We start from the raw sequence: 41,240 nt of genomic DNA, 5'->3' as shown, positions 1-41,240 counted from the left end.
GTGTTGGTAAAAATAAACTTTTTCCACACAGAAATATAAATTCAAGTTTCTTCGATTAAAAAATACGAATGGATTGAAGGTATAACAAAGAAAATCGGTAAACTTAAATAATTTTACCCTTTACAAATTGTCGAAACCCGGTTATAATAGAATTCGTCAGTTCGAAAACCACAAATTTTATTACCGATATGGCCCGTTGGTCAAGTGGTTAAGACACCGCCCTTTCACGGCGGTAACACGGGTTCGAATCCCGTACGGGTCACTTTTTCTGGAGGATTAGCTCAGCTGGGAGAGCACTTGCCTTACAAGCAAGGGGTCACAGGTTCGAGCCCTGTATCCTCCACCATTTGTGTCTAAGGGTATTTTTCCTTTGCCGGTCTAGCTCAATTGGTAGAGCAACGAGCAATGCATCTGCCGAATATGCTGCGAGTTGCGAGGAGTGCTGCGTCACTGAATAAGCTTGCAACACGACGAGCAACCCAATATTTCCCATAAGTTTTATGCTAATTATACTTGTTAATAAATATGCCGGTCTAGCTCAATTGGTAGAGCAACTGACTTGTAATCAGTAGGTTGGGGGTTCAAGTCCTCTGGCCGGCACCATTCATTTCATAAGCATAAAATATAAGTTAAAGGAAAATATATGGAGGGGTAGCGAAGTGGCTAAACGCGGCGGACTGTAAATCCGCTCCCTCAGGGTTCGGGAGTTCGAATCTCTCCCCCTCCACCATTAACTGAATTTTTATTGTTGGGCTATAGCCAAGCGGTAAGGCAACGGGTTTTGGTCCCGTGATCCTAGGTTCGAATCCTAGTAGCCCAGCCATTTTTTTGCCTTTTTGTAAAGGCAAGCAGAGCCATTAGCTCAGTCGGTAGAGCATCTGACTTTTAATCAGAGGGTCGAAGGTTCGAGTCCTTCATGGCTCATTATGAAAGCTTTATACACAGCGAGGAAATAAACAAGGTATGAATACCTTGTTTATTTGCATTATACGCGGTTTTTTTACATAATAAGTTAAGATAGAATTAATAGAGATAACTTTTGAAGAATTTTTTATCATAATTTGCTTTTTTCTAATAAAGATAATAAGAAGAACATGTTATAATATTACTGGATTATCGTGCGAAATTAAGAATTGGATTAAAAGGATGATACACTATGGAAACATCCAGAATACCTGGATTCTATAATATGTCGGTGGAAGAACGTAGAAGTTTGTTAAAAAAGCTACATACTTTTTCTGACGATAATTTTACGAAGCTTACGGAAGATGCTCCATTAACGGTTGATACTGCGGACAAAATGATTGAAAATGTCATCGGTACATTTCAGCTTCCTCTTGGTCTTGGCTTGAACTTTCTAATTAATGGCAAAGATTATGTCGTACCAATGGCAGTAGAGGAAGCTTCAATCGTTGCCTCATCGAGTCATATTGCAAGAATTGTCCGCCAGGCAGGCGGGTTTACGGCCACTTCAACGGAGAGAATTATGATTGGTCAGATTCAGGTCGTTGGCTGTGAGGATTTCTCTAAGGCAAAGGAAACATTGCTTAAGGAAAAGGAGATGCTAATTAAAGCTGCCAATGATGCATATCCGAGTATTGTTGCAAGGGGCGGCGGTGCAAAGGATTTAGATGTCCGCATCTTGAATGATGACGCACAATCGGCATATAGCAAAATGCTTATATTGCATTTATATATCGATACATGTGATGCGATGGGGGCAAATATTATCAATACAATGGTTGAATCCCTTGCCCCGACGGTAGAGGAATTGACGAAAGGAAAAGTGTATTTAAGAATTCTCTCAAACTACGCTGATCAATGCTTGGCAAAGGCACGGTGCGTCATTCCTCCAGAACTGCTGAAAACCGGAGATTTCTCTGGCGAGGAAGTTAGGGATGGGGTTATTCTTGCCTATGAGTTTGCCGCGTCTGACCCGTACCGGGCGGTTACTCATAATAAAGGAATTATGAATGGAATTGATCCGGTAGTTATAGCGACGGGGAATGATTGGCGCGCAGTGGAAGCCGGAGCCCATGCATATGCAAGCAGAAATGGTGTATATACGTCAATGACCGAGTGGTATAAAGATGAAGAAGGTAATTTAGTCGGGGAATTGGAATTACCAATGTCTATCGGCACTGTCGGTGGTGCAACACGGGTTCATCCGCTGGCGAAATTCGCTTTAGATCTGATGGATATCCAATCGTCAAGAGAATTGGCGGAAGTTATTGTTGCTGTAGGATTAGCACAAAATTTGGGAGCGTTAAAGGCATTGGCAACAGACGGAATTCAAAAAGGACACATGGCATTGCATTCTCGCTCGGTTGCAATAGCTGCAGGAGCTACAGGGGAGATGATTGATATCGTTGCAGAAGAATTGATTAAACGAAAAGAAATCCGTGTTGGTAAAGCAAAAGAATTGGTGGAACAGTTGACAAAATGAGTGCAGAAAAGGTAACGACAACAGAAAAAACAGCGATTGGCGTTGCTCACAGTAAAGTGATACTAATAGGGGAACATGCGGTTGTACACGGACAGCCCGCAATTGCCCTTCCATTTCCGCTAATCGGTGTGGAAACCGTCGTAGAATACGTGCCAGGATCGGTAAAACTGGACAGCGCCTTTTATCATGGTCCGATGGATTCCGTCCCACATTCGTTAAAGGGAATCGCCAAATGTATCAGAGGAACATTAGATTATTTAGGCTTGCCATGCCGGGATTTGCTTATTCGTATAAGCTCATCCATTCCTCCCGGGAAAGGTCTTGGCTCAAGCGCCTCTGTAGCCATTTCGATTATCCGGTCACTTTTTGCCTATGCAAACCGTTCCTACAATGAAAAGGAAATACTGAACCTGGCGAATATTGCTGAAAGGTTTGCCCATGGGTCACCAAGCGGAATCGATACATTGACGATAACGCTGGATTCTCCTATTTGGTTTGAAAAAGAATCTCCAATTCAGTACATTCATTTGAAGGAAGACTTTCACTTCATCGTGGCAGATTCTGGCCGGGTCGGGGACACCCGTTCATCTGTTGAGTCGGTTGCCCGCTTATTGAAAGCAGCACCGAAAAAAATCCAGCGGAAATTGGAACGGATCGGTGAATTGACGTATCAGGCAAAACATGCATTGGAGAAGGCCGGAAAATACATTTTAGGCCAATTATTAGATGAAGCACAAAAAGAATTAGAGGCGTTAGGGGTTAGTGACGCTGGGTTAAATCGGCTAATTTATTTTGCTAAGCAAGAAGGTGCCCTTGGAGCGAAATTGACTGGCGGAGGAAATGGAGGCTGTATTATTGCTCTTGCCCAGAATGAAATGCATTCCCGTCAGCTGGCAGAAAAATTAAGAAAATATGGTGCCCATGCAGTATGGCCTTTTGTTTTAAAGAAGAGCCCGAGTAGCTCGATGGAAGAATAAATTTCCTAATCGCTTAAGCAAATGCATGTGGAATGTTTGCCCAAGCTAAATTCATTTTCCACCAGCCTATCCTTTCGCTGGTGGAATTATTTATATAAGCATGGAATAATACAAATTACGTGCATGATTAAGTATGGATAGGTAAATACACCATTAATGCGAAAAAAAGGAGTTAAGTCATTGAGAGTAACAGCGAAAGCACATACGAATATTGCTTTAATTAAATATTGGGGAAAGCGCAATGAAAAATTAATATTGCCGACAAACAGCAGCCTGTCTTTAACGCTTGACGGTTTTTACACCGTAACGACGACGGAATTCCGCGATGATTTGTCAAAGGACGTTTTTATTTTAAACGGCAAAGAAGTGGAAGGGGAAGCTTACGAGCGGGTTTCTTCCTACCTCGATTTAATTCGCTCCTATAGTAAGACGGAACGGTATGCTCATATTGATTCTACAAATGAAGTTCCTACGGCAGCCGGTTTTGCCTCTTCAGCATCGGGTTTTGCAGCGCTGGCAGCATCGGCAACGAAAGCATTAGGTTTACAGCTGGACGATAAAGAGCTTTCCATTTTGACAAGACAAGGTTCTGGCTCTGCCTGCCGTTCCATATACGGTGGTTTTGTTGAATGGCAAATGGGGGAGAAGGAAGACGGCTCGGATTCCTATGGAGTTCCGATTGCTTCTGAAAATTACTGGGATGTTCGCATGGCTGGCGTTGTCTTAACTGCAAAAACAAAAAAAGTATCAAGCCGTTCTGGCATGAAACGTACGGTGGATACTTCCCCGTATTACTCCGGTTGGTTAGCTTCCGTCCCGAATGATTTGGAAAATATTAAAGAAGCAATTCGGGAAAAGGATTTTGAAAAACTCGGTTCCATTGCCGAATCAAACTGTCTGAAAATGCACGCAACAACGTTAGCAGCAAATCCGCCGTTTACCTATTGGCTTGATTCAACCGTACGGGTAATGCATGCTGTGCAGCAATTACGGGAAGAAGGGATACCGGCCTATTTTACGATTGATGCCGGACCAAACGTGAAAGTGCTTTACCTGCCCGAGTCCGAAGCAAAAGTTGCTGCAGCATTAAAATCGATACCTGATGTCACTGATGTCATATTGAGCAAGCCAGGACCAGGAATTACATACCTTTAGGAGGATTAGTCTTGCATACAGAAAAAATGACGATTCGCGTTCCCGGGAAGCTGATGATTGCAGGAGAATTCGCTGTACTGGAACCGGATGAACATTGTTTGGTTATGGCGGTAGACCGTTATATATTTGCAGAGATTCAGGCATCAGACGAAAATCGTGTATCTTTGTTGGATTTTGGCTTAAACGATATATCTTTTTCATGGGAAAATGGGAATATCGTTCTTCATATTGAGGATATGAGAAAGAAATTTGTCGAACAGGCAATGACGATTGCGTATCGCTATTTGGATGAAAAGGGAGTTTCCTTTCCGCCTGTCCGTTTATCCATCCGCAGTGAATTAAAAGATGAATCGGGAGTAAAATATGGCCTCGGTTCCAGTGCTGCAGTGACGACGGCAGCAGTAACAGCAATCTTAAATTATTTTTTGAAAGAGGAAGCGGATAAAGAACTGATTTTTAAATTGGCTTCCTTAACCCATGTTATTATACAAGGAAATGGCTCCGGGGCGGACATTGCCGCCTCATGTTTCGGCGGACTGATCCAATATTCCTCTTTTCAGGCAGAATGGCTGCTGAAAGCATGGTCGGATAGCAAATCTATACATGATCTCATCGAGAAAAATTGGCTTTATTTATCCATAAAGCCAATCCCAATTCCGAATAATATATTGTTTTGTGTTGGCTGGACAAAAAAAGCAGCTTCAACCGGGAAACTTGTCGACCAAGTATTAAAATTAAAAAAGGCTAATCCTGAACGGTTTGCATTATTTTTATATCAGAGCCGTAATGCTGTAAAGAAGATGGCAGATGGCGTTCGGCAAGGGAATTTGCCGCTTCTTATGGAAGGAACGAAAGAGAATCGGAAAGCGTTGGCTCGCTTGGGCAAGGATGCTGGAGCGGACATTGAGACTCCATTGCTTAAAACATTAAGTGACATCGCCGAAAAATATGGCGGTGCAGGAAAGCCATCGGGTGCCGGCGGCGGAGATTGCGGAATTAGTTTTATGCCTTCTAAGGAAGCGCAAGAAAATTTAAATAAGGCTTGGATGCAGGAAGGAATACGCCCCCTCAGTCTCCAGCCGGATATTCGAGGTGTCTGTGTCATTAACGATGAAATAAAATAGACATGAATCCTTTTTAACAGATTCATGTCTATTTTTATGGGACGGAACAATATTTCAAGTAATCATTAATCAGCTTGTCTAATTTTCTGCTTGAAGAAATGACAATATCGGAGGATAAATCGTGTTGTTTGCTAAGTAAAAGCATTTCTTTGCGGCATTCCTCAATTTTGTTCAATAAAGCCGTTCTTGTCATCGTATTTACCTCCTTTTATACATCCTGTATACTATATTAAAAGATATTTAAAAAAAGACAACATTAAAATATTTGCAATTTTATAGATGAAGAGGCTAAAAATATCAAAAATTTTTTATTGAAACCTGCAACCGGATTAAAACGTAACAATAATACCGCAAGTAAGCGGAGGTAAATGAATGGAACATATCGTAAAAGAAAGAATAAAGCAAGTAAAAAAAGGGGATCAATCAGCCTATCGGGAAATTGTTGAATTGTATCAGAATAAGATATACCAGCATTGTTATCGCATGTTAGGCAATGTACACGAGGCGGAGGATATAGCACAGGAGGCATTTATTCGTGCGTACGTAAATATCGATTCCTTTGATGAACGCAGGAAATTCTCATCTTGGTTGTATCGGATTGCAACGAATTTGTCCATTGACCGAATACGAAAAAGAAAACCGGATTATTTCCTTGATGCGGAAGTTAAAGGAACTGATGGCTTGGATATGTACTCCCAGATGGCTGCATCTGACCGTACGCCGGCCGAAGAACTGGAAAGCAACGAACTTCAGCGTTACATTCATAAGGAAATTTCAGAGCTCCCTCCAAAATATCGCAGCATTATCGTTTTGCGTTATTTAGAGGAATTTTCCCTCCAGGAGATTAGCGAAATTTTGGACATACCGATTGGAACGGTGAAAACGAGAATTCACCGGGGACGGGAAGCTTTACGGAAAAGGCTTCGTCACGTGTAAAGGAGTGAAAACAATGGATGCCCATAAAGAGCATATTAAATTAATGCATAAATATTTAGACGGCGATTTAACGAAGGAAGAAGAATTGGTGTTAAGCAAGCATTTGGAAGAGTGCGAGGCATGTCAGAAACATTTTCATGAATTAAACCGAACGATTGCATTGATCCAGAGTACAGAGCAAATAGCTGCTCCTCTCCATTTTACAGAAAATGTCATGAAGTCCTTGCCAAAAGAGAAAAAACGAATGAAAGTCATCCGTTTATTCAAAGGTCATCCTTTTCTGGTGGCGGCTGCAGTATTTTTTGTCTTTATGTTCGGCGGAATGTTCTCTTTTTGGAATCAGAGCAATGAGCTGGTCGTATCCAAAACTGACAATCTGATTATTCAGGGAGATACGGTCATCGTTCCGGAGGGCGTAACGATCGAAGATGACTTATTAATAAAAAATGGCAATTTAGTCGTTAAAGGAAAAATAGACGGCAATGTAACGATCTTTAATGGAAAGCTCATTGAAGAAGAACCTTCTCAAGATCAGGAAGGCTTAATGGCCTCTGTCGGGGAAGTAAATGGCGAATTGAAAACGGTGGACCGTATTTTTGAATGGATATGGTATCATATAAACGAAATAATACAAAAAGTATTTGCAATGTAACGTTGCGAATATAGCTTCCAGCTGTATTCGCATTTTTTAAGCTTATTATTTTCCGGTAGATGTTATATGGGCTGATTGGTGGTATAATATGAATCAGTATTATTTATCGTCACCGAAAAATTCATATTGCAGATAAGGATGTGTGAACATGCCATTTGATGGGGGATTGAGTTTTATTGATCTCTTGCGTATTGGAATCGATATCGCTCTCGTCTGGTATGTAATATATAAATTAATGATGCTCATCCGGGGAACAAAGGCAATCCAGCTTTTAAAAGGAATTGCTGTTATTCTCGGTGTATGGCTCATCAGTATTGCACTTGACTTGCAAACGATTAAATGGCTGACAAATCAGGCGATTATATGGGGATTTCTTGTCATCATCATATTATTCCAGCCGGAGCTAAGAAGGGCGCTGGAGCAAATTGGCCGGGGAAATCTGTTTTCCCGCAGTTCGAGATCGGAAGAAGAAATAACAAGCCAGTTAATCAGTTCGATTGTAGAGTCGTGTAAATATATGGCCAAAAGGAGAATTGGAGCATTAATTACTATCGAAGGGGAAACGGGAATTGGCGAATACGCTGAGACGGGAATTATGGTAGATGGGAAACTGACCCATCAGCTGCTCACAAATATATTTACGCCAAACACCCCCCTCCATGACGGTGCAGTAATCATAAAAGATGGCAAAATCAATGCTGCTGCCTGTTACTTGCCGCTTTCAGAGAGTCCATTTATATCAAAGGAATTAGGAACGAGACATCGTGCGGCAATGGGGATTAGCGAAGTTACTGATGCACTAACCATCGTTGTTTCGGAGGAAACAGGGGCCATTTCGTGTACGAAAAACGGGGAGCTGCATCGAGATATTGATGAAGAGCGGCTGCAAAAAATGCTTTCTGCCCACCTGTCCCAAATAGAATTGGAAGGGAACCACCGCAAGTATTGGAAACGGAGGGGAAGCAAGAATGGATAATTGGTTTAAAAGCAAATGGTTTGTCCGAGTTGCTTCATTAGCCTTCGCGATTATTTTGTATGTTTTCGTCCATGTAGATCAAAACTCTACCCAATCAAATGCTGCTCTTCCAGGTTTGGCAAAAGAGTCGGAAACTCTTGATGACGTGCCTGTAGAAATACGTATCGATGAAGAAAATTATGTCGTAACAGGGGTCCCGGAGTTTGTCACTGTCAGCCTTTCTGGTCCTCCAAGTGTTTTGCGGCCAACGGTTGTACAGCGTAATTTTAGTGTTTTTGTCGACTTGAAAGGCTTAGAAGAAGGGGAGCACGTTGTAGAAATTGAGCACAACATTACCGATGAACTCGATGTATTTATTGAGCCAAAGAGCGTTGAAGTGTACATTGAGGAGCGGGCAAGTGCCGAATTCCCTATATCCGTTGAATTTATTAATAAAGATCAGCTTCCGCCGGGATACGAATTAGGCAGTTTCGAGATAAAACCAGAAGTAGTAACAATTACAAGCTCCCGAACAGTAATCGATCAAGTGAAAATTGTAAAAGTATTTGTAGATGTAGCCGGATTAACGGAGCCGATTCGGAATCGGGAAGTGCCAATTAATGTTTACGACGGTCAGGGCAATGAATTAAATGTTAGACTGGACCCTGAAACAGTTGTTGTATCTGCGGAAATAAATAATCCGAGCAAAACGGTCAGCGTCGAAGTACCGACCGTCGGCGAGCTGCCGGAAGGGTACGAACTACTGTCCATCACCCCTAGCGTGGAAGAAATTGAAATCTTTGGGACAAGCAATGTTTTGGAAACCGTTAGTTCGATTGCAACTGAAGAGCTTAATTTATCAGAAATTCGGGAGTCTGGAACGGTCGAGCTGAAATTGGCATTGCCGGAAGGGATTATCGTCCCTGATGTAGAATCGATTGAAGTATCGATAGAAATTAAGGAAACACGCGTATTCCGGAACGTGCCTATTGAAGTGCGGGGAATTGATGAAGAACAATTTCAATTTATACAGCCGGAAAATGGGCAGTTGGATGTTACCATTACTGGTAATCAATCCGTTACGAAAGAAGTTTTGAGGGAAGAGATTATCCCTTATGTTACCGTGCAACAATCCGCTGCAGGCGAGATTTCATTGCCTGTAGCGGTAGAAATTCCAAATATGGACGATTTAACGGTGGAACTGGATGTAGAAGAAGTAACGATTGAAATTGCACAGTAAGAATTACATAGCTCTCAACGATAATCTGTGGGTATGGAAGTAAAGGAGAGATCATTAATGGGAAAATACTTTGGAACTGATGGTGTCAGAGGAGTGGCCAACGTTGAATTAACTCCTGAATTGGCTTTTAAGCTTGGACGTGTCAGTGGATATTTGTTAGGACAAAAATCAGAGAAGCCGAAAGTGATTATTGGCCGGGATACGAGAATCTCAGGAGAAATGCTGGAAGGGGCCCTTGTGTCAGGCTTGCTTTCCGTTGGTGCAGAAGTAATGCGGCTCGGTGTTATCTCTACTCCTGGAGTTGCTTATTTAACGAAAGCGCTAAGCGCCAGTGCGGGAATTATGATTTCCGCATCCCATAATCCGGTGGAAGATAATGGGATAAAGTTTTTTGGCCCGGATGGTTTCAAATTAAGTGATGAACAGGAAAACGAGATGGAACGTTTGCTTGATGCGGAAGATAATTTGCCTCGTCCAACCGGAGCTGGCATCGGAAATATTAATGATTACTATGAAGGCGGACAAAAGTATTTATCCTTTCTTAAGGATACAATTGATAATGATTTGGAAGGATTAACCGTTGCTTTAGATTGTGCCCATGGAGCAACATCGAGCCTTGCTACCCATTTATTTGCCGATTTGGAAGCAGACGTATTTTCGATTGGTTCTACACCAAATGGGTTGAATATTAATGATGGTGTAGGCTCAACCCATCCCGAATCGCTGCAGGCCTTTGTTTTGGAAAAAGAAGCGGACGTCGGCCTTGCGTTTGACGGAGATGGGGACCGTTTGATTGCTGTAGACGAGAAGGGGAATTTGGTCGACGGGGACCAAATTATGTACATTTGTGCTAAGTTTTTAAAAGAAAGAGGAATGCTCCCTCACAATACGGTTGTCTCCACTGTAATGAGCAATATCGGCTTTTACAAAGCATTGGAAGCGAATGAAATATCCAGCAAGAAAACCGCCGTCGGGGATAAATATGTAATGGAAGAAATGCGAAAAGGCGGATATGTGCTGGGCGGGGAACAATCGGGACATATTATCTTTCTGAATCACACGACGACGGGAGACGGCATGTTATCCGCGCTACAATTATTAAATGTAATAAAAGAAACCGGAAAGCCATTATCCGAGTTGGCATCGGAAATGAAGGTGTTCCCGCAAGTGTTAAAAAATGTGAAGGTTGCCAATAAAGAAGAGGCAATGACAAATAGCCGAATTCAAGAAGAAATTGAAGCAGTGGAAAAAGAGCTTGGGAATGAAGGCCGCGTACTGGTACGGCCGTCTGGTACCGAACCGCTCATTCGCGTTATGGTGGAAGCACCGACGGAAGAAGCATGTGAGAATTATACCGACCGTATTGTAAAAGTAGTTGAAGAGTTATTTGGGGTAAAAGAATAGGACAATGGAGCATCTAGAGTTTGCCTTAACTTTGGATGCTCTTTTTTTATAAATAAAGGGGGAAGTGAATATGATTGATTTTCCGAAACCGACGGTAGAACAGTTTTTTCGAACGTATGCGATTACCGACTTTGCCTTCAGCAATGATGAAGAGAGGTTAATTTTCAGCTCTAACTTAAACGGAAAAATGAATTTGTGGGCAATCGATTTGAAAAATTCCCGTTTTCCTTACCTGTTTGCCCATCATGATGAGTCGATTGGTTATATTAAAATCGATCCGAGTAATAAATTTGTGCTCGCCGGGTATGACCGGGACGGGGATGAAAATTACCAAATCTATGCCATTCCGTATGATGGCGGTTTGCCTCAGCCGTTAGTTACCGGAGAAGAAGACGAGAAATACATTCTTTCCCATTTAAGCAAAGACGGGAAACGGATTTATTATAATACGTCAAAAGACAATCCGAATTTTTTGAATACACGGGTGTACAATTTGGAAGACAAGAGCGATGTGCTGCTGCTTGAAGGAGAAGTTTCTCCGACGGAATTGGCGGCAGTATCGGAAGACGAAAAGTCTCTCGTATATTTACGTGCTTTCGCCAATACGTACGTTATCGGGTTTGTTAAAACCGAAAAGGAAACCCTTTATTTAACCCCAGACCGGGGAAAAGTCCATGTTGCCTATTCTCCTGTTTTTACCGACAACGATACAATTTATTTCCTTACCGATTATGACAGTGAATTCGCCTATATTGCGAAATTTGACATTCAATCGAAAAGGTTTGCCCCCGTTCGGAAAATAGAGAAGGAAAGTGTCATCAGCTTAACATGGGATAAACAGAATAAACAGTTTTATGTTGTTACAGAAAAAGGAGTGGCCCATTTTTTCTATCGCTATCATTTAAAAGACGATGTGTTGGAAAAAATTGAGGCGCCAATTGATATCTTTTCGAAGGTGCATGTAGCAGAATCGGGAAATGTGTATGCCCTTGGCGGGTCAGCAACGGTGCCGATGAATATATATAAATATGTTCCTGAAAAAGGATGGGAAATGCTAACTGCGAACCGTGTGCTTGGAGTATCCCGGGAAGATATGGTCGAACCGGAGGTAGTGACTTATCCATCCTTCGACGGTATGGAGATTGAAGCATTGCTGTTTAGAGCAAAACCGGAAAATGATAATGGGTACACCATTTTTTGGCCCCATGGGGGTCCGCAGGCGGCGGAACAGAAATTTTACCGTGCCATGTTTCAAGTATTTCTCAATCGGGGATATACGATTTTCGCCCCTAACTTTCGGGGAAGCACCGGATACGGCTCCTCCTTTGTAAAATTAGTAGAACGGGATTGGGGAGAAGGGCCGCGCTTAGATAATGTTGCCGGAATAGAATGGTTATTTCAAAAGGGTATATCCAGCAGAGAAAAATTGTTTCTTGTAGGCGGCAGCTATGGCGGATATATGGCCCTTCTGCTCCATGGACGTCATCCGGAATATTTTAGGGCGGTGGTGGATATTTTTGGTCCATCCAATCTCTTTACCTTTGTTAAATCGGTGCCTCCTCATTGGCAGCCGATTATGGACCGGTGGCTCGGGGATCCGGAAAGGGATAAGGAACGTTTTGAAAAGGATTCCCCGATTACCTATTTAGAGCAAATGACGAAGCCAATGCTCGTTATTCAGGGAGCGAAAGACCCGCGGGTAGTGAAGGAAGAATCGGACCAAATCGTCGCGAAATTAAAGGAAAAGGGACGGGATGTGGAATATCTTGTTCTGGAAGATGAAGGCCACGGCTTTTCGAAAAAGGAAAATGAAATACTCGTTTATAAACGGATGCTCGAATTTTTAGAGAAACATCAGTAAGAATTCTTGTTAACAGTAGTGGAAGCGAAAAATTAAGAGCTTCCATATTGTTTCATATTAGAAAATCAGTGAATTATATACTTATTTTTATAAAAATAGTGGAAAATAGTATTTTACACTGTATAATAAATGTAAGTGAAAAATGAATATAAGAGTACAGGTGATTTCTTCGGAAATCATAATAGGGAAGTTTGGTGAAAATCCAACGCGGTCCCGCCACTGTAATTGGGAGCAAGCTGCATATGCCACTGTAAGCTATTACGGGAAGGTGCAGTAAGCGATGACCATAAGCCAGGAGACCTGCCTGTATTCTTTGTGCACCAAACCTACGAGGAATAGGAAGGTGCAAAGGGATATTTGTGTCATTTTATCCTTTTTGCTGCCATCTTCATTTCTCGTGAAGATGTTTTTTATTTTCGGCAAAAATAAAGGAGGTCGTTGCATGAAAAGAGCACTGTTCGCAATACTTGCTATTTTATTCTTTTCGGTTATGTTATTAGCAGCATGCAGCAATACGCCGGAAAACGAAGCAGGAGAAGAAGCAGCACGTGCAGAAAAATCCCAACATAGTGCAGAAACAGAGGAAAATTCCGCATTTCCGGTTACGGTTACGGATGCGATTGGTGAAGAAATGACATTCGAAAAGGCGCCGGAGCGGATTGTATCACTAATTCCCAGCAATACAGAGATTGCCTATGCCCTTGGATTAGGGGAACAAATTGTCGGGGTTTCCGACTATGATAATTATCCGGAAGAAGTATTGGAAAAGGAAAAAGTAGGTGGACTGGAGCTAAATGTGGAAGCGATTCTCGGCCTTGAACCGGATTTGGTTCTCGCCCACGAGTCCGGATTGAATAGCACGCAAGAAGCGTTAGAGCAAATTAAAGATGCGGATATTCCGGTATTCGTTGCAGCCGATGCCCAAGATATTGAAAGCACCTATGGAGTGATTGAGCAAATTGGTGCAATAACCGGAAAAACTTCCGAAGCAGATGAAGTAATTTTAACGATGAAAGAACAGTTTGCCGAATTGGAAGAACTGACGGCAGAAATTCCGGAAGAAGAACAAAAAGCGGTGTTTTTTGAAGTTTCCCCAGCCCCGGATATTTATACTGCCGGAACGAATACGTTCTTTGATGAACTTCTGCGAATCATCCATGCCAAAAATGCAGCAGCAGAATTAGATGGCTGGGTACAAATCGACCCGGAAAAAGTCGTTGAATTAAATCCGGATGTTATCGTGACAACGTATGGATTTTATGAAGAGGATGCGACTGGCGGGGTGCTTCGCCGTGAAGGATGGGAAAGCATTACGGCGGTAAAAAATCAAGATGTTTATGATGTTCATTCCGATATTGTGAGCCGTCCCGGTCCCCGTCTGGCAGAAGGTGCAAAGGAGCTAGCTCAAGTTGTCTATCCAGAGCTTTTTAAAGAGTAAATATATGCTGGCTTACGTCAGTACCATTGTATTCCTTCTCTGTTCCATCGTTGCAGCTATATCGATAGGCAGTGTCCATGTACCGGTTTTGGACATTGTGAAAATTATTGGTGCACAAATTTTTCACTTGCCGATTATGGATCAGGTAAAGGATATGTACGTCAATATCGTTTATGAAATTCGGCTTCCTAGAGTCTTGCTGGCCGGATTTGTTGGAGCCTCACTGGCCATTGCCGGTGCGGCTTTCCAAGGATTACTGCGAAATCCGCTGGCAGACCCGTATATTTTAGGCATTTCTTCCGGAGCTTCGGTCGGAGCAGTGGCCACTCTCTTTTTCCATCTTTCCATTCCGCTCCTTGGTAATTTTACGTTGCCGGTATTTAGTATCATCAGTGCCTTTTTAACGATTATTGCTGTGTTATATTTCGCCAGGATGGCAGACCGGACGTTGCGGGTGGAGACGATCATTTTAACGGGTGTAATTTTCAGCTCTTTTTTAGGCGCTTTTATTTCTTTGCTCATCGCTCTTTCCGGGGATGAATTGGAAGCGATTATCGGATGGCTGCTCGGAAGTGTTGCCATGCGCGGCTGGAGCTATGTTGCGATCATCGTTCCGTTCTTTATTATCGGCACTGTTCTCTTATGGATGAATGCGAAAGAACTAAATGCGATGTCATTTGGAGAGGAAAGGGCGGAGCATCTTGGGGTGGATGTGGCAAAGCGAAAATTGCTCATACTGCTTGCCGGGTCAATATTGACAGGAGCGGCAGTGGCAGTTTCGGGAGCAATAAGTTTTGTTGGATTGGTTATTCCCCATATGGTCAGGCGTTTGTGGGGACCGAATCATGTGCATCTGTTGCCTCTCTCCATGCTTGCTGGAAGCGGGTTCCTAATTTTAACGGATTTAGTTTCCCGGATGATTATTTCCCCCCGGGTTCTCCCGATAGGAGTTATAACGGCAATAATCGGGGCGCCGATATTTGCCAGTATTTTATTAAAACAAAGGCAGCGAAAATAAGGGGTGGAGAATATGCTAAAACTAGAGCGGGTTACTGGCGGCTATTTTTCGGATCCTATAGTCCAAAATATAAGCTTTTCAGTAGAAAAGGGAGAGTTTTTTGGCATTTTGGGGCCGAACGGTAGCGGAAAAACGACCTTATTAAAAATAATCAGCGGTATTTTACCGGTTATGGAAGGAAAAATTTTAATCGACGGCAAAGAAATTCATCAATATAGCCGAAAAAAATTAGCGCAAAAAATTGCTGTTCTGTCGCAAATCTCCCCCCAAGCTTTTTCCTATACGGTAAAAGAAACAGTGGAACTTGGCCGTTATGCACATCAAAAGGGAGTATTCCATCAATGGACAATTGAGGATGAAAAAATTGTACAGCAAGTAATGGAAGAAACGAATACCCTCCATCTGCAACATGCAACCCTTCAGGAATTATCAGGAGGTGAGCAGCAGCGTGTATATTTAGCCCAGGCATTAGTACAACAGCCGGACATACTGCTTTTGGATGAACCGACGAATCATCTCGATTTAGCCCATCAAAAAAATTTGCTCGATTTATTGAAAAAGCAAAAGTTAACCGTCGTTTCCGTTTTTCATGAGCTGAATTTAGCCAGTCTTTATTGTGACAGACTGCTGCTGTTAAATAATGGAAGGATGCAATTGCTTTCTTCCCCTGATGAGGTGCTGACTGAGTCCCAAATAAAAGAAGTTTATCAGACAGAAGTGCGAAAGCAAGCCCATTACGATATCGCGAAGCCGCAGATTCATATTAAACCAGAATTGGACTCCTCAGATGAAAGCCGATGGAACATTGATGCCTCCCTATTAAAAATAGAAAAGGAAAAAATTGTATTGCAGTCACCAAAGGCATTACGAACCGTTTCTTCCGGCGTAGTCGGCTCCGGCATCGGCTGGCGGTCCGTTTTTATTAATCGTAAAGTTCCGCCTGATTATCAACATGCTCGTCCTGTCAAGGAGATGGAAGGCTATTTAGCAAATTTTGGTTTCCCTTTGACACAGACGGTTGCTATGATGACAGCCGTTGAAATGGATGATGCATGTTATGGCTTTTATGAGGAGGAAGATTTTTCTGTACTGACCGTTGTTACGGCGGGGATAGGGAATGCCATTGACAGTACGAAAGCGGAGAAGCCTGTTCCTGTGGAAGTGGGGACGATAAATATTTGGGTATTTGTAAACGGAAAGTTGTCAGATGAGGCATTTATCCAAGGGGTTATGACAGCTACGGAAGGGAAAGCACAAGTTTTGCGGGAATTGGAAATTGTCGATGAAGAAACGAAGACGATTGCCACGGGAACACCAACCGACAGCATTTTAATTGCAGCAACACAAAGTGGAAGGAACTTTCCCTATGCCGGAGCAGCAACGGACATTGGACGCTGTATCGGGAAAAGTGTCTATAACGAAACAAAAAAAGCAATCGAAAAATATTTGCAGCGAAAACAAAAGGAAAGACATCGTTTTTGAGCTGGCCAAGGTAAATGTTAAACTTTTAGGAGGGAGAACAATGAGATTATATACGAAATCTGGAGACAAAGGGAAAACAAGCCTGATTGGCGGAAGAGTCGAAAAGGACAATATTCGGGTGGAAGCCTACGGCACGATTGACGAAGCCAATTCTTTTATTGGCAAAGCGGTTGCAGAATTGAAAGAACAGGAAAAGTTATTTGCCGACATCATTCAAGATTTAGAAAAAATCCAGCATGAATTATTTGACTGTGGGACCGAATTATCCAATGTAACAGAGAAACGGCCATATACATTAACGGAAGAGCCGATTGAATATATGGAAAAGCGGATTGACGAAATGATAGACGAAGCTCCAAAATTGGAGCGGTTTATCCTTCCAGGCGGGGCCCAGGCAGCAGCCACTCTCCATTTAGCTAGAACCGTCACACGAAGAGCGGAGCGCCAAATTGTCAGTTTGATGAAGGCTGAGGAAGCGTCACCAATCCCGCTAAAATATATGAATCGCTTATCCGATTATTTGTTTGCAGCTGCCCGTGTAATAAACGCCCGTTTAGAAGTTCCGGATGTGGAATATGCAAGAAGCGCCCGCGTCTTCCGGGGAACAAACAAAAAATAATTTTGCCGGTGTCAGGGTATTCCTGGTACCTTTTTTAAATTGGATGACAGGAACAACGAATCGTGTTAAAATATTTCCATTCTAAAAATAGAAAGGAGGATCACATAGAAGTTATTTTAAAAAGCGCCAGGACTATTTTCCTGTCGTAAGGGGAAAATAGTTGACGAGGTGGAGGTTGATCGAAGGATTCGGCGGATGCCTCCCGATTGTACATCTCAATCGTTACGTTTTATTCATAAAACAATAAGGCAACTTATTGCACAAAGGAATAAAACAAGATGTAGACAATACGAGAAAGGGGCAGAGATGGTGCCCCAAAGATAAAACAAGCCGAGTTTATACGGCTTATTATGCATTTATCCCTGCCCCTCTTCATAGGAGGACATTGACATGTGCGGAATTGTAGGTTTTATTGGCAAGGAAAAAAGGGCAACGGAAGTGTTGCTCCACGGATTGGAAAAGTTAGAATATCGCGGCTATGATTCTGCCGGAATTGCTTTAATAAATGAGGACGAATTAAAGATAACGAAAGTAAAAGGCAGAATCTCTGCTTTAAAACAGGCGGCCGAAGGGGTTTCTCCAGCATCCGTTGGCATCGGACATACTCGTTGGGCGACCCATGGAGAGCCGAGCAAAGAAAATGCCCACCCCCATCAAAGTGCATCAGGAAGATTTGCCATTGTTCATAATGGGGTTATTGAAAACTACCAGCAATTAAAAGAAGAATATCTTGCTGATGTGCGGTTTGCTAGTGAGACGGATACAGAAGTAATTGTTCAGCTCATGGAAAAAATGTATGAAACGGTCCAAGATACAGAGGAAGCTTTCCGCAAATCAGTAAGGCTGTTAAAAGGGTCTTTTGCTATTGGCATGCTGGATCGGGAACGTCCAGAAACAATGTATGTGGCAAAAAATAAAAGCCCCCTTCTAATTGGCGTAGGGAAAGGCTTTAACGTTATTGCCAGCGATGCGATGGCAACGTTAAAAGAAACAGATCAGTACGTGGAAATTCATGATATGGAAATGGTGCTAGTAACAACTGATGAAGTGACGATTAAAAAATTTGACGGTACAACGGTTCAAAGATTACCGTATACAGCAAAAATCGATGCAAGTGACATTGAAAAAGGGACGTATCCTCACTATATGCTGAAAGAAATTGATGAACAGCCTATCGTTTTGCGGAAAATTATACAGGAGTACCAGGGGGAAAAGGGAGGTTTTGCAATCGATGCCTCCATACGGAAAGCAATGAAAAATGCAGACCGTATTTATATTGTTGCTGCAGGAACGAGCTTTCATGCCGGTTTAGCCGGAAAAGTATTATTGGAAAAATTGGCTAACATTCCTGTGGAAGTGCACGTTGCCAGTGAATTTTCCTACAACATGCCATTGTTATCAGAAAAACCGTTGTTTATTTTCATCTCCCAAAGCGGAGAAACGGCGGACAGCCGTGCAGTTCTAGTAAAAGTTAAAGAATTGGGGTATCCGGCATTAACGATTACGAATGTGCCCGGTTCCACCCTTTCTCGGGAAGCGGATTACACCCTACATTTACATGCCGGGCCGGAAATTGCCGTTGCTTCGACAAAAGCATACACCGCCCAAATTGCAGTACTTGCTATTTTAGCAGCAGATACGGCCAATGAAAAAGGCCGGAAACTGCCATTTGATATTATGCAGGAGCTGGCAATTGCAGCTAATGCAATGGATGTATTGACGGATCATAAGGAAGAAATGGAGAAGCTAGCTAAAAATTATTTGCATTCAGCGAGAAATGCCTTTTTTATCGGCCGGGGTTCCGACTACTACGTCTCCTTAGAAGGCGCATTGAAACTGAAAGAAATATCTTATATCCAAGCGGAAGGATTTGCTGGAGGAGAATTAAAACATGGGACGATTGCCCTTATTGAAAAGGGGACTCCGGTAATTGCCCTGGTTACCCAGGAACATGTAAATTATTCCATTCGCAGCAACGTACAGGAAGTGGTAGCCCGTGGTGCCAATGCGATGGTAATTAGTATGAAAGGGCTGGAACAGACGGCAGACAGTTTTGTCATACCAAAAGTGCAGCAATTGCTTACCCCGCTTATTAGCGTAATTCCACTGCAATTGTTGGCTTACTATGCAGCACTGTACCGGGGAAATGATGTCGATAAACCAAGGAATTTGGCTAAAAGTGTAACGGTAGAGTAAGGCATGTTTCTGTAAAAATACTTGAGAAAAAATCATTGAATCGGGAAACGCTTGATGGATGCGTTGCCCGATTTTTTTGTACAAACGTTTGGTTTAATTAAAAGGGCTCGTTAAGAAACTGCAGCTTATCATTGCTTTGGACAATCGTTTGTTTTAATGAAACGTTCGTTTAATAACAGGCAGGATTAATCGGATTTTAAAAATTTTTAAAATTTAGTAAAAAAGTAGGATGAAAAAATATAAATGATGAAATATATTTATGTTTGGTAAAAATTAAATGATGAAGGAGGTTTCTAGTAAAGAGAAGAAAAAACACAAAAATAGATATGAAATAAGAGGAGGTCTAGGATGGAGCTAACGCACGTACGCTTGCTCGCAGATAATTATAAGGAATGTTTTCTCTTTTATCGGGATGTATTAGGATTTGAAGTAACTTGGGGAAATGAAAACTCGAATTATGCTGATTTTAAATTTAATGGAGTTACATTAGGGTTATTTGAACGGAGGCAAATGGCAGAAGCGATAGGTGAAGAGTATTCGGCAAATATTGAAATGGCAGACCGGGCAGCTTTAATTTTTAAGGTGGATAACGTGGAAGAAGCATATCAGCAACTAAAAAACAAAGTGAAGTTTATTTCCAAACCGACGGAACAAAAGGACTGGATGATTAAAGTAGCCCATTTCCGGGATCCGGCCGGAACACTAATCGAAATTTACGAAAATCTGTAATGATAGGATTGGCAGATACGTTGCAGCCGTGAAAAGCTATAAGTTAAGTAAAAACGGTATCTGCCGCCTTTTTGCTAAGGGGAAATTCCGCATCTTAATCCCATGTTTCATCCAGTCTGTCCGCATAAAATGCAATGGCTTTTTTATAACTTAGAATTTTATTATCCTTTGTCGTATCTATTAAACATTTTAACAATAATTCCATTGCTTTGCGGTGCTCCTGCAAGTTGTACAAGGTCATGGAATAAAAGGTTTGAATTGCTCGATTGTTCGGGAATAACTCCGTTCCTTTTTGAAATACAGACTTGGATTTTTCGTATTCCCCTAAAGCCCGGTAGGAACTCCCTAATCCTAATATTGCTTCCTGCATTTCTTTGGACGGAAGCCCCAAATGGATAGCCATTTCATAAAAGGGAACTGCTTTTCTCTCTTCCCCTAATAGATCAAAGCTGCAGGCGTATTGATAATTGATTATTGGATTATCCGGGAATTTCTGCACCAGTTTGGCTAAAAGCTCATTAGATTCTTTAAGCTTCCCGTCTTTCCGCAAGTCAATAGCTCTGTCAAAATCCTTCTCCAATCTTTTTCCCCCTTGCCTCACTTATTTCAAATGTTGTCAGTAAAAATGCACTTTAGCTACTGATTACACATTCTAACTCGAATGTATTATAAGACAGATCAAAAGTAAACGGCAATGGCTATGTTCTTAGTTAGGAGGTACCAAAAATGAAAGGAAACAGAGTTTATTTGCGGCCGGTTCAGAAAGAAGATATGAAAAGTTTTTATCAAGCGACGCTAGATGATGAAATTATGTATATGACAGGAACAAAAAATGCTTTTACCCTAGAACAATTATATGAACATTTCGAACGCATTACAAAAGATGACACAAGGTTTGATTTTTCCATTTGCTTAATCGATGGTGACGAATTAATTGGTGATTTGTCTATTTTGGATATTGATAAAGAAAACAATAAAGCGGGGTTCCGCATCGCGCTTCATCATAAAAAATATTTTAATAAAGGATACGGCACAGAAGCGGTACAACTGGCCCTTTCCTTTGCCTTTGAAAAATTACGTTTAAACAGATTACAGCTTGAAGTTTATTCCCATAATTTGCGGGGAATAAAATCGTATGAAAAAGCCGGTTTTAAAAAAGAAGGTGTCATTAGAGAATCCCTTTATCTAAATAATCAATTTTCAGATGAAATAATAATGGGGATATTGCAAAGGGAATATTTGGAAAGAAAAAAAGCAAAGTAATAATTTGATTATAGTCTATGTTTTAGAGATTGGCTGGCTAATGGTTAAATAAAGCCAGTCTTTTTTTGCAAAAAAAATGAATTCCCTGTTTAGTAAAAAATAGTTTATAAATAAATGTGAAAGTTTTGGATATTTATAGACATATTGACGAATTTTGTCGAATTTTGTATATTGGTGTTGCTCGCTGATATAGAACACATCAAAGGGGGAAATTAATTTCAATAAATTGTAAGCGTTTTAAAGAGGGGGAGTTCTAACTTTATAGAGTCAAACATAAAACATGGGGGTATTTATTATGTTAGACATCTTGAATAAGATTAACGCATTTCTCTGGGGAGCACCCAGCTTGATATTGCTGTTTGGAACAGGAATCTTTTTAACTATTATTTTAAAGGGACTTCAATTCAAAAAGTTAGGATATGCTTTTAAACTAGCATTTACGAAAGACAAGGAAGACGCGGATGCAGAAGGGGATGTCAGCAACTTTAAAGCATTGATGACATCGCTGGCCGGAATGATTGGTAATGGGAATATTGCCGGGGTAGCTACCGGGATAACACTAGGAGGTCCAGGAGCTATCTTCTGGATGTGGATTGCCGGACTGCTTGGAATGGCAACCAAATATGCCGAGGCTCTTCTTGCTCAAGTATATCGTGTGAAAAATGAAAAAGGCGAGTATTCCAGCGGGCCAATGTATTATATTGAGCGTGGATTAGGGAAAAACTGGAAGCCGTTAGGAGCCGCATTTGCTATTTTTGCTGCCATTGCTGCTCTTGGAACGGGGAATGGTGTGCAGTCAAATACGATTGCAGATGTGATGAGCAACAGTTTCCACGTTCCAGGCTGGATAACCGGAATACTTCTTGTCATTCTGACGGGATTAATTATATTTGGCGGTATAAAACGGATTAGTAATGTAGCTGGATTTTTTGTTCCAATTATGGCGATATTGTATATCGGCGGATCATTAATCATTATCTTTTTAAATATCGATCAGATTATTCCAGCCTTTGGTTTGATTTTTGAGCATGCCTTTACTCCTGTTTCTGCTGCAGGCGGTTTTGTAGGTGTTACAGTAAGTCAAGCCATTCAGCATGGGGTTTCAAAAGGGATTTTCTCCAACGAAGCCGGGCTTGGTACAGTTGCCTTAATTGCAGGTAACGCAAAAACAAGCCATCCGGTTAAGCAAGGACTTGTTGCAATGACAGGTACGTTTATTGTGACAATTATTGTATGTACGATGACAGGACTGGTTCTAATTTTCACCGGTTTCTGGGATCCATCAGGTGGGCTGCTATCCGGTGTTACACATGATGCAAGTCTTGACGGCGGTGCGCTAACGAGCGCAGCTTTTGCTTCGACCCTTGGAGTTGTTGGTGAATATATTGTTTCTCTATCCGTTATTTTCTTCGGATTCTCTACCATTTTTGGCTGGTATGTTTACGGATCAAAATGTTTTGAATATCTGTTCGGATTAAAATATATTTCTATTTATGGAGTTCTTTACCTTGCTGCAACCTATCTTGGTGCCGTCTTGGACTTAAAGCTAATGTGGGCTGTAGCAGATATGACGAACGCACTGATGATCATACCGAACTTAATTGGTATCCTGTTATTATACAAAGTTATTAAACGGGAAACAGAAAACTTCTTCGCCAATCCGATAGAAAAGCGGCAGCGGGCAGCATAATATGTTAGGTTGTTTGCAAAAATAGACCCAACGGGATTGTTGGGTCTATTTTTATATAAAATATAAAATAAATAAAGTATTTAGGATGTGGTGTATTTGGAAAAAGACCAAAAGATATATTCTTTAGAACCAATTATAGGCAAAGATGCAAGAGTATTCATCTTAGGATCCATGCCCGGAAAAAAGTCATTATTAAAAAAACAGTATTATGGAAATGATAGGAATCACTTCTGGAAAATTATTTTTACGATTTTGGGTCTGGAAATTCCAAATGAATATTCTAACAAAGTCGAACTGTTAAAAGAACATCATATTGCTTTATGGGATGTGATTTATGAATGCGTCAGAGAAGGAAGCCTTGATTCCAAAATAAAAGATGAAGAGCCGAATGATATCTCAAGCTTCCTTCAGAATCACCCGACAATAAAGCTAATCGTTTTTAACGGAAATAAAGCCTTTGAAGTTTTCAAGAAACATATCGGCCTAAATACGTTATCAGAGGTTGACTATAAGAAATTGCCTTCTACCAGTCCGACACCGGGAAGAAACGTTAAATCGCTGGAGGAGAAAATAAAAGAATGGCGTATTATTGAGAAATACCTTTATTCTTAAACGGCGGCTTCCGATAACATTCCGGCCAATTCATTAAATATCCAATCGTCTTACTCATTTTTTGGTCTCAAAAAAAGGGCTTTGTCCCTTGCATCAGATAAATTTAATAATGGATATTCATTGGTAATCAGCTGGAAGACCTCTTCAATTATTTTCTCCATTTCATTGATGCCATCTCTTGGATGTCCGAGCAAAATAGAGGAAAGGCGCTGATATGCGTCTTTTGGTATTTTAGTCATTGTTTCTAAAGAGCGCCTTTGCCATTTGAAAGCCGGATGATGCACGTATTGGCGGTTTAAGCCAAACAGGATTGCCATCAAGTTTGTTTGGACAGACACGATGACGCTATAGAGCATAAGCCAGTCTTGTCTTTCGAGCAAGGCATCTCTGTTATTCCAGCGGTTGCCAAAATCGATGTGTTTCTTTATCATTGCTATACTCAATTCTTTTGGATAGTCCTTTACTTTATTTTTCAATTCCGTTAATAAGTTAATTCCGTACAACGGAATTCCATCATGCACTGCTGCAGCAAGACATTGCTTATCAAAATCTATATCAAAATCGACGACTACCGCATTTAAAATTTTTTTTATCGTTGAAGTCAAAAAGCTGCTTATTTCGAATTTAACCCCGTGAGCCACGTATGTTTCCGACCATTCCTCATCTTCAAATGGATGAAAATCTATAATTTTCCCTTTTACAGTCTGAATCGGATTCTTTCTGTCCTCATTAGTCGGCGGTTCTTTCCAAAATAGGAACAGCTCGATATCAGAATGCTCATCATTCCATTTTCGGGAAACCGAACCGCCTAGAAGTACCGCTTCAATTTTAGAATTTTGAGCATAGACTTCAGATACCTTTTCGGCTAATAATTTCAAATCCATCAAACCCCTCCAGTTTTATAATAACTATGCAGAGATAAATATCGAATATAATAATAATTGGTGCTTAATTGAATAGCAACCTATTAGAGGACCGTAGATAACTCTTTTTGACTTATGCATAAGTGGTGAACAAGAAAAAGATGAAATCATTGAAATTTTAACACTCTATGCCAGAATAAAGTTAGAGTATTGCTATAGGAATTGGGGGGAGAAAGATGAATATCGGTTTAATTGGGGCGGGTGCCATTGCAAATTTCTTGCTGGAAGAATTAAATGGCGATGAAAAGGAAGATTTGTGTATTCGCAGTATTTTTGTACGCAATAAGGAAAAATACCGTCCGCTCGAATCAAAATATGATGTAACCTTGTTTACGGATCTACAATCTTTTCTTCAATCAGAGATGGATATAGTAGTGGAAGCAGCAAATGTGGAAGCGGCAAAAACATTGCTGCCGGCAGTTATTAAAAAAAAGGATGCCGTGCTAATTAGTATAGGAGCCTTGGCAGACGCAGAATTGCTGGCAGAAGTAACGGAACTTGCAATGAGGCACGGGCATACGTTGCATCTCCCTTCAGGTGCAATAGGCGGATTAGACTTATTGCAAAATGCCAATATTGGCAGTGTGAGCAGTGTTTCCTTGACTACACGAAAACCGGCAGGCTCACTAATTGCGGAAGACATCGATGAAGCGAAAGTTGTGTTTGAAGGGAATGCAGCTGATGCGATTAAGCAGTTTCCAAAAAATATCAACGTTTCTATCATCTTGTCACTGGCAGGTATCGGGGCAGAAAGAACAAAGGTAAAGATTGTTGCTGATCCCCACACTGATAAAAATATCCACCAGGTGGAAATGACGGGGGATTTTGGAGAAGCGGTGTTTACCATTACGAATAATCCGTTTCCTGATAACCCGAAGACAAGCTATTTGGCAGCGATGAGTATTTTAGGAACATTGAAAAGAATGAATCGGAAAGTAAGAGTTGGCGGATAATCGCCAAAAATGACAGAAAATGAAACTGCTTTTACAACATTATAGTCCATCTATAGCAGGAAAAGTCAATTTTATTTCTATGAATTCGGACAGAAAAATTATCTTCATTTAATTATTGTTTGTCCATCATCACCCTTGGTATCAGCAACAGCGGTCCAAGGGTTTTTCTCTATACGTACCTTTATTTTGCCATGTTATTCCAATATTTCCACATGTTATTCATTTATCTGTGCTGAAAATATTATCATCTATCATAATAGAATTTAGATTTTGAGAAGGCGGGGGTGACTCGCTTGTTGACTTTAAACGGCATTTATAAAAACTACGGAAAGAAGACGGTATTGTCCAATATTTCTTTACAAGTTTCAAAAGGGATCTGTCTCGGGCTAGTCGGGCCGAATGGAGCAGGCAAATCAACATTGATAAAAATTATAGCTTCCATTATCCAAGATTACAGGGGGGAGCTGCGTTTTTCTGATTCTGTCCGCATCGGTTACGTTCCTCAAGATATTTCTTTGGAGGAGACGGTTTCCGCCAAGGATAATTTGCAATTTTTTGGCAGGCTTTACGGACTGTCAGGAAAAGCATTAAAAGAACGAATTTCAGAAGTGTTAAAGGAAATCGGTCTGGAGAAAAGGGAAAAAGATAAAGTGCAGACTTTTTCCGGAGGGATGAAGCGCCGTTTGAATATCGGGTGTGCAATTTTACATGAGCCGGACTTAATTATTATGGACGAACCGACAGTCGGCATTGATCCCCAGTCCCGACAGCATATATTTCAAATGGTGGATAGGTTTAGAGAAGCCGGCAAGACGATTATTTATGCAAGCCATTATATGGAAGAAATAGAACGGTTATGTGATGAGGCAGCTTTCATCGATCATGGAAAAATAGTAGAAAATGGTACCATCCAGCAGATCTTGCAAAAACATGCTGTTCCTTCCATTTTTGTAAAGGGCGGAAATGCGTTGCCAGATAAAATAAATGAGTTTGGTTCGGTAGCTGCAAAAAATGGCGGCTACATCGTGCAAACAAATCGTCCGCTGGATGCAATGGAGTTTGTTCTTCAGTTTTATAAAGAAAAGAATGACCAATTAGAGCGTTTAGAACTTGTCCAGCCGATATTAGAAGATGTTTTCTTTTCCTTAACTGGAAAAGAGCTGAGGGATTAAAAGGGAGGAAAAAGGATGAATGCAGTCATTCAATTGGAATTGAAAAAAATTTGCAAGATCGGGGAATTTGGTTTTGGGCAATCATTTTGCCGATTATCTTTACTGTCCTATTTATTTCCGTATTTACTTCCGGATTAAATGAAACAGAAAGCAGGCAAGTTATTCTGTCCATCGTTCCGGGATACACGGTCATGTTTGTTTTCTTTATTATGATTTCCATGGCAGAGTCATTATTAAAGGATCAGAAAATCGGCATGGTAGCAAGAATTGCAAGCACGCCGCTTTCTAATCATTTCTATTTGCTGGGCAAGTGGATTCCTTATATGTATATTGTTTTTATACAGATAGTTATTTTGCTATTATTCGGAAAAGCAGTCTATGATGTTCCGATGGAGCAGCCGTTGCTATTAATGATGCTGGCAATATTCCTCACCTTCATGGTAACGGGAATCGGTCTGGCACTGTCCGTCATGGTGAAAACAACAAATATGGGAATTGCCCTGACACAGGTAATTGCTCTGGGGGGAGCCTTGCTCGGCGGTTTGTGGGTGCCGGTTGACATGATGCCGGAGTTTTTGCAGGCCGTAAGCCGCTTTATGCCGCAATACTGGGCTCATCAGGGATTTCAGGATGCGATGGCTGGTACATTAAAAATGGCTGACTTTATGAAAGTTTCACTGGTACTTCTCGGCATTGGCGTTGCAGGATTTATTCTCGCACTTCTTCGTCCAAAACAGTAAATGATCAAGTGTTTGCCGGCACACTAAACGTAGAAGGTTTGCTTGAAGTTGAAGTAACAAAATTAGTTAAAGATACAACCATTTCCAAAATTATTCAGCTTGTAGAGGAAGCACAGACAGAACGGGCACCGGCCCAATCATTTATTGATAAATTTGCGCAATACTACACTCCTATCATCATGGGAATTGCCGTGCTCGTTGCAATTATTCCCCCACTAATTTTCCATGGAACCTGGGAAACATGGGTTTATCAAGGTTTGGCTGTTCTTGTTGTCGGCTGTCCTTGTGCTTTAGTTATTTCCACTCCGATTTCCATTGTTTCGGCCATTGGAAATGCAGCGAAAAAAGGAGTCCTTATTAAAGGCGGAATATATTTAGAAGAATTGGGCCGTGTAAACGTAATTGCCTTTGATAAAACAGGTACCTTAACGAAAGGTGTGCCTGCGGTAACGGATTTTAAAGTGATGGATTCAAATAAAAATGAAAAAGAAATTCTAGCTGTCATTGCCGCATTAGAAAGCAGAACCAAGCATCCCCTTGCGTCAGCAATTGTGAAAAAGGCAGAAGAAGAGAACATTCCATATACGGATATTATTGTTGAAGATTTCTCTTCTATCACAGGAAAAGGAATCAAAGGAACAGTGAACGGAATAACGTATTATATTGGAAATCCGAAGCTGTTCAAAGAAATAACGGATGTGGACGATAATTTGGAGCAGCCGGTGACAGCATTGCAAAATGATGGAAAAACCGTCATGGTGTTTGGAACGGAGAAAGAAGTGCTGGCTTTAATTGCTGTTGCCGATAAGGTGCGGGAATCGAGCAAAAATGTTATACAAAAATTATTTCAGCTTGGAATTAAAAAGACAGTGATGCTGACAGGGGACAATAAATCAACGGCCGAGAAAATTGGAAGTCAGATGGGCGTAGCCGAAATTCAAGCGGAATTGATGCCGCAAAATAAATTAGATTATATCCGACAATTAAGGTCTAAATATGGAAAGGTTGCTATGGTAGGGGACGGCATCAACGATGCTCCTGCACTAGCTGCTTCTACTGTAGGCATTGCCATGGGGAGAGGCGGATCGGATACGGCCATTGAAACAGCTGATATTGCGTTAATGGGGGATGACCTAGGTAAACTGCCGTTTGCGATCCGATTGAGCCGTAAATCCTTCCGTATTATTAAAGCAAATATTGCTTTTTCGATTGGCATTAAATTATTTGCTTTACTTCTTGTTATTCCGGGATGGTTAACCCTTTGGGTTGCCATTCTTTCCGATACAGGAGCTACCCTGTTAGTTGCTTTAAACAGTTTGCGGCTTTTAAAAGTTAAAGAATAACAATGGTTTGAATTGTAACTGCGTTTAAGGGTATTAATCCACAATTATCCTGTCATAAGAGAGCACGAAATCGCAGGAATACGAAAAAGGGTGCTGCTATACTGAAAACTGAAAAGAGGGTTGCAAATGGAGAAGCTTCAAAAATTGCTGGACAGTATTGAATATATTGAGAGCAATTTAGATAAAAATCTCGAGATTGAAGAAATTGCGAAGGTTGCCTGCATGTCTAAATTTCACTTTCAGCGGATGTTTAGCATGCTGACAGGCTACACGGTCAGTGAATATATCCGAAACCGGCGGATTACTGTTGCAGCTCAAGAACTCGTTCATTCAAAGGCCAAAGTAATTGATGTTGCATTGAAATATGGATATGAAAGTCCGGAAGCTTTTACGAAAGCATTTCGCAAGATTCATGGTGTCAGCCCTTCCGCCGCGAAGAAAAACAGCCAATCGTTGAAAGCATACCCGAAACTCTCTTTTCAAATTCAGTTAAAGGGTGATGTGGAAATGGATTATAAGATTGTAGAGAAAGAAGCATTTACAGTTATTGGGAAAAGCATTCGGACAACGACGATCGGAGGAGAGAACCATCGGCAGATTGCTGCTTTCTGGGATGAATCGAACAAGAATGGTTTTACAGCCGAGCTTGCGAAAAGTTGCGGACCTCTTGGACTAATCGGAATATGTCTCGACTTTGATAAGAAACTTGAAAACTTCTCATATCTCATCGGTGCAGAAAAAACGATGGAACAATTTCCGCATGATTGGGAAGAGCGGACGATTCCTGCTGCAACATGGGCGGTCTTCCCGGTTCACGGCGCCATGCCTCATGCAATGCCAAAGGTCTGGAACCGAATATTCTCGGAATGGTTTCCGGCTACGGGATATGAACATTCCGGCGGCCCGGATATGGAAGTCTATGTCAGTGAAGATGATCCTTCTTCAGACGATTATTATAGTGAAATATGGGTGCCGATTAAAACAAAGGAATAAGATTTCAGTTGTGAATGATGGGAAAAACGGGGGACATATCACAAACGAAATGATATGTCCTTTTTTCCTAATACATTACAGCCCTTTTTGTCTTCGGACGGTAACAGATTCCCCGGCAATGCCCCAGTTATCTGTATCTACTTCATCGATTACTACTACTGTTGTATTCGGATTTTTCCCTAAAACATCAACGAGCAATTGGGTTGCTCCCTTTATGAGTTCCGCCTTCTTTTCAGGTGTTACATTTTCCTTCGTAATTTTAATATTAACATATGGCATATAATCCCCTCCGTTATTTAAATTGATATTCATCATGTATAAACTATCGTATAATATTTCATGGTTAAGGTACAGAAAATTAAGATTTTAACATCAGTTTGTTAAGGAAAAGGGAAATAGTAACTTTTAACCAAAAGCAATATGTGATCTATCGGCTTCGCAATAGATATGTAATTTAGTTCTTGTGAGATGCATGCTGTCATACCAAAAAATTTCGGTATAGAATAAATCTATATGTATATAATGATTTTCAAATCTTTGGAGGTGTGGGCATGTCTAATAAACTGATCGTTAAAGATGAGGTTCTAATCGAAGCGAGTCCTCCGGAAATTTGGGAAGTACTTACGCTTCCAAAATATGTCTCCCAATGGGATGAACTCCCGGAAGACTATCCTGACCATCCAATGACGGAGGGGAGTGAAGTTGTTTGGAATCATCCAAATAGCGGAAGGACGATTACAAAGATTATTAAAGCAATGGAACCGAAAGAATTGAAAATTGCTCTATACTCTTCCACTTGGGAAGAGAAAGTGAATGAAGGGGATATCAGCTACATATATAAGCTGGAAAACCGAAACGGCAGCACATTATTAAAAATTGAAATCGGTGACTTCTCTTTACTTGCTGACGGGCAAAAATACTATGATGCTTCCGCAGAATTTGCTGCCGAATCCAAACATATTATTAAAAAGTTAGCGGAAAATTTATAGGGAATTTTTGATTGAGCTGACATATCTTTTGGCTATATCGGATTATGAAATTTCTTACACAGAGACAACAACGTAACTAAACCAAAGGAATTGGGGAAGATAATGGGAAAGAAAAGGAATGGCTGGAAAGCCCCGATATTGTTATTGATTTCCATTGGTATTTCAAGCATCGGAAATTTCATCTATTTAGTTGCTATTAATATAATCGTATATCGTCTTACAGGATCGGCCGCTGCTGTTGCCGGGCTTTGGATTGTCGGGCCGCTGACAAATATTTTTACAAAGTTTTGGACCGGAAGCTTTATTGACTATCGGAGCAAGCGGCAAGTGATGGTGACGACGTATCTTATCCGGGCGTTGTTTATCGGTTTTATTCCCTTTGCTCCTAACATTGCAGTAATTTATGCTATCCTGATCATCTTGAACGCCGCCAATGCCTTTTTTACCCCTGCGTCCGTAACCTATATGACGATGCTCGTGCCTAAAGAGAAAAGGAAGCGGTTTAACGCGTTCCGTTCTTTCGCCGATTCCGGTGCATTTATTGTCGGACCGGCGGTTGGCGGCGCGCTTATGATATGGACCTCTGTTGAAATTGTACTATGGATTAACGTACTATTCTTTATAATTCCGGCACTCTTGTTTTTATTTCTCCCCGAGATGGAAACGATTGAGAAAGAGCGTATCCCAAAATTAACGATTTCCCAAGTGCTTTATGACTTTACTATCGTTATAAAATTTATGTCAGACAGTCGATACGTATCAAGTATATATATTGCCTATATTCTCCTTATTATCTTTACCTTTGCGATGGATGCACAAGAAGTGGTATTTACTCAGCAAGTAGTCGGTCTAACGGAATTGGAGTACAGTTTGTTAATCAGTATTACGGGGATTGGTTCTGTCGCTGGCGCAGCTTTATTATCTATCGTTTCCAATCGAATACCGCTGAAAAAGATGATCGCATCTGGTTTAATCATGATGACCGTGGGGTATGTGATTTATGCATTTTCCTGGTCATTTGCCTCAGTAGCGGCCGGATTTATTATTTTGGGCTTCTTCCATGTGTTTTTTAACGCAGGAATGATGACTTTCTATCAAAATAATATACCGACAGAAATCATGGGAAGAGTTACTAGTATCTATCAGTTTATTCAAAGTGCGTTGCAAATATTGTTTGTACTCGCTGTGGGCATAATGGCCGATTATTTTTCCTTGCGGATAACGATTGTAACGTTGGCTCTTGTCATGTTATTCTTGTCTATAGTCTTTGCCGCATCGGTAATGAGACGGGATAAGGAAATCTATTTTAAGGAAGTCGTATAAAAAATATAGAAAATGAAAGGGGTTTATAAAGTGGCAAAAAACGGCCAAATACTGTCACATGAACAGCAGGCAGAATTACTCCAAATATTGAAAGGGCGGTTTGAAAACAATATGCACCGTCATGAGGGACTGGATTGGGAGAAGGTCCAGTCTAAACTTGAAGCAAATCCAGAAAAGCTGCGGACGCTCCATGCAATGGAAGAGACTCTCGGTGAACCGGACGTCATCGGTTATGACGAAAAAACCGACGAGTTCATTTTTTGTGACTGTTCAAAGGAAAGTCCTAAAGGCCGTAGAAGCTTATGTTATGACCGGGAGGCATGGGAAAAGAGGAAAAAACATAAACCGGAAAATAATGTGCTGGATGTGGCAGCAGAAATAGGGATTGAACTGCTAACGGAAGAACAATATAGGGATTTGCAGAAATTGGAACATTTTGATACAAAAACGTCCTCCTGGATTAAAACTCCCGCAGATATTAGAGAACGGGGCGGTGCTTTGTTCTGTGATTATCGTTATGGACACGTATTTGTCTATCATAATGGGGCAGATTCATACTATGGTTCCAGAGGGTTCCGCGGAATATTAAGGGTATGATTGCTTTGAAATTCAGTGCTGCCGCAAATATAAAGCGATCGGTGTTCCGTCGCTTTTTATACAGGGGAAATTATTTCTTTCCTTGCTGAAATAGAGCTATTGATTTATAACCTTTGGATAAAATGTCTATCATTTGTTCTCTCCGTTTCGTTCGTGCGGAGAAAATATATCGGGACCAATCTTTTTTATCTTGGTGTTAAATTCTTAAAAAACAGGAGTTGTTCCGGGTAATCAGCTAACAATTTCTCGATTTCAGCTTATTTTACCGTAAAAGAGAATCGTTCCATGCGACAGCTTAAAGTGATGGTAAAAGTTTACATATATAAGGGTAAGCGGAAATGTCGATTGTGGCACCTTCTAATGAAGAAATCGGAAGGAAAGGCCAGTCGTGGAGGACTTGCAGGGGCAAGCTCGAAAAAGTAAGCCATTGTTATAAAAAACAATGGCTTTTCTGTGGAAAGGAAAATATTATTGTTGGTCGGGTTACATATTCACAGCGTCTGGTGGTGCAATCATCGGCTTAGGTTCCAGGTCATCCCCGGGATGTGCCAATATTGTTGCAGGTCCACTTACAGTTAAACTTAAACCTAAGACAAGGATAAATCCTATGATAAACTTCTTCAATTTATTTCCCCCCTTTCCGAATTACTTACATTTATTGCTAATTTATACATGGAGCTAGCTCTTTTATAGTTATTAAAGGATTCGTATATTTTTCCGAAAAGCTGACAATAGCGGTATACTAGGTTCCAATATTTAATGGATAAAAAATAGCTGATACTGGACTTTTGTATTGCTATCACTTGATCAACGGTTAAGTTCTCGTCCAAGAGTACGGAATAAATTTCAAATTGAATGAGATATTCCTTCGGAGTATGATCTGAAATGGAACTTTTCGCCGTTTCCAGCCATTCTTTTGCCAATTCTAATTCATCCAAATAATAATAACAGCGGATAAGATTTAATAGGGTGACATACATTTCCTCTTTTTCCGTATAGTTTATTGCTTGCAAGTAATAATGGACAGCGGCCAAATAGTTTTCCTGATATTCAAAGCAATTACCTAAATTATTATTAATCAGTTTTAAATAGTAATTGTGTACTTTAGGCGGCAAATAGTTTAAAAGCTTTTTCGCTAACATTAATGTCTTTTCTGCTTCTTCCCATTTTTTCATATTGCTGAGGCACGTCCCGATAATAATATGACAGTTGATTGCCCGCTTCAAATCATAATTATCTTTAAAGATGGCCAGTCCCTGATTCGCATAATAGTTAGCCTTTTCAAACAAATAGAGGTTTTTATAGCAAAGGGATAGATTATAATAAAAGACGCCCAGTTCAGTATCACTTCCAAGGGATTCATATCCTTTCAAAGATAATAATTCCTTGGCTGCTTCGACTGCTTTAGAATATTCCTTTTTCCTTAAATAATATAGCAATGAAACATTGGTATAGAGAAAGAAATTTCTTGTTAAGCCCTTTTCCATCACTTGTAGCAAATTTTTAAGCTTTTGTTCAACGGTACTGAGCTCATCTTTCATCAGAAGATACCTGCAATGGACGATTTCGAATTTGATATACATTTCATCGCTGACAATCTGTGATAATTCTTTAAGTTCCTCGATGATTTCGTTTGACGTCGCATTTTCTAAAATCGCTTTATACCATTGTTCAATCCGTTCATCTGTCTCACTGCTCATTTTTAATATGTATTCAAAATCTATTTCCAGTCGTTCGAACAGCAGCTTGTATATCTCTTTGTCTGCTACTAAACGGTTATTTTCTATTCTACTTAAATAAGATGGAGTACATATTCCTTCGCATAATTGTTCTTGTTTAATATTTTTCTCAAGTCTTTTTAACTTTAGGATACTTCCTAACTTATTCAAGCAATCTTCCCCCTTATCTATGAAAAGGCAATGCTAGTGTTAGTGTTTTAATTATAACAAATATTTTGATATTTTTTAATTGCGTAATTCAGTGGTGGAAATCCCATCTGAGCGGGCCTTTATTTCATCAAGTTGTGAAACTATCGTTAATAGAAAGTTTCAATAAGGTTTAGTCAGAAATTACTTTAAGTTAAAATGTTTAAATAGTAGATATAATACTAGTTTGGGTGTGATTAGTTTGAATACAAATGTCTATCTTGTCCGGCATGCCCATTCGATATATCCTCCAGACGAAGCGGGGCGGCCATTATCAAAAGAAGGAATTTCTGCGGCAAAAGAAGTTGCTTCTATCCTGCAGAAGGAAAACATGTAAACATAGTACGACATGTCCAATCAGTGCGAGGGCTTTTAAGCAATATCAATTATTCCTCGAAAATATTGCAGACGAAGAAATAGCCGGCTTTGTTGTAAAGGTAAGAGAAACGAGAGATGTATCCAATCAAATCGAAGCTGTTACGGGAGTAAAACATGAATCGCCGCAAATTATTCTTCTGATGGACAAAGAAGTGTTTTGGATACCGCCGAAAACATTAACAATGCAGTACATAATTTGACAGATACATCTTCTCAGTAATAGTTACTTGCCCAATTCCGCCCGGTCAAGAATATCCTGAATTACAGCTGTTTTTGCATCTGCATAGTGCTGGACGTGCCTCCAAACCCGCTGAGCGAGCCGGCGCTTCGTTTCCGCATATTTGTCCCGGTCCTTTTTGTTTTTTCGCAGCCAGTCACGGAAGCGAAGCATTCGGGTTATTTCTTCTGCATCTTTGCTGAAAACGTGCAAGTTAATATCCGTATTTGGTCCTTTAAATAAGCGGTGTTCATACCAATCTGGTTCGCGGATACGCAAAGTGTAGCCTGCTTCCTCTAAAAAAGGCACGTAAGCTGATTCATCCGCTGAATTCTCGACAACGAGCAACATATCGATGATCGGCTTGGCACAAAGCCCTGGAACAGAAGTAGAACCGACATGCTCCAACTGTAAAACTTTGTCTCCAAGCACGGAACGAACTTTCTGCGCTTCTGCTTCGTACAACTTAGGCCAGTTTGAATTGTATTCTTCTAACGTAATTGGAGCGTTGTGCGGTTTCCTTTCTCCTACTGTAATCTTTTTTAACTGCTCTTCTTTCCTCCATTCAAAAGGATAATCTTTCGATGCCATACCCATTTCCCTCCCGGCTATTACTATTTTTAAAATTTGGAAAACAAGATAAAGAATATTTTTGATATTTCCACATAGGTTGTCTAATAAAATTATATAAATAATATTCATTCACTGAAACAAGTATATTCAAGGAGTTTTGGAACAGAAGGGGAAAGTATAATGGAAGCTTGGATAACTGGCGTGATAGAGCAATTTGGATATATTGGCGTTTTTCTTTTAATTATGATTGAAAATATTTTTCCTCCTATCCCATCGGAAGTAATTCTAACGTTAGGGGGATTCATGACATCCTATACCTCTTTAACTATTTTTGGGGTTATAATCACCTCTACACTTGGATCGGTGGCAGGGGCAATCGTTCTTTACGGAGTCGGACGTTTAATCGATTTTTATAGAATCGAATGGTTTGTGGAAAAGTGGGGGCATTTTTTAAGATTAACGAAGCAAGATACCTATAAAGCCAATGATTGGTTTACAACATATGGGGTTTGGACTGTATTTTTATGTCGATTTATTCCTCTTATCCGCAGTTTAATTTCTTTGCCAGCAGGGATGGCCCATATGAATATGGGAATATTTCTCATTATGACTGTACTGGGAACGTTCGTATGGAATGGTGTGCTTGTCATCATTGGTGCAGCAGTAGGGGAATCATGGGAAACAATCGTTAAGTATATGGATATTTATTCAAATATAGTCTATGTGCTGTTGGCGGTATTGTTAATTGCATTCATTACACTGTTTATTCTTAAGCGATTTAAATAGCGGATACGGGAAATAAAGATGGGGGACATTTTTATAATGATGCGCATAACTTCTTACGGGGCGAGGGATCTTCAATTTGTATCATTTACCCGGAGCAAAAAAAAGACTGGTGAAACAACATTAATGCTATAAATATTGTACATCTTAGCTTTTCCCTTTTTTTCATCCATCGTCTAGAAATTTTGATTATGAATAATCTTGGGGAAAGGACGTGAATCCAATGTCTTTAATCACCATTATTTTTGTGTTGCTGATTGGATTGCTGCTCTTTATTGTCGGCATCCTTCGCAAAAAAAGAATTTTAATATTAGTATCGGCGATTCCGTTTGCCATATCCGGCTGGCAGCTTATTATCCTTTTGTTAATGGGATGACATACTTAGAATGCAAGAGGAAGGACATAATGATTTGCTGTACATATTTCATTTTGGCATATGCATCCAACATAGGAGTGATGTCATGATTGAAAAAATACATGTTATTAGAGCAAATGTATATTTATTTGTCTTTTAAGTAAACAAACGTTTGATTATACTTTGTGCATTATGTTTCCTCATTGGAACTGTTCGTAATTTTTCTTCGCTTTCTATACCGGATGTTTATTCCCCATTATGCAAGGACTCCCAATATTATCCTTATGACCGAAAAGTACTTACTTAAATAAAGCAGCAATATATAATATAATAGCATTTGTAAATAAATACGTAATCAAGAGCCTTGTACAATTTAATCCGATTATTTCTATAAATGATCTGGGGATTTAATTATTCCACAGAACGGAATGATGGTTGGTCGAGACTCAATAGTGGGACTTTTTGAATGATTAGGGTATGATTTAAGAGACTAGAATTATATGAAGAAAATTATGAGCCTATTGAATAAATACATGAAGCAGAAGTGGTCAATTAGAGCGGAAGCTAGAGTCTTTCCTCCTTAATGCTAGAATTTCCTTCGAACAATTGATTATATCTGCTGTGAATTTTACCTGCTATTGCTAAACCGAAAGGGGAAGAGAAATGAAGATTGTTGCATTATCCGGCTCCAGAGTCGGTTCCAAAACGAGAACAGCGATGAACTATACTGTCAAAACGTTAACAGAGAAATACCCGCAAGTTGAAGTGGCGTTTATTGATTTGGCAGATTACGACGTTCAATTTAGTGACGGACGGAATTATTTAGAATATGAAGGAGATACGAAATATGTAGCGGAGACGATCATGAATGCGGACGGAATTATTATTGGCACACCGATATTTCAAGCATCTATTCCGGCTACGCTGAAAAATGTTTTCGATCTTCTCCCGGAGAAGGCATTTCAGGATAAAGTTGTCAGCATGCTCGTTACCGCCGGTTCGCCTAAGCACTTTTTAATTATTGAGCAGCAGCTGAAGCCGATTTTATCCTATATGAAAGCACAAATTGTCCAATCCTATGTATTTATAGAAGAAAAAGACTTTTACCGTAAAGAAATCGTCAATGATGATGTGCTATTCCGGATTGACCGGTTAGTAGAAGATACAATCATATTATTGGAAACCTATACTTCCATTCGGAAACAAAGAGAAGCAGAATACGATTTTTAGCGGGAGGACAGGGCAACTTATTCACTAATTAACGTTGATATTTAAAGGCCATATCTTTTTGATGGTCTTTTTTTATTTGCCAAAAAGGCTCAGAATGGCTAGAGATTTCAGATACATACAGGAAAAAGCTTTAGTAATGACGGCGGGGGGATATGTCAAGGTCGGTATTCTGTTGCAGGCTGTCATGATGTTCATTATTCCGATCTTTTTTCCGCTGTAATGTAAAAACACGTAAGCCCGGTTTATTAGCGGTTGGGAAAGCGGCAGTTTGGCCAGCTTAGGCCTTGTGAGGAAAACAAACTAATAAAAAAGAGCTTGGGTGATTCCAAGCTCGTTCTATATTTTATAATCTAATTTAATGATTCCTGCTTCCTTTGCCGAATAAAGGGCAACGACGGTTAGCGGTCCGATAATAAGTCCGATGACACCAAAGAAAGATAGGCCTAGCCAAAGTCCGATTAAAGTTGGCAGTGCAGGTAAACCGATCTGATCTCCCATTACTTTAGGCTCCACTGTTCTGCGTATCGTTAATAGGATTCCTGCAAGAATTAATAATTGAACCCCCATGTCCATGTCACCGGTAATTAATTCGAATAATGCCCAAGGCGCTAATATAACAATCGATCCGATAAAAGGAACAAAGTCGATAAACCAAATAATCAGCGCCATTAATAATGCGTTTTCCGGTGTAATGAGAAGCAATCCGACATAGCTCACTATAAAAATAATGACACTGACAAAAAATTGAGCTTTAAAAAATCCGGTAAAGAATTTCGTTGAACGCTGGAGCATGTATCGAACCTTTTCCGAGTTCTCTTTCTCAAACAGGTTATAAAACCCTTCTTTATATTTAGGCAGATCCATGCTGATAAGAAAGAGAGAAATTAAATAGATGATAATGATAATAATGGTATTTGGTATCGCCTGAGCAAAACTAGCAAGCAACGGAATAGCTTTTTGCGTCAGTTCGGTAGCCCAAACGACGAGATTTTGCATTTGTTTTTCTAATTCTTCAATAAATACAGGAGGCAAGTTTGCTGCTGTTTTATTGAAATTTAATATTAAACCTTCAAAAAAGTTATTTATCTCAGAGATATATTGAGGAATCTTTTCCACAAAGCGGATGGTTTGATTAATCAGCCGGGTAATAATTAAATAACCGCTAACTGCCAGAAAAATAATAAACATGACAAAGACAATAACGACTGCAGGGAATCGTTTTTTGAATTTCAAATACTTTTTTGTCAGACGAACTACCGGTTCTAATATTAAAGCAGTAAAAAATGCTAAAATAAAGGGCATAAAGGCCGAAGAATAGTAATATAAAAGCACACCGGAAATGATGAGAATTGCTCCGATGATTAGCCGTTTCGTTGTGAAATGTTTTTTCAAAGGAATCTCCTTCCGTAACCATCCTAATTACTTTATATGTCTATTATATGATGAAAATAGCAAAACTTCATATAAAGGAATAGGAATTTTAAGGAAAATTAAATATTCTAATCATTGCTGGCGGAAGATAGTTTTGCTAGGTAAATTTTTTATAGAGTTTTTTCGTATATTTGGCAAACACGGAACGATGATTTAGTTTTCTATCTTTGACAAAGCGGAGGTATTCTTCTTTTATTGTCGGGTCTTCGGTTATTTTTCCGTCCGTTGCATAGTTTAATAAATCTTTCATTTTTATCTCTTCTTTTTTGGCATCATCTGGAATATAGCCGGCATGCTTGAGGATTTTATAAGCTCTGCGAACTTCCGGGGAAAGGCCTTGTAATTCCTCTCTTAAATTCAGTGGTTTCCCCATTCCCGGCAAGTTATCAAATTCGCCATTTTCGATTGCTTCCTTAATTTTTTCCTCCACGATGAAATACATAAAAACACTCCTTAAGCGGAACAACTGTGTTACCACATTTGTTCCATAATACGTATTATCTTGTAAAGCTGTTCATTGACAGGAGTTGGGATGTTATATTTTTTTCCAAGTTCACACACTTTCCCGGCAAAAAATTCCACTTCTGTCTTGCGTTTCGCTTCCACGTCTTGCAGCATCGATGTTTTGCCGTTAGGGGATAAAGCCTGCAAAATCGGCCGATAGTGGAGGATATCCTTTTCCGTTAAATTTATGCCAGCTTTTTTGGAAATTTCTACAACTTCATACATGGCAGATTCCATCCATTGCTGCAGTTCCGGAATTTGCTGAAAATGCTTATAAGGCGCTTTTAAGACAGCGGATGTCTGGTTGACACCAACATTAAACATAAACTTTGCCCAAATCGCATGCCAGACATCCTCTGGCACTTCGTAAGGAACTCCAGCTTCATCAAACAACTGTTTTACAGCAATGACATCATCAGATATGCTTTTATCCTTTTCTCCGAATACGATTTTTCCAAGACTGGAATAGGTAATGTTATGCCCTTGTCTTACAGCATCGATTCCTACGCACAAACTGTATAGAACATGTGCATTTCCTGTCTGATTAATGATTTCTTCTTCGCTGGAAATACCGTTTAATAAAGAGAGGATGATTGTATCCTTTCCAATGTGATGTTTCATATCTTTTATCGCTTGCTGCAATTCAGCGTTTTTCGTTGCAAAGATGACAAGATCTCGCGGTGCCGTTTCTTCGTCCGGAGTCATAAAGGAAAATTCAGCACGTTCTCCGTTAATCGTAATTCCATTTCTATTATAACGGTCAATTCGTTCTTTGCTGGCGACGACCGTAAAGGAGTCACCTAGAAGCTGCTGCAGTTTTCTCCCATAGGCTGCTCCAATCGCACCTAGGCCTATAAGGGAGACGGTTTGAATCTTCATATTATCCCCCCTTCAATGTTTTTCGTATTGTCAAAAGTTTTTAGTAAAAAACTATTAGTATTGCCTATTTTATGCGTTTTTATACAAAAAAACTTGCCACCCCCTTAAATCTAGGTTATTAATGAGGTTACCACA

41 protein-coding genes, 6 tRNA genes, 1 pseudogene and 1 riboswitch are annotated in these 41,240 nt (G+C 40.3%); of the genes and pseudogenes, 38 read left to right on the top strand and 10 right to left on the bottom strand.

Annotation, left to right across the window (positions count from 1 at the left end; translation table 11 throughout):
- Positions 1 to 190: 190 nt before the first annotated feature.
- The 10 genes from IEV18_RS08220 (at position 191) to IEV18_RS08175 (ending at position 5,702) form a co-directional block, all read left to right on the top strand.
- Positions 191 to 262: transfer RNA gene (locus IEV18_RS08220), tRNA-Glu, on the top strand.
- A gap of 8 nt (positions 263 to 270) precedes the next feature.
- Positions 271 to 346, top strand: a tRNA-Val gene (locus tag IEV18_RS08215).
- Positions 347 to 527: 181 nt separating this feature from the next.
- A tRNA-Thr gene (locus IEV18_RS08210) sits at positions 528 to 603 on the top strand.
- Positions 604 to 645: 42 nt separating this feature from the next.
- Positions 646 to 730, top strand: a tRNA-Tyr gene (locus IEV18_RS08205).
- A 19-nt stretch (positions 731 to 749) separates the two neighbouring features.
- Positions 750 to 823: transfer RNA gene (locus IEV18_RS08200), tRNA-Gln, on the top strand.
- A gap of 28 nt (positions 824 to 851) precedes the next feature.
- Positions 852 to 924, top strand: a tRNA-Lys gene (locus IEV18_RS08195).
- 232 nt (positions 925 to 1,156) lie between these two features.
- Positions 1,157 to 2,446 carry a hydroxymethylglutaryl-CoA reductase, degradative gene (locus IEV18_RS08190; protein WP_188391901.1) on the top strand — a complete coding sequence of 430 codons (1,290 nt, stop codon included), beginning with the start codon at positions 1,157 to 1,159 and terminating at the stop codon, positions 2,444 to 2,446.
- On the top strand, positions 2,443 to 3,423 hold the full coding sequence (mvk, locus tag IEV18_RS08185) for a mevalonate kinase (RefSeq protein WP_188391900.1): 981 nt from the start codon (positions 2,443 to 2,445) through the stop codon (positions 3,421 to 3,423). Before IEV18_RS08190 ends, mvk begins: the two co-directional genes overlap by 4 nt.
- Positions 3,424 to 3,603: 180 nt before the next feature.
- On the top strand, positions 3,604 to 4,578 hold the full coding sequence (mvaD, locus tag IEV18_RS08180; RefSeq protein WP_188391899.1) for a diphosphomevalonate decarboxylase: 975 nt from the start codon (positions 3,604 to 3,606) through the stop codon (positions 4,576 to 4,578).
- 11 nt (positions 4,579 to 4,589) lie between these two features.
- The gene (locus IEV18_RS08175; protein ID WP_229733597.1) at positions 4,590 to 5,702 is read left to right on the top strand and encodes a phosphomevalonate kinase; all 1,113 of its coding nucleotides are present in this window, start codon (positions 4,590 to 4,592) and stop codon (positions 5,700 to 5,702) included.
- Positions 5,703 to 5,736: 34 nt separating this feature from the next.
- On the opposite strand, the gene IEV18_RS08170 is transcribed toward IEV18_RS08175, so the two are convergent.
- Positions 5,737 to 5,895 (bottom strand): aspartyl-phosphate phosphatase Spo0E family protein, encoded by a 159-nt coding sequence (locus IEV18_RS08170; RefSeq protein ID WP_188391898.1) that lies wholly within the window; start codon positions 5,893 to 5,895, stop codon positions 5,737 to 5,739.
- Between the two features lie 179 nt (positions 5,896 to 6,074).
- Between IEV18_RS08170 and sigW the strand changes: the two genes are divergently transcribed.
- The 12 genes from sigW (at position 6,075) to IEV18_RS08110 (ending at position 20,232) form a co-directional block, all read left to right on the top strand.
- A complete protein-coding gene (gene sigW / locus IEV18_RS08165; protein WP_188391897.1) occupies positions 6,075 to 6,638 on the top strand; it encodes an RNA polymerase sigma factor SigW in 564 nt (187 codons plus the stop codon).
- A 13-nt stretch (positions 6,639 to 6,651) separates the two neighbouring features.
- Positions 6,652 to 7,290 carry an anti-sigma factor family protein gene (locus IEV18_RS08160; protein WP_188391896.1) on the top strand — a complete coding sequence of 213 codons (639 nt, stop codon included), beginning with the start codon at positions 6,652 to 6,654 and terminating at the stop codon, positions 7,288 to 7,290.
- A gap of 148 nt (positions 7,291 to 7,438) precedes the next feature.
- On the top strand, positions 7,439 to 8,266 hold the full coding sequence (gene cdaA, locus IEV18_RS08155) for a diadenylate cyclase CdaA (protein ID WP_188391895.1): 828 nt from the start codon (positions 7,439 to 7,441) through the stop codon (positions 8,264 to 8,266).
- Positions 8,259 to 9,485 carry a CdaR family protein gene (locus IEV18_RS08150; RefSeq protein ID WP_188391894.1) on the top strand — a complete coding sequence of 409 codons (1,227 nt, stop codon included), beginning with the start codon at positions 8,259 to 8,261 and terminating at the stop codon, positions 9,483 to 9,485. The genes cdaA and IEV18_RS08150 overlap by 8 nt, the downstream gene beginning before the upstream one ends.
- A gap of 57 nt (positions 9,486 to 9,542) precedes the next feature.
- Entirely contained in the window at positions 9,543 to 10,889 is a 1,347-nt protein-coding gene (glmM, locus tag IEV18_RS08145; protein WP_188391893.1) for a phosphoglucosamine mutase, read from the top strand.
- Positions 10,890 to 10,959: 70 nt separating this feature from the next.
- Positions 10,960 to 12,750 carry a S9 family peptidase gene (locus tag IEV18_RS08140; protein WP_188391892.1) on the top strand — a complete coding sequence of 597 codons (1,791 nt, stop codon included), beginning with the start codon at positions 10,960 to 10,962 and terminating at the stop codon, positions 12,748 to 12,750.
- A gap of 141 nt (positions 12,751 to 12,891) precedes the next feature.
- Positions 12,892 to 13,072, top strand: a riboswitch (cobalamin riboswitch).
- 120 nt (positions 13,073 to 13,192) lie between these two features.
- Positions 13,193 to 14,188: an ABC transporter substrate-binding protein gene (locus IEV18_RS08135; RefSeq protein WP_188391891.1), complete on the top strand. Its 996-nt coding sequence runs from the start codon at positions 13,193 to 13,195 to the stop codon at positions 14,186 to 14,188.
- A 4-nt stretch (positions 14,189 to 14,192) separates the two neighbouring features.
- Positions 14,193 to 15,206 carry a FecCD family ABC transporter permease gene (locus IEV18_RS08130; RefSeq protein ID WP_188391907.1) on the top strand — a complete coding sequence of 338 codons (1,014 nt, stop codon included), beginning with the start codon at positions 14,193 to 14,195 and terminating at the stop codon, positions 15,204 to 15,206.
- A 12-nt stretch (positions 15,207 to 15,218) separates the two neighbouring features.
- The gene (locus IEV18_RS08125) at positions 15,219 to 16,688 is read left to right on the top strand and encodes an adenosylcobinamide amidohydrolase (RefSeq protein WP_188391890.1); all 1,470 of its coding nucleotides are present in this window, start codon (positions 15,219 to 15,221) and stop codon (positions 16,686 to 16,688) included.
- A gap of 40 nt (positions 16,689 to 16,728) precedes the next feature.
- Entirely contained in the window at positions 16,729 to 17,307 is a 579-nt protein-coding gene (locus IEV18_RS08120; RefSeq protein ID WP_188391889.1) for a cob(I)yrinic acid a,c-diamide adenosyltransferase, read from the top strand.
- Positions 17,308 to 17,697: 390 nt separating this feature from the next.
- Complete coding sequence (gene glmS, locus IEV18_RS08115; RefSeq protein WP_188391888.1) at positions 17,698 to 19,503, top strand: glutamine--fructose-6-phosphate transaminase (isomerizing); 1,806 nt, start codon at positions 17,698 to 17,700, stop codon at positions 19,501 to 19,503.
- A 348-nt stretch (positions 19,504 to 19,851) separates the two neighbouring features.
- Positions 19,852 to 20,232 (top strand): VOC family protein, encoded by a 381-nt coding sequence (locus tag IEV18_RS08110; protein ID WP_188391887.1) that lies wholly within the window; start codon positions 19,852 to 19,854, stop codon positions 20,230 to 20,232.
- Positions 20,233 to 20,326: 94 nt separating this feature from the next.
- On the opposite strand, the gene IEV18_RS08105 is transcribed toward IEV18_RS08110, so the two are convergent.
- Positions 20,327 to 20,812 (bottom strand): tetratricopeptide repeat protein, encoded by a 486-nt coding sequence (locus IEV18_RS08105; protein WP_188391886.1) that lies wholly within the window; start codon positions 20,810 to 20,812, stop codon positions 20,327 to 20,329.
- A 146-nt stretch (positions 20,813 to 20,958) separates the two neighbouring features.
- On the opposite strand from IEV18_RS08105, the gene IEV18_RS08100 reads away from it, so the two are divergent.
- From IEV18_RS08100 to IEV18_RS08090, 3 genes are all read left to right on the top strand, one after another.
- Positions 20,959 to 21,495, top strand: a complete 537-nt coding sequence (locus IEV18_RS08100; protein WP_188391885.1) for a GNAT family N-acetyltransferase — start codon at positions 20,959 to 20,961, stop codon at positions 21,493 to 21,495.
- Positions 21,496 to 21,790: 295 nt separating this feature from the next.
- Positions 21,791 to 23,185, top strand: coding sequence for an alanine/glycine:cation symporter family protein (locus IEV18_RS08095; RefSeq protein WP_188391884.1), 1,395 nt, complete (start codon positions 21,791 to 21,793; stop codon positions 23,183 to 23,185).
- A gap of 96 nt (positions 23,186 to 23,281) precedes the next feature.
- Positions 23,282 to 23,797 carry a DNA-deoxyinosine glycosylase gene (locus tag IEV18_RS08090; protein ID WP_229733596.1) on the top strand — a complete coding sequence of 172 codons (516 nt, stop codon included), beginning with the start codon at positions 23,282 to 23,284 and terminating at the stop codon, positions 23,795 to 23,797.
- A gap of 50 nt (positions 23,798 to 23,847) precedes the next feature.
- Here the strand turns inward: IEV18_RS08090 and IEV18_RS08085 are convergent, their stop codons facing one another.
- Positions 23,848 to 24,681, bottom strand: a complete 834-nt coding sequence (locus tag IEV18_RS08085) for a DUF4037 domain-containing protein (RefSeq protein ID WP_188391883.1) — start codon at positions 24,679 to 24,681, stop codon at positions 23,848 to 23,850.
- A 215-nt stretch (positions 24,682 to 24,896) separates the two neighbouring features.
- On the opposite strand from IEV18_RS08085, the gene nadX reads away from it, so the two are divergent.
- The 5 genes and pseudogenes from nadX to IEV18_RS08060 all read left to right on the top strand — a co-directional run bounded on the left by nadX (position 24,897) and on the right by IEV18_RS08060 (position 29,921).
- On the top strand, positions 24,897 to 25,673 hold the full coding sequence (gene nadX / locus IEV18_RS08080; protein ID WP_188391882.1) for an aspartate dehydrogenase: 777 nt from the start codon (positions 24,897 to 24,899) through the stop codon (positions 25,671 to 25,673).
- 293 nt (positions 25,674 to 25,966) lie between these two features.
- Complete coding sequence (locus tag IEV18_RS08075) at positions 25,967 to 26,845, top strand: ABC transporter ATP-binding protein (RefSeq protein ID WP_188391905.1); 879 nt, start codon at positions 25,967 to 25,969, stop codon at positions 26,843 to 26,845.
- A 50-nt stretch (positions 26,846 to 26,895) separates the two neighbouring features.
- Positions 26,896 to 27,585 (top strand): ABC transporter permease, encoded by a 690-nt coding sequence (locus tag IEV18_RS08070; RefSeq protein ID WP_229733595.1) that lies wholly within the window; start codon positions 26,896 to 26,898, stop codon positions 27,583 to 27,585.
- Positions 27,576 to 28,928: pseudogene (locus IEV18_RS08065) on the top strand (heavy metal translocating P-type ATPase); the annotation flags it as partial. The gene IEV18_RS08070 and the pseudogene IEV18_RS08065, both read left to right, overlap by 10 nt.
- Positions 28,929 to 29,054: 126 nt before the next feature.
- The gene (locus IEV18_RS08060; protein WP_188391881.1) at positions 29,055 to 29,921 is read left to right on the top strand and encodes an AraC family transcriptional regulator; all 867 of its coding nucleotides are present in this window, start codon (positions 29,055 to 29,057) and stop codon (positions 29,919 to 29,921) included.
- Positions 29,922 to 29,996: 75 nt separating this feature from the next.
- Here the strand turns inward: IEV18_RS08060 and IEV18_RS08055 are convergent, their stop codons facing one another.
- On the bottom strand, positions 29,997 to 30,200 hold the full coding sequence (locus IEV18_RS08055) for a 2-hydroxymuconate tautomerase family protein (protein ID WP_188391880.1): 204 nt from the start codon (positions 30,198 to 30,200) through the stop codon (positions 29,997 to 29,999).
- A gap of 272 nt (positions 30,201 to 30,472) precedes the next feature.
- On the opposite strand from IEV18_RS08055, the gene IEV18_RS08050 reads away from it, so the two are divergent.
- The 3 genes from IEV18_RS08050 (at position 30,473) to IEV18_RS08040 (ending at position 32,830) form a co-directional block, all read left to right on the top strand.
- Positions 30,473 to 30,910 carry an SRPBCC domain-containing protein gene (locus IEV18_RS08050; protein ID WP_188391879.1) on the top strand — a complete coding sequence of 146 codons (438 nt, stop codon included), beginning with the start codon at positions 30,473 to 30,475 and terminating at the stop codon, positions 30,908 to 30,910.
- Between the two features lie 102 nt (positions 30,911 to 31,012).
- On the top strand, positions 31,013 to 32,233 hold the full coding sequence (locus IEV18_RS08045; protein ID WP_188391878.1) for an MFS transporter: 1,221 nt from the start codon (positions 31,013 to 31,015) through the stop codon (positions 32,231 to 32,233).
- Positions 32,234 to 32,263: 30 nt separating this feature from the next.
- Positions 32,264 to 32,830, top strand: coding sequence for a DUF4256 domain-containing protein (locus IEV18_RS08040; protein WP_188391877.1), 567 nt, complete (start codon positions 32,264 to 32,266; stop codon positions 32,828 to 32,830).
- Between the two features lie 483 nt (positions 32,831 to 33,313).
- Here the strand turns inward: IEV18_RS08040 and IEV18_RS08035 are convergent, their stop codons facing one another.
- Together IEV18_RS08035 and IEV18_RS08030 are read right to left on the bottom strand one after the other, a co-directional pair.
- Positions 33,314 to 33,454 carry a hypothetical protein gene (locus IEV18_RS08035; RefSeq protein ID WP_188391876.1) on the bottom strand — a complete coding sequence of 47 codons (141 nt, stop codon included), beginning with the start codon at positions 33,452 to 33,454 and terminating at the stop codon, positions 33,314 to 33,316.
- Positions 33,451 to 34,719 (bottom strand): helix-turn-helix domain-containing protein, encoded by a 1,269-nt coding sequence (locus IEV18_RS08030; RefSeq protein WP_188391875.1) that lies wholly within the window; start codon positions 34,717 to 34,719, stop codon positions 33,451 to 33,453. The genes IEV18_RS08035 and IEV18_RS08030 overlap by 4 nt, the downstream gene beginning before the upstream one ends.
- A 248-nt stretch (positions 34,720 to 34,967) precedes the next feature.
- On the opposite strand from IEV18_RS08030, the gene IEV18_RS08025 reads away from it, so the two are divergent.
- Complete coding sequence (locus tag IEV18_RS08025) at positions 34,968 to 35,333, top strand: monothiol bacilliredoxin BrxC family protein (protein WP_229733594.1); 366 nt, start codon at positions 34,968 to 34,970, stop codon at positions 35,331 to 35,333.
- Between the two features lie 23 nt (positions 35,334 to 35,356).
- Here IEV18_RS08025 and IEV18_RS08020 read toward each other — a convergent pair whose 3' ends face one another.
- A complete protein-coding gene (locus IEV18_RS08020; RefSeq protein ID WP_188391874.1) occupies positions 35,357 to 35,941 on the bottom strand; it encodes a GrpB family protein in 585 nt (194 codons plus the stop codon).
- 162 nt (positions 35,942 to 36,103) lie between these two features.
- On the opposite strand from IEV18_RS08020, the gene IEV18_RS08015 reads away from it, so the two are divergent.
- From IEV18_RS08015 to IEV18_RS17445, 4 genes are all read left to right on the top strand, one after another.
- A complete protein-coding gene (locus IEV18_RS08015; RefSeq protein ID WP_188391873.1) occupies positions 36,104 to 36,709 on the top strand; it encodes a DedA family protein in 606 nt (201 codons plus the stop codon).
- 211 nt (positions 36,710 to 36,920) lie between these two features.
- The gene (locus IEV18_RS08010; protein ID WP_188391909.1) at positions 36,921 to 37,082 is read left to right on the top strand and encodes a hypothetical protein; all 162 of its coding nucleotides are present in this window, start codon (positions 36,921 to 36,923) and stop codon (positions 37,080 to 37,082) included.
- A gap of 642 nt (positions 37,083 to 37,724) precedes the next feature.
- Positions 37,725 to 38,291 carry an NADPH-dependent FMN reductase gene (locus IEV18_RS08005; protein WP_188391872.1) on the top strand — a complete coding sequence of 189 codons (567 nt, stop codon included), beginning with the start codon at positions 37,725 to 37,727 and terminating at the stop codon, positions 38,289 to 38,291.
- A gap of 94 nt (positions 38,292 to 38,385) precedes the next feature.
- Positions 38,386 to 38,511, top strand: coding sequence for a hypothetical protein (locus IEV18_RS17445; protein WP_268235418.1), 126 nt, complete (start codon positions 38,386 to 38,388; stop codon positions 38,509 to 38,511).
- A gap of 116 nt (positions 38,512 to 38,627) precedes the next feature.
- Here the strand turns inward: IEV18_RS17445 and ytvI are convergent, their stop codons facing one another.
- From ytvI to IEV18_RS07990, 3 genes are all read right to left on the bottom strand, one after another.
- Positions 38,628 to 39,683 carry a sporulation integral membrane protein YtvI gene (gene ytvI, locus IEV18_RS08000; protein ID WP_188391871.1) on the bottom strand — a complete coding sequence of 352 codons (1,056 nt, stop codon included), beginning with the start codon at positions 39,681 to 39,683 and terminating at the stop codon, positions 38,628 to 38,630.
- A gap of 136 nt (positions 39,684 to 39,819) precedes the next feature.
- Positions 39,820 to 40,164: a DnaJ family domain-containing protein gene (locus tag IEV18_RS07995; RefSeq protein ID WP_188391870.1), complete on the bottom strand. Its 345-nt coding sequence runs from the start codon at positions 40,162 to 40,164 to the stop codon at positions 39,820 to 39,822.
- A gap of 29 nt (positions 40,165 to 40,193) precedes the next feature.
- Positions 40,194 to 41,105 carry a ketopantoate reductase family protein gene (locus tag IEV18_RS07990; protein ID WP_188391869.1) on the bottom strand — a complete coding sequence of 304 codons (912 nt, stop codon included), beginning with the start codon at positions 41,103 to 41,105 and terminating at the stop codon, positions 40,194 to 40,196.
- Positions 41,106 to 41,240: the final 135 nt, after the last annotated feature.

This window comes from Compostibacillus humi, assembly GCF_014637175.1.
Lineage (GTDB): Bacteria > Bacillota > Bacilli > Bacillales > Amphibacillaceae > Oceanobacillus > Oceanobacillus humi.
This window is presented reverse-complemented; position numbering and strand designations above follow the sequence as displayed.

Excerpts from the sequence above, each read along its gene's own strand:
- IEV18_RS08190 (WP_188391901.1), top strand. The coding sequence starts at position 1,157 with ATGGAAACATCCAGAATACCTGGATTCTATAATATGTCGGTGGAAGAA.
- mvk (WP_188391900.1), top strand. The coding sequence starts at position 2,443 with ATGAGTGCAGAAAAGGTAACGACAACAGAAAAAACAGCGATTGGCGTT.
- IEV18_RS08170 (WP_188391898.1), bottom strand. The coding sequence starts at position 5,895 with ATGACAAGAACGGCTTTATTGAACAAAATTGAGGAATGCCGCAAAGAA.
- sigW (WP_188391897.1), top strand. The coding sequence starts at position 6,075 with ATGGAACATATCGTAAAAGAAAGAATAAAGCAAGTAAAAAAAGGGGAT.
- IEV18_RS08160 (WP_188391896.1), top strand. The coding sequence starts at position 6,652 with ATGGATGCCCATAAAGAGCATATTAAATTAATGCATAAATATTTAGAC.
- cdaA (WP_188391895.1), top strand. The coding sequence starts at position 7,439 with ATGCCATTTGATGGGGGATTGAGTTTTATTGATCTCTTGCGTATTGGA.
- IEV18_RS08150 (WP_188391894.1), top strand. The coding sequence starts at position 8,259 with ATGGATAATTGGTTTAAAAGCAAATGGTTTGTCCGAGTTGCTTCATTA.
- glmM (WP_188391893.1), top strand. The coding sequence starts at position 9,543 with ATGGGAAAATACTTTGGAACTGATGGTGTCAGAGGAGTGGCCAACGTT.
- IEV18_RS08140 (WP_188391892.1), top strand. The coding sequence starts at position 10,960 with ATGATTGATTTTCCGAAACCGACGGTAGAACAGTTTTTTCGAACGTAT.
- IEV18_RS08135 (WP_188391891.1), top strand. The coding sequence starts at position 13,193 with ATGAAAAGAGCACTGTTCGCAATACTTGCTATTTTATTCTTTTCGGTT.
- IEV18_RS08130 (WP_188391907.1), top strand. The coding sequence starts at position 14,193 with ATGCTGGCTTACGTCAGTACCATTGTATTCCTTCTCTGTTCCATCGTT.
- IEV18_RS08125 (WP_188391890.1), top strand. The coding sequence starts at position 15,219 with ATGCTAAAACTAGAGCGGGTTACTGGCGGCTATTTTTCGGATCCTATA.
- IEV18_RS08120 (WP_188391889.1), top strand. The coding sequence starts at position 16,729 with ATGAGATTATATACGAAATCTGGAGACAAAGGGAAAACAAGCCTGATT.
- glmS (WP_188391888.1), top strand. The coding sequence starts at position 17,698 with ATGTGCGGAATTGTAGGTTTTATTGGCAAGGAAAAAAGGGCAACGGAA.
- IEV18_RS08110 (WP_188391887.1), top strand. The coding sequence starts at position 19,852 with ATGGAGCTAACGCACGTACGCTTGCTCGCAGATAATTATAAGGAATGT.
- IEV18_RS08100 (WP_188391885.1), top strand. The coding sequence starts at position 20,959 with ATGAAAGGAAACAGAGTTTATTTGCGGCCGGTTCAGAAAGAAGATATG.
- IEV18_RS08095 (WP_188391884.1), top strand. The coding sequence starts at position 21,791 with ATGTTAGACATCTTGAATAAGATTAACGCATTTCTCTGGGGAGCACCC.
- IEV18_RS08085 (WP_188391883.1), bottom strand. The coding sequence starts at position 24,681 with ATGGATTTGAAATTATTAGCCGAAAAGGTATCTGAAGTCTATGCTCAA.
- nadX (WP_188391882.1), top strand. The coding sequence starts at position 24,897 with ATGAATATCGGTTTAATTGGGGCGGGTGCCATTGCAAATTTCTTGCTG.
- IEV18_RS08060 (WP_188391881.1), top strand. The coding sequence starts at position 29,055 with ATGGAGAAGCTTCAAAAATTGCTGGACAGTATTGAATATATTGAGAGC.
- IEV18_RS08055 (WP_188391880.1), bottom strand. The coding sequence starts at position 30,200 with ATGCCATATGTTAATATTAAAATTACGAAGGAAAATGTAACACCTGAA.
- IEV18_RS08050 (WP_188391879.1), top strand. The coding sequence starts at position 30,473 with ATGTCTAATAAACTGATCGTTAAAGATGAGGTTCTAATCGAAGCGAGT.
- IEV18_RS08045 (WP_188391878.1), top strand. The coding sequence starts at position 31,013 with ATGGGAAAGAAAAGGAATGGCTGGAAAGCCCCGATATTGTTATTGATT.
- IEV18_RS08025 (WP_229733594.1), top strand. The coding sequence starts at position 34,968 with ATGTCTATCTTGTCCGGCATGCCCATTCGATATATCCTCCAGACGAAG.
- IEV18_RS08020 (WP_188391874.1), bottom strand. The coding sequence starts at position 35,941 with ATGGCATCGAAAGATTATCCTTTTGAATGGAGGAAAGAAGAGCAGTTA.
- IEV18_RS08015 (WP_188391873.1), top strand. The coding sequence starts at position 36,104 with ATGGAAGCTTGGATAACTGGCGTGATAGAGCAATTTGGATATATTGGC.
- IEV18_RS08005 (WP_188391872.1), top strand. The coding sequence starts at position 37,725 with ATGAAGATTGTTGCATTATCCGGCTCCAGAGTCGGTTCCAAAACGAGA.
- IEV18_RS17445 (WP_268235418.1), top strand. The coding sequence starts at position 38,386 with ATGGCTAGAGATTTCAGATACATACAGGAAAAAGCTTTAGTAATGACG.
- IEV18_RS07995 (WP_188391870.1), bottom strand. The coding sequence starts at position 40,164 with ATGTATTTCATCGTGGAGGAAAAAATTAAGGAAGCAATCGAAAATGGC.
- IEV18_RS07990 (WP_188391869.1), bottom strand. The coding sequence starts at position 41,105 with ATGAAGATTCAAACCGTCTCCCTTATAGGCCTAGGTGCGATTGGAGCA.